Raw genomic sequence first — 56246 nt, forward strand, 5'->3', positions numbered from 1 at the left:
GGCAGCGTGATCGGCTGGTTGGACGAGCTGGCCCGGATACCGGTGATCCGCGCGGCCGGATACCCCTCGAAGATCGCGCGGTCCTCGGCGAACGCGATCTTCTTCGCGGCGTCCTTCACCGGATCCAAGTCGGCGTCCTGGGCGCCGCGCTCGACATTGTCGAGTTCCTCGCGTGAGAGCGTGAACGGCACGCGCAGTTCGACCAGCGGCGCGACCACCCGCTGACGGGCGAAGACACCCGCGTCGGGCGAGTCGATCGAGGTGGTGTGCCCGGTGCCCACCGCGGAGTAGTCGGTGCCGTGCGGGCCGGAGAGATCCACGACGCGCCTGCCCGCGATGTGCCGCTTGAACGTGCGCGTCGCCTCCTCCTCGATGGCCGCCCACGCCTCGGAGGTGATCGGCGCTAGTTCGCGATGGAGGTTGTTCATGACCGGGTGCTCCTTTTCAACGAGCCGATACCGAGGGCGCCGTCGCCCGAGGGCGCGGCGGTGCCGGGCAGATCTGTGCCGGGCAGATCTGTGCCGGGCAGATCTGCGCGACCGGCGCCGTCGGTGTCCACGGACACCGCGGGTTCCGCCGTGTCCCACGGCGCCGGCGGCAGATCGTCGAGGAAATCGACGGTGGGTGCGAAGAACGACGTGCCGGTGAGGGCGACGGAGAAATCCAGGATGCGGTCGTAGGCTGCCTCGTCGGTGCCGAGGAACATGCGGGTGAGCATGCGTTCGATGACGCTCGGCGTGGCCGCGTAGGCGATGTAGTAGGTGCCGAACACCCCGTCGCGCACGCTGCCGAAGGGCATGTTGCCGCGCAGGATCTGACGTTCGGTGCCGTCCGGATCGATGAGCGTGTTGACCTCGACGTGCGAGTCGGCGGGCTTGATCTCGTCGGGCAGCTCGAAGTCGTCCAGTTTGGTGCGGCCGATCACGCGCTCCTGCTCCTCGACCGACAGCGCGCGCCAGTCCGCCAGCGGGTGGGTGTACTTCTGCACGATCACGTAGCTGCCGCCGGTGAACTGCGGATCCTCCTCGCCCACCAGCGCGGCCGCGGCGGCCGCGCGGCCCTCCGGGTTCTCGGTGCCGTCCACGAAGCCGAGCAGGTCGCGCTGCTCGAAATAGCGGAAGCCGACGGTCTCGTCCACGATGGTCCCCGCGCCCGCCAGCCGGTCGGCGATGGCCATGGCCAGTTCGAAGCAGGCGTCCTGCACCTCGGACTTGATGTGGAACAGCAAGTCGCCCGGTGTGGCCGGTGCGGTGTGGCGGGCGCCGACGAATCCGGGGAACGGATGCAGTTGCGCGGGCCTCGGTCCGGCGAAGAGGCGGTCCCAGGCGTCGGAGCCGATCGACGTCACGCAGGTCAGGTTCGCGCCGGGCAGGCGGAAGCCCACCGAGCGGCGCAGGCCGGTGATGTCGGCGAGCAGGTCGCGGACGGCTGCCTCGCCACCCTCGTCGATCGTGGCGACAAGGAAGATCGCGGACGGCGTGAGCGGTTCGAGAATCGGCTGCGGCTCACCCATGATCGACACCCTAATGCCCGGCTGCGCCGACCGCCCCGCGGACCCGCGCGGTGGCTACATCGCCACCGTCAGCAGGAACGCGACGTCGTCGATCGCTTTGACGCTGTGGCGCGCCTTGGGAACCACGATCAGGTCGCCCCCGGAGCCCTTCCATTCGTTGGCGCCGCTGATCAAGATCAGTGTGCCGCTGAGCACCAGCAGCGTCGCCTCGCCCATGTTGTCGTGCTCGGCCAGGCTCTGCCCGGCCGTCAGGCCGACCACCGTCTGCCGCAGCGTGTGCGCATGGCCGCCATAGATGGTTTGTGAACTGCGTCCGCTCGAGGCGATGGCGGCCAGCTTCAGTTGCTGGCGCGCTACCGCAGTCAGCGATTTCTTTTCCATAGACCGCCTTTCGCAGATCACCACAGCCGATGCCGGGCTGGTGGCAACGGCTCGAGGCGTGCGGACGGACGAAAGTCCGGCCGCCGTATAACGAGGAGTATGCCCCAGTCGGCTGCCGAGCGGGCCGGGTTTCACCTGGCCCGCTCAGGAGGGCGGCGTTCGCGGCTGCCCACGGCGTGGCGCCGCACGGGATCTCCCTAGGCGGGTCGACTCCGGGTGTAGTGCCGGATCCGGAAGCGCAGTCCAGTGGCCGACGTGCGCCATGGCTCCGGGTCGTCTGGCTGCCATTCCGGTCCGATCGACGGCGCGAAAGCGTCGCCCTCGATGTCGGCGTCGATCTCGGTGACGCGCAGGTCGGTCGCGAAATCCAGCGCGGCGCGGTAGATCTCGCCGCCCCCGGCGACCCAGACGGCGTCCGGGGCGCACCGGTCCAGCGCCTCGGACACCGACGACGCGCGCTCGGCGCCTTCGGCCGACCAGTCGGGCTGCCTGGTCACCACGATATTGCGCCGACCGGCCAGCGGCCGGAACCTCGGCGGCAGCGAATCCCAGGTCCGACGGCCCATCACCACGGGGTGGCCCCAGGTGGCGTCCTTGAACTGCGCCATGTCCTCGGGCAGCCGCCAGGGAATGGTGTTGCGCAGCCCGATCACCCCGTCCAGGGTTTGCGCCCAGATCAGGCCGATCGTGCGACTCACACCGCCACCGTGGCCTTGATGGCCGGATGATGCCGGTAGCCGATCACTTCCACATCCTCGTAGCGGTAGTCGAACAGCGTCGGCGCGGGACGCAGCCGCAACGCGGGGAACGGATAGGGGTCGCGGCCGAGCTGCTCGGTGACCTGGTCGAGGTGATTGTCGTAGATGTGACAGTCGCCGCCGGTCCAGATGAAGTCACCGGGCGCCAGCTCGGCCTGCTGGGCGACCATGTGGGTGAGCAGGGCGTAGCTGGCGATGTTGAACGGCACGCCCAGGAAGAGGTCGGCGCTGCGCTGGTAGAGCTGGCAGGACAGTTTCCCGTCGGCCACGTAGAACTGGAAGAACGCGTGGCAGGGCGCCAGCGCCATCTTGTCCAGGTCGGCGACGTTCCACGCCGAGACGATGATGCGCCGGGAGTCCGGGTCGGTGCGCAGGGTGTGCAGCACCTGGGAGATCTGGTCGATGTGGGTGCCGTCCGGTGTCGGCCACGACCGCCACTGCACGCCGTAGACCGGGCCCAGTTCGCCGTCGGCGTCGGCCCACTCGTCCCAGATCGAGACGCCGTGTTCGCGCAGCCAGCCGACGTTGGAGTCGCCGCGCAGGAACCACAGCAACTCGTAGACGATCGACTTCAGGTGGACTTTCTTCGTAGTGATCAGCGGAAACCCGGCCGAGAGGTCATAGCGCAGCTGGTGGCCGAAGATGCTGCGGGTTCCCGTGCCGGTGCGATCGGCTTTCTTCGTCCCGGAGGCCAGTACCAGCCGCAGCAGGTCCTCGTACTGGGTGTCGGGGGCGGAAGCCGGATCGAGCGCGTCATGAGCCACGCCTGGCAACTCTAGTCCTCGTGCTCCAGCGCGTTCGGCGAGTCGGCGGCCGCGCCCAGGGCCGCGCCTGGCGACCGTGGTCTCGCGGCGACCTGGCAAGCTCGAGCCCATGCGCAAGCTCTACGTGATCGGCATCGGCGCCGGTGATCCCGACCAGGTCACCGTGCAGGCGATCAAGGCGATGCGGCAGGTCGAGGCGTTCTTCGTCATCGGCAAGGGGGAGGCCAAACGGGAATTGGCCGACGTGCGCACCGCGATCCTGGAGGCGCACATGGACCGGCCGTACCGGATCGTCCCGATCGCCGACCCGCCGCGCGACCGGACGCCCGCCGACTACCTCGACGTGGTCGAGGACTGGCACGATCGCCGGTCGATGCTGCTGGAATCGGCGTTCGCGGCGGTAGACGGCGTCGGCGGCATCCTGGTCTGGGGCGATCCCGCGCTGTACGACAGCACGCTGCGGATGGTCGAGCGGGTGCTCGCCCGTGGCGTGGTCGGCTTCGAGCACGAGGTCGTCCCGGGCATCACCAGCGCGCAGGCGCTGGCCGCGCGGCATCGCATCGTGCTGCACGGAATCGGCGAACCGGTGCGCATCACCACCGGCCGCCGCCTCCGCGAGGAGGGCCTGGGCGAGGAGAACGCGCTGGTGATGCTGGACGGCGACTGCTCGTTCACCGCGATCCCGGACGCGGGCGTGCACATCTGGTGGGGCGCCTACCTCGGTATGCCGGACGAGACGCTGATCGAGGGCCCGCTGCCGCGGGTGCGTGCGGAAATCGTCCGCCGCCGCGCCGAGTTGCGTGACCGCAAGGGCTGGATCATGGACATCTACCTGCTGCGCCGCAACGGTTGAACCGCCCCGCTCCGGCGCGAGAACCGGCAGGGTGTCGGTGGGGCTGGGTAGTCTGGAGCCCGTGCCAGAGCTACCGGAGGTGGAGGCGTTGGCGCAGTTCCTCCGGGAGCATGCGGTCGCCGCCGTGATCGGCCGTGTCGACGTGGCCGCGCTGAGCGCCGTCAAGACCTTCGAGCCCCCGGTCACTGCGCTGTCGGGTCGCGACGTCACCGGTGCGGCGCGCTGGGGCAAATTCCTCGGGATGGAGTGCGACGGCCTGTGGCTGATCACCCATCTGTCGCGCGGTGGTTGGCTGCGCTGGATCGATGAACCAAGTCCGACGCCGCCCAAGCCGGGCGGCAAGAGCCCGCTGGCGTTGCGGGTGCATTTCTTCACCCCCGAAGGAGCGACGCCCGCGTTCGACCTGACCGAGGCGGGCACGAAGAAGCGGCTGGCGGTGTACGTCGTGGCGGACCCGAAAGCCGTGCCGGGCATCGCCCGGCTCGGCCCCGACGCGCTGGAGGTCACCGAGGCGCAGTTCGCCGACATCCTGCAGGGCACCTCGCAGCGGATCAAGACCGCGCTGGTCGACCAGGTGTTGCTGGCGGGCGTCGGCAACGCCTACTCCGACGAGATCCTGCACACCGCGCGGATCTCGCCGTTCGCGAACACGAAGACCCTTCCGGCCGACAAGGTGGCCGAGTTGTACACGGCCATGCGCGCGGTGCTCACCGACGCGGTACGGCGCTCGGTCGGTCAGGACGCCGCCCGTCTCAAGGGCGAGAAGCGCTCCGGCATGCGGGTGCACGCCAGGACCGGGTCACCCTGCCCGGTCTGCGGCGACACGGTCCGCGAGGTCTCCTACGCCGATCGGTCGTTCCAGTACTGCCCCACCTGTCAGACCGGCGGCAAGGTGCTCGCGGACCGGCGGATGTCGCGCCTGTTGAAGTAGCGGTCCGGCTCAGGTCACCGTGGGCACCCGCACGCCCTGCCACGCAAGTCGTTTCGGCCGGTCCGGGTCGTGTTCCACGCGAGTGGGGTAGTCGATGATCAGGGTGGACCTGCGGGCCTCGGTATACGCGGGCCAGGAGGGCAAGGGCGCTCCGGTGCGGGCGAAGGCCAGCCAATTGTCCTGGAACTGGCCGGTGACCGCGCGCAGCCCGCGCCGGCCGCCCGCGGCGGTGAAGGCCCGGCCGATCGGGGTGTCCGCGACGCCGAAGACGGGGATGAGGTCGGTCGCGTGCGTGGCGCCGAGCCCGCTCAGGTGCAGGGCGCGCGGTGCGAAGTCGTAGCGGTAGGCGTATGTCGGCGCATGTCTGCTGTGACCTTCCATAACGGTCAGCGAAGGACGCCAGAAGGTGTAGTCGCCGCCCGCGCGTATCGCGGCCTTCGGCTGGGGATAACCGGGATACGCCGAAGCGATCCTGGCTTCGGCCTCGGCGGAGTGGCCGAGCGCCGAGCGAAGGCGGTCCGGGGTGGTGGGCAGTTCGTCGGCGAATCTGGCGAAGAGCGTGCCCTCGTCCCGGTTCGTGCCGATGATCAGCGGCACCCGATGCGCCGAGCCGTCGGTGATCGCGTCGACCGGGGAGCGCGGCAGGAACTCGCCGTCCACGACCGGACAGGCGGGGAAGACGCCCGGCTGTTCCCGTAGCACCTGGGCGATGGTGCGGTCGACGGCGCGGCGGATGTCGTTGGCGCCCGCGGTGCGCAGCGCGGTGTGCGCGGTGTCGGGTGTGGCGCCCAACGCGGCGACGCAGCGGCGCGCGAAGCCGCGTGCCTCCTCGGTGGTCATCGACCAGTCGGCGGGCGGGCTCTGCGAGATGGCCCGATGGAACAGGCCCTTGGCCGCCGGTGTGGCCAGGAGACCGAGCACGGCGTGCGCTCCCGCCGACTCGCCGAAGATCGTCACGTTGCCGGGATCGCCGCCGAAGGCCGCGATGTTGGTGCCCACCCACTCCAGCGCGGCGAGTTGGTCGCGCAATCCCAGGTTGGCGTCGAACGGGTGCTGCGAGGTGCCGAACTCGCTGAAATCGACATAGCCGAACGCCCCCAGCCGGTAGTTCAGCGACACCACCACCACGTCGCCGCGCAGCGCCAGGCGCGCCCCGGAATACAGCCCGAGCGCGGAGGTGCCGATGAGATAGCCGCCGCCGTGGATGAAGACCAGCACCGGCCGCGGGCTCGCCGACGCGGACGCGGGTGCGGTGACATTCAGTGTCAGCGCGTCCTCGCTGGTCGGCTGGTAGGCGCGCGGCCCGATTCGCGCCCCGGAGCGGTGCTGCATCGCCGCGGAGGTGAATTCCGTCGCCGCCCGCACGCCCGACCACGGTTCGACCGGCTGTGGAGCGCGAAATCGCAGGTCTCCGATAGGAGGAGCCGCGTAGGGAATGGACCGCCAGCGCAAGACGCGGCGGCCCCGGCGACCACGGACGACTCCGTCGGCGGTCGCGATATCCGTTGTTGCCACCATTGGAAAATGGTAGCTATGTACGCCGCGCCTCCAACAGGCGCAACCAGAACTCGCTGACCGCCGGGAAGGATGGCACGGCGTGCCAGAGAGTGGACAGCGGCACCCGGCCGACCACCGCGATCGTCGCCGCGTGCAATTGCTCGCCCACCTCGGGGCCGACGAAGGTGGCGCCGAGCAGCGTGTCGGTGGCGCTGTCGATCACCAGTTTCGCGTGGCCCGCGTAATTGTCACGGGAGAGCGCCGAGCCGGCCACCTCGATGTCCAGTTCGACGGTCTCGACCGCGTGACCCGCGTCTGCGGCCGCGGCTTCGGTCAGGCCGACAGAGGCCACCTCCGGCGCGGTGAACACCACTTGCGGCACCTTGCCGTGGTCGGAGCTCGCGACGAACCGCGCGTCGTCCAGCGGCCGGCCCTCGGCCCGTGCCGCGATCACGTCGCCGCACACCCGGCCCTGGTACTTGCCCATATGCGTGAGCGCGGCGCGACGGTTGAGGTCGCCGACGACATACAGCCACTCGCCGTCGACACCGCGCGCGGTGAGGTGATCGTCCACCGTGACGTATCCGTCGGGCAGCCCGACCGCGTCCAGACCGAGCCCCGCCGTGGCAGGGGCGCGTCCGGCCGCCACCACGATCTCGTCCACGTCGAGTGCCGACTCCCCGTCGGGACCGCGCAACCGGACCGTGGCCGGACCGCCATGAATCCACCCTTCGCCGGTGTCCTTCGCGGCCGGGCGCTCGACGGCGACGGGCTCGGTGCCGAAGCGGACTCGCACGCCCGCCTCGGTCAGCGCCGCCGCCACCCGATCGCGCGCGAACGGCTCGGCCGAGCCCAGCAGCGCCGATCCGCGCACCAGCAGGGTGACCTCGGCGCCGAGCGCGGCCAGCCACGTCGCCGCCTCGGAGGCGACCACGCCGCCGCCAACCACGGCGACCCGGCGCGGCACCTCGTGCAGATTGGTGGCGTCGCGGGAGATCCACGGCAGCGCGGCACGCAGGCCGGGCACGTCGGGGACGTTCGCGGTGGTGCCGGTGGCCAGCACGACCGCGTGCCGGGCGCGCAGCCGCCGTCCGCCGACCTCGACCGAACGGGTACCGGTCAGGCGGCCTGCGCCGCGCACGATGTCGATCCGTGTGCTCTCGGCCCAGCCGACCTGCGCGGAATCGTCGTGGTCGTGCACGAAGGCGTCGCGCCGCCGCAGCACCGCCTCGACGTCGAGGCCGGTGGCCGAGACTCCCGGCATCGCCCGCGCGGCCGCGAGGACGTGGCCCGGCCGCAGCAGCGCTTTGCTCGGAATACAGGCCCAATACGAGCATTCGCCACCGATGAGTTCACGCTCGACGATGGCGGCCGTGCGGTCACTGCCCGCGACGGCATAGGCGGCGGCGTTCTCGCCCGCTGGTCCGCCACCGATCACGATGACGTCGTAGTCGGTCGGTGTGCTCGACATCGCCACGCCTACTGCAGGTAACCCTCGACCTGCGACACCGAGTTCGCCTGGACGCCATCCGGGGACCGGCCCTGATCGAGCCGCGCCCGGCGATGGCGGAGCAGGTCCCATGCCTGATCCAGCATCACTTCCAGCTCGGCCAGGCGCTGGCGTTCGGTCTTGGGGTCCAATTCGCCGTGGCTGGCCTGCGAGCGCAGCTGGTGCTCCTGGTCGACCAGTTCTTTGATGCGCGCCAAGATGTCCTGTTCGCTCATGCGGACCATGCTACGGCCGGGTGAGGCACGCGGCGGCCAACGGTACGGCGGCGGCAAGTTCCGGCCAGGGCAGCGCTGTGTAGCCGAGCGCGACGCCGAAGTGCTCACGGCGGGCTCCCAGGTGGTATCGGGCCAGGCCGTCGAGCGCGACACCGCACGCCAGCCCCGCCGCGACCACGCGCCGCTCGGCCCGCGCCGACTCCACCGGCACGACGACGTGCGATCCCGCGTCGTCGCCGAGCACGCCGAGTCCCCGGCGGCGTAGCTCGGTCACCACCAGCGCCCGGCGCGGCGGCAGCGCGCGGCGCAGCCTGCGCAGGTGCCTGGCCAGATCGCCGTGGGCGGCCAAGGCGACCAGCACCCGCTGGCCCGCCGGGCTCGGGCCGGTGCCGGTGCGCTCCCGGTGGGCGAGCACCGCCTCGGCGATCTCGGGGGCGGCGAGGAGCCAGCCGACACCGAGGCTCGGAGACAGGATCTTGCTGGTCGTGCCCAAGTGCACCACGACGTCGGGAGCCATGGTGGCGAGCAACGGCAGCGGTGCGGTGTCGTAGCGCAATTCCCCGTCGTAGTCGTCCTCGATGACGAAGATCCCGGATCGTCGCGCGTGCTCGACCAGTTCGACCCGCCGCGCCGCAGGCATCCGCGCGCCGAGCGGGAACTGATGCGCGGGAGTGCAATACACCGCCTTGATCCGGGGCGGCAGCAGATCGACGCGCAGGCCGTCCCCGTCCACGGGGACCGCGACCACGTCGAGACCGGCCGCCGCGAAGGCCCCGGCGGCGCGCTGGTAACCAGGGTCCTCCATGGCGACGGCATCCCCCGGACGCAGCAGCGCGGCGGCCAATTCGCCCACCGCCGAGCTCGTGCCGGCGGTGGCGAGCAGCACGGTACCGCTGCCCGCGCCGATCCCGCGGTGCCGCAACAGATGCTCGGTGACCGCCGTGCGGAATTCCGGCTCGCCCGCGCGGTCCTTGCGCACCAGCGGGGCGTGATCCGCGGCGGCGCGCCAGGCGCGCCGCCACGCGGCCGGATCGATGGCGTCGACGCACGGAGCACCCGGGGAGAGGTCGAACAGACGCGGCGCGGCGTCCGTACCGGAGGAAGGGACGGTGCGCGCGGGCGCGTCCGCCGGTGCGGTGGTCAGGTAGGTGCCTGAGCCGCGCCTACCGTTGATCCAGCCCTCCGCGTGCAACTGGTCGTAGGCGGCGGCGACCACGGTCCGACTCACGCCGAGCCGATCGGCCAGCGCGCGGGTGGACGGCAGCCGGTCGCCGCCGCGCAGCGGTCCGGTGGTCGCGGCGCGCCGCAGTTGGTCGGCGATCTGCACCGACAGCGGTCGCGCCGAATCGCGATCGAGGTGCAGTGGAAGGTCCTCCAGCACGGGGCGCCTCCCAGAAGTGGACTGCTGAAAAACGATCGAATTGGCACTTTGATAATGCCATTTCCGGCTGGATGCTGAGTCCATGAGCGCACCAGTCCGCCCACGGCCGCCACTGTCCCCGACGCCACGCAGCACACCGACCCGTTCGACCGACCGGGCCCGGACCGATCGCGCCGACTTGGACGCGGTGCTCGACGCCGGGTTGATCTGCCACCTCGGCGTGCTGCTCGGCGGCACGCCGGTCGTGCTGCCGACCGCCTACGGCCGCGACGGCGACACGCTGTACGTGCACGGCTCGACCGGCGCGGGGAACATGCGCGCGGCACTCGCGAATGACATCTCGGTAGCCGTGACTCTGGTGGACGGCGTGGTCTACGCGCGTTCGGCCATGCATTTCTCCATGAATTACCGCTCCGCCGTTGTGCTCGGCCGTGCTCGCGCCGTGACCGACCCCGCCGAGCGCGTGCACGGGTTGCGCGTGATCGTCGAACACGCCGCGCCCGGCTCCTGGTCGCGCGTGCGTCCCCCGAACAAGAAAGAACTCGCCGCCACCGCGGTGCTCGCTCTCGACCTCACCGAGGCGTCGGTGAAGGTCCGCGAAGGCGGTCCCAAGGACGACGAGGCCGATATCGAGGTGGGCGGCGTCTGGGCGGGCGTCCTTCCCCTGCGCCAGGTGTGGGACGCCCCCATCGACTCCCCAGACCTCAGCCCCGGCATCCCTGTCCCCGCCGACGTCCTCCAGCGCGCCGATTGCTGAGCGCCCTCACGTACTCCACGATCTCCGCATCGGCCACGGCGGCGCCGGAAGTCGAGCGACGGTGTGAAGTACGAATAGGAGTTCGTGGATGGGCGCGGAATCACTCCGCGCCCAGTCCGAGAATTCGAAATGTGTGTCCTGATGCCGCTTTATCCGGGTGAGCGACGAGCAGAAGCGCGCAGCCGCGCTCAGAACACGAACTGAGGACCGTAACCCGTCGTTTGCGCGATGCCGTTCCTTGCCTCGGCCCGGACGGTGATGAACGGCATCGCGGAGGCCGGGGAAAGGCATCCGTTGACATTCAACGCGGTGTTGGTATGGGCGAAGGTGAAGGGGAACGTCGACTCCTCGTCCAGGTCCGCCTCGGCGATAACCGCCGCGGTCACACTGCCCGGGGCCAGATTCACCGTGATCTCAGCGCCGAGTTCGCCGTTCACACCGAAGTTGACGCCCGCGCCGAGGGCAATGGTGGGAGCGACGACTACCGGCAACGCCTCGGGAGTCCCGTCCTCGTTGACGCCCCCGAAGTTTATTCCACCCAGCCCGATGATGATCTGAGGTGTGAATCCGACTTCGGCGCCGACGTCACCGGCGATGGACACCGAGATACCATCGGAGATATCCACCGCGCAGCCGATCAGGTACCCGGCGGCGATCTCGCCGCGACGCAGTGCCGAGGCGCCGTCGGAAACAACCGAGAAATCTCCGGACACCTTGGCGGCGTGCGCGAACGGAATGCCCAATGCGACATCACCGCCGACGGATACGACGTTGTTGTAGTCCACCGACGCGATCAAATGTAGCCCGCCGGTGCCGACCACGCCCGGCTCGGCCCCCGCCACGGATTCGGAAACAGCGAAAGAGCCGGTAGCGGCCACGATCACCGCGATGATCGCGGCCAGGGTACGCGAATGCTTGCGGTTCATCATGCTCCAGTCGAGTATCGATCGAATCGGAACTTCGTACGCGAACGGGCCCGCACGGCAGATGGTTCGTCGCGAACTCCATTGGGCGTACGCGGCAGTGGAACTCTATCGGGCGGTGCCGCTCAGACCCGTGATCGCGCCGACACGGCGAGTCGGCCGACGCGACCGGAAAGCGGTCTCGTCGGCATCGCCCGAATTGCCTGGAATGGCGAATAAACAATTGATTCATACCAGATCCGAGTTTGCGGTGGCTGGTCGACGCGGTCTCGCGTCGATTGCGGCCGCTAGTTCACCACGCGTACGCGCGCAGTCCCGAGGATCTCACCGCGCGCCCGGCCAACTCGCGCAACGCGTCGGCGGAACCGATGCGCGCCGGATCGAGGCTCACCAGGCTGAGCACGTAGTCCTCGCCGATGCGGCACAGATAGCCGGAGAGCCGGGTGCGGGGCAGTCGCGCGGTGGTGAGGCCGGGGTGGATGGCGCGGGCGGCGACACCCGTGCAGCGGTGCGGGCCGAGCGTGCGCAAGGAGGCGGGCAGCGTTCCGATGTTGGAGCACAAGATGTCGAGTTCGCCCGCGCCTTTGGACAAGGTGTGCGCCCAGCGGTCCGGGATCACCTGGAGCAGTTCTTCGGGCATGCCGCTCGGGGCGGACATGCGGTGCTCGTACGCCGAACGGGCGAGTGCGCGGATGGTCCCCGGGGTGTCGGCTCGGGTGATCGCGATGCGCGTCATGGCCAGGTCGTTGTCGACGCGGGGTTCGTCGCGGGTGTCGACGGGCAGGCTGGCGGCGATCGTCGCACCCGGAAACCCGCTGTCCCACAGCACGGTCGCGACGAGGTGGATGAACAGGCTGTTGGCCGTGCCGCCGTCACGCGCGGCGACGCGGTCCCACCGCGCGGCCGGGCATTGCAGGATCGCGCTGTGCGTCGTGCTGTCGCCTCCGCGCGGCTGCTCGTCCCGGAGCGCGGCGGCGGGCCGCGGCGGTATCCCGCGCCGGAGTGCCACCGCGGTTCCGCGCAGGACGACCGACCACTGACGCCGGGCGTCGGACCAGTCCGATTCCCGCGCGGCGGGATCCGGCGGGCGCACCCGTGATCCGCCGAGTGCGTCGTCGACGGCCAGCACCAGCGCTCGCCCGTCGGCCAGCGCGTGCGAGCACGTGAGGGATACGACCGAGCCGCCGTCGTCCAGCGCGGCGGTCGACAGCCGCCACCCGGGACCGTATTCCGGATCGAGCGCGGCGCCCTGCGCGTCGGCCCAGTCGAGCAGTTGCGCGACCGGGAGAACGCCCTCGGCGCGCGCGATCGGGTAGGCGCGGACGTTCGGTCGCCAGCTTCGCCGAGCGCCCGGCACGCGCGCGCGAATCACCCTGCGCCCCAGCGGTCCGGCGCGCAGGGCTTCGTGCACCCGGGCCAGGAGCGCTGGGTCCACCCGGTCGGCCGTTCGCCACAGCCCTTGCAGGGCGATGGGCGTACCGAGTCCGCGGTGGGTCCGCAGAAAGATCTCGTCGACGACGCTCAGTCGGCCCATCTGGCTCAGGCGCGAGCGCCGTGGCGGCCCGCGCCCGACGCGAAGCGCTGCGCGCCGTCCAGAGCGCCGCCCGCCAGCGCGGTCAGGCCGTGCCGGAACTCGTTGCGCAGCGCGGACTCCTCGGTCATCCCCTCCTGCTCGAGCAACGACATGCGGTCCGAGCGCAGGCAGGTCTGCGGCAGCGCGGCCAGTTCCGCGGCGAGCGCCTCCGCGCTGCGGCGGGCTTCGCCGGTGGGCACCACGCGGTTCACCAAACCCATCTGCAGCGCCTCGTCGGCGCCCACCGCGCGCCCGGTGAGCACCAGGTCCATGGCGCGGCCCGTGCCGACGATCCGCGGCAGCCGTACGGTGCCGCCGTCGATCAGCGGGACGCCCCAGCGGCGGCAGAAGACGCCGAAGGTGCTGTCGCGCTCGGCGACGCGCAGATCACACCACAGCGCGAGTTCCAGCCCGCCTGCCACCGCGTAGCCGGAGACCGCGGCGATCACCGGTTTGGACAGTCGCATCCGGGTCGGCCCCATCGGGCCGTCACCGTCCTCGTCGGCGCGGTTGGATCGCTCGCTACCGAGCGCCTTGAGGTCGGCGCCCGCGCAGAACGTGCCGCCGTCGCCCCACAGCACCGCGACCGCCGCGTCCGGATCGGCGTCGAACTCACGGAAGGCCTCGGCCAGCGCGGCGGCGGTCGGTCCGTCCACCGCGTTGCGCGCCTCCGGCCGGTGCAGGATCACGGTGGTCACGGGGCCGTTGCGTTCGATCAGTACGGTCACGCGCTCGACCATACGCCGTAAAAGCACCCTTGTGTGAAGAAATGAATCCATGCTTCACTTCTTGGGTGGCCTACCGCAGAACCCCCGCTGTGCAGGCCCGCCTGGACGCCCAGGCGGGGCTGATCGTGCAGGCCGCGACCAAGGTGCTGTCCAGCGGCGGATACGCCGCGCTGTCCATGGCGGCGGTCGCGGCCGAGGCGGGCGTGGCCACCGGCACCGTCTACAAGAACTTCGACGGCAAGGCCGCCTTGGTACGCGCGGTGTTCCGGAAAGTGGTCGGCCGCGAGGTCGCCGCGGTGGCCGCGGCGGGTGCGCGCGGAACGGCGATCGAACGGGTGACCGCCGCGGTGGAGACGTTCGCCGGCCGCGCGCTGAAGAACCCGAACCTGGCCTACGTGTTGCTCGCCGAGCCGGTCGACGCCGCCGTGGACAGCGAACGCCTGCACTTCCGGCGCGCGTTCGCCGAGACCTTCGAATCCGCGGTGGCCGAGGGCATCGCGGGCGGCGAACTCCCACCGCAGGACCCGAGGATCAGCGCGGCCGCGTTGGTCGGCGCGATCGGCGAGGTTCTGGTGGGCCCGCTCGCCGACGCGCCACACGGCGAATCCGTCGTCCCCGAACTCATCGCTTTCGCGATCCGCGCGCTCGGCGTGCGCGACGACCCGGGCGCAGGCAGCGCTCGGCTGGAATCAGGAGTGTCAGATGCAGACGCATGAAGTCTTCAATCAGGTGCCCGACATCGTGCCGTTCGACGTCGCGCGCAATCCGGCCTTGCTCGAGGGTCTGCACCGGGAAGGCGCGGGCTGGGCCGAAGCCGAAGTGCGGGAGCTGGGCGCGCTCGCGGGCGGTGCGCAGGCGCAGGAGTGGGGCAGGCTGGCCAACGAATACCCGCCGGTGCTGCGCACCCACGACCGCTACGGCCACCGCATCGATGAGGTCGAGTTCCACCCGCACTGGCACGACCTGATGCGCGTCGCCGTCGAGCACGGCCTGCACGGCGCCGCGTGGTTGGACGACCGCCCCGGCGCGCACGTGGCGCGCGCGGCGAAGTTCTACACCTGGGGCGTCGCCGACGCGGGCCACATGTGCCCGATCTCGATGACCTACGCGGTGGTCCCCGCCCTGCGGCACAACCGCGAACTGTCGGCGAAGTACGAACCGCTGCTCGGCTCCCGCGTCTACGACTTCGGCCTGCGCGAGCCGTCGACCAAGGCCGGACTCATCGCGGGCATGTCGATGACCGAGAAGCAGGGCGGCTCGGACGTCCGCGCCAACACCACCACGGCCACGCCGCAGCCGGACGGCTCCTACCGGATCGTCGGGCACAAATGGTTCACCTCCGCCCCGATGTCGGACATGTTCCTCACCCTGGCGCAGGCGCCCGGCGGACTCTCCTGCTTCCTGCTGCCCCGGGTGCTGCCGGACGGCGCCCGCAATCCCATCCGCATCCAGCGGCTCAAGGACAAGCTGGGCAACAAGTCCAACGCCTCCTCGGAGATCGAGTACGACAACGCCGTCGGCTGGCTGGTCGGCGCGGAGGGCGCGGGCGTCAAGACCATCATCGAGATGGTGAACATGACCAGGCTGGACTGCGTGATCGGCTCGGCCACCGGCATGCGTGCGGGCACGGTGTACGCGGTGCACCACGCCAGGCACCGGAAGGCGTTCGGCGCCGAGCTGATCGACCAGCCCGCCATGCGTAACGTGCTCGCCGATCTGGTGATCGAGTCCGACGCTGCGACCACCGTGATGATGCGGCTGGCCGGGGCCACCGACCGGGCGGGCCGGGATCCGGCCGAGGCGGCGCTGCGGCGCATCGCGCTGGCGGTCACCAAGTACTGGGTGTGCAAGCGGGCGCCCGCACACGCCGCCGAGGCGCTGGAATGCCTGGGCGGCAACGGATACGCCGAGGAATCCGGCATGCCGCGGCTGTACCGGGAGGCGCCGCTGATGTCCATCTGGGAAGGGTCGGGCAACGTCGCCGCGCTGGACGCGTTGCGTGCCATGGGACGTCAGCCGGAGACCGTCGAGGCCTACTTCGACGAGGTGTCGTCGGCCAAGGGTGAGAACCCGCGACTGGACGACGCGATCGCCCGGGTCGGCAAGGAGCTGTCGGACTTCGACGACATCGAGTACCGCGCCCGGCGGGTCGTGGAATTGATGGCGCTCGTGCTCCAAGGCGCGCAACTGGTGCGCCACGGTCACCCCGCCGTCGCCGATGCGTTCTGCGCCACCCGGCTCGGCGACGACTGGGGTATCGCGTTCGGCACGCTGCCCACCGGCGTGGACACCGGCGCGATCGTGGAGCGCGCGTTCGTCTGAGCCGCCTGCCTCACGCGGGCCGGGTCAGCACGCGTTCGACCAGCGCGGTGTTGCAGTACTCGACCACTTCGCGCAGCTTGCCTTCGGATACTCGGAAGACGAAGCAGTAGGTCTGATCGTAGGTCTCGCCGCGCGTGGTCACGCCTTGGCCACGCGCCTGCACGACGACGCGATCACCCTCGGCGATGATCGTCTCCGCGGTGTTGCGGTACTCGGTGAACTGAGCCATGAGTGGACGCAGGAGCTGCTCCAGCACGACGCTTTTCGGTTCCCAGATGCCGGCCCAGGACCAGTCGCCGGGAAAGATCCAGCGGAAGTCGTCGGCCATGGCGTCGCTCAGCGCACGGGCATGGCCGAGCGACATCTGCTCGAAGATGTCCGCGAGCAGCTTCTTGTTCTCGATCGCACTCATGGCGACGACGCTATGGCCGTCCGCTCCGAGCGACAAGCGATGGCTCACATGTTCGACCATTCGGGTCATCCTGTGGACGAGTGTGGATCGCGGGATGTCCACGGCAGCGGCGCGAGAGCGGGAAGCGACAGTATTGTGGCGGCGGTGGCAGGGGAGTTCGTGGAAAGACCGGTGAGCTGGTTGGCCCGGCGAGTGCGGGCTCGGGCCGAGCGCGGCCGGTATCTGCTCGGTATCGCGGGTCCGCCGGGCGCGGGCAAGTCCACGTTGTCGGTCGCGTTGCGCGACGCGATCAATGCCGAGGCCGGCGCGATGGTCGCCGAGATCGCGCCCATGGACGGTTATCACCTGAGCAACGACGAACTGCGAACGACCGAAAGCCTCGCGCGCAAGGGCGAGCCGGACACCTTCGACGTGGACGGCTACGTCGCCGGGCTGCGACGCCTGCGCACCACGCCCGTGGGTGAGCCGGTGCCATGGCCCACTTTCGACCGGACCATCGATGCCCCGGTGCCCGGCGGCGTGGTGTTCGACCGGCAATCCATCGTCCTCACCGAGGGCAACTACCTGCTGCTCGACGACTTCGAGGGGCGGCGGTGGTCGGCGGTCCGCGCACTGCTGGACGCGTGCTGGTACCTGGACGCGGCGCGCGACGTGCTCGAGGACCGCCTCTTGGACCGACACATCGGCGGCGGCCGCACGCCGTCCGCCGCGCGCGCCAAAGTCCGCGACAGCGATTTGCGCAATGCGGAGCTGGTCGCGCCGACGAGGGAGCGCGCCGATCTGATCCTGCGTGAGCATGCGGGGCGCTATCGGGTTCTCGAGGGTTGAGTCGGTAGCGCGTCCGGCACACCTTCGGCCTCTCCAGCCGCGGTCGGAAGCGGATCGGCGCTGCCGACCGTCGCGACACCCGCCGTGCCGAAGACGAGCGCCTTGGATGGAAGACGGACCGCGATCGCCCGGCGCGTGCACCTGCCCGCATGTCCTACCTCGGCAGATGATGAAGGGATGACGGAGCGTCGCCGAAACGGCAGGCGGTCGAGCGCCCTGCGCAACGGGCTCACGGTGGGATGCGTCCTGCTGTTCTACTACTTCTTGCCGCTGGATCTCCGGACCGATTTCGGGCGGCCCAGCCGGATACTCGGGCTGATCGCGTTCGTCGTAGGCGTCGCCGGGCTGGTCTGGCTGGCCCGGTGGCGGGTCCGCCGCTACATCACGAACCCGAGGACGGCCGGCGGGCAGATCAACGACGTGCTGCTCGTGGTGTGCGTCGTGGTGACGTTCTTCGCCCTGTACTACTACGTGCTCGAGCTGCGCATCCCCGGGCAGTTCGATGGCCTGCACACGCGCACCGACGCGCTGTACTACACGATCGTCACCCTCGGGACCGTGGGCTACGGCGACGTGCACGCGGTCGGGCCCGCCGCGAAGGTCGCCACCATGGTTCAGGTCGTGTTCGATCTGGGCATCGTCGGCACGCTGGCCGCCATCTCGACCTCGCACGTCGTCCACCGGCTGGAACAGGCGCGGCGCGGGCAGTCACCCGGACCGGGCACTAGCGATGCGAGCGGTACCAGCGAATGAGCGAGTCTGTCGACGAATCGTCCTGCGGCTGCGGCTCTTCGGTCGAGGTGAGCAGAGGGGCCAAGGCGAGCGCCTGCTGCTTGCCGAGTTCGACACCCCACTGGTCGAAGCTGTCGATGCCCCAGATCGTGCCCTCCACGAAGACTTGGTGCTCGTAGAGCGCGATGAGCTGACCGACCACCGAGGGCGTGAGCCGGGGCGCGAGGATGGTGGTGGACGGGCGGTTGCCCGGCATCACCTTGTGCGGCACGAGTGCGGGATCGGCGCCCTCTGCGGCGATCTCCTCGGCGGTCTTGCCGAACGCGAGCACCTTGGTCTGCGCGAACAGGTTGCTCATCAGGATGTCGTGCATGCTGCCGGTGCCGTCGCTGGTCGCCAGGTCGTCGGTGGGTTGGGCGAACCCGATGAAATCCGCCGGGATCAGCCGGGTGCCCTGGTGCAACAGCTGGTAGAAGGCGTGCTGGCCGTTGGTGCCCGGTTCACCCCAGAAGATCTCACCGGTGGAAGTGGTGACCGGGGTGCCGTCGGCGCGCACCGACTTCCCGTTGGACTCCATGGTCAGCTGCTGCAGATAGGCGGGGAAACGGGCCAGATCGTTCGAATACGGCAGTACCGCACGAGACTCGGCGCCGAAGAAGTTCGAGTACCAGACGCCGAGCATGCCGAGCAGTACCGGGGCGTTCTCCTCCAGCGGCGCCTCGGCGAAGTGCCGGTCCACGGCGTGCATGCCCGCGAGGAATTCCGCGAAGCGCTCCTTGCCGATGGTCGCCATCACCGACAGGCCGATCGCCGAGTCCACCGAGTAGCGGCCGCCGACCCAATCCCAGAAACCGAACATGTTCTCGGTATCGATACCGAACTTCGCGACCCGCTCGGCATTGGTGGACACCGCGACGAAATGCTTGGCCACGGCGTCCTCGCCGAGCGCGGCGACGAGCCAGCGGCGGGCCGCGGTGGCGTTGGTGAGCGTCTCCAGGGTGGAGAAGGTCTTGGAGGCGACGATGAACAGCGTGGTGGCCGGATCGAGCCCGTTCAGCTTCGCGACCAGGTCGGCGGGATCGACGTTCGAGACGAACCTGGCGCCGATGCCCGCGTCCGCGTAGTGACGCAACGCCTGATGCACCATGACCGGCCCCAGGTCCGATCCGCCGATGCCGATGTTGACCACCGTCGTGATGCGCTCGCCGGTCGCCCCGCGCCATGCGCCGGAGCGCAGCGCCTCGGCGAACTCGCCCATCCGTCGCAGCACCTCGCGCACCTCGGCGCCCGCGTCGGCGCCGTCGATGGTCATGCTCGCGCCTTCGGGCAGCCGCAGCGCGACATGGCCGACCGCGCGGTCCTCCGAAGTGTTGATGTGCTCGCCCCCGAACATCGCGTCCCGCCGCTGCGGCACGCCCGCCTCGCGCGCCAATTCCACCAGCAGGTGCAACGTTTCCCGGTTGACGCGGTGCTTGCTGTAGTCGATGTGCAGGTCAGCCACCTGGACGGTCAGCTCGCTGCCCCGGGCCGGGTCGTCGGCGAAGAACTCCCTGAGGTGTCGTCCCGCGACGGTGCCGTGGTGATCGTGCAGTTTCCGCCATGCCGCCGTCGCGGTGATGTCGCTGCTCACGTTCGCCGAGAGTACAAGCAGGCACGGCCGCGCGCACGGATGCGTGCCCGGAGAGCCGAGCGGGCCGACGCCACCGCCGAGGTGAAAACCCGCTGTGCCACACCGCCCTTACCTTGGTCATCCGCACGACCGGCGGTACGGGCGGCGCACGATACCGAGCCCGCGGACCGCCGCGATCCGGCCGCCCGCGTGCGTTCCGGGATGCGCTTGCGCGGCATAGGCTGGCCGCATGGTGTCCGAACGCGAACTTCTCGAATCCGTACCGAAGCAGCTGTGGATCGGAGGGCGGCCCGTCGACGCCACCGGCGCCGGCACCTTCGCGGTGCACAATCCGTCGACCGGGGAGGTGCTGACGCACGTCGCGGACGCGACCCCGGAAGACGCGGTGCGCGCGCTCGACGCGGCCGTCGCGGTGCAGGACGACTGGGCGGCGACCCCGGCCCGCGAGCGAGGGGAGATCCTGCGCTCGGTCTTCGAGCGGATCACCGCCCGCGCGGAGGACTTCGCGCTGCTGATGACCCTGGAAATGGGCAAGGCTCTGCCGGAGAGCCGCAACGAGGTGCGCTACGGCGCCGAGTTCTTCCGGTGGTTCAGCGAGGAGGCCGTCCGGGTGCACGGACGCTACCTGCACGCGCCGTCGGGCGCGGGCCGGATCATGGTGCACAAGCAGCCGGTCGGACCCTGCCTGGCGATCACGCCGTGGAACTTCCCGCTCGCCATGGGCACACGCAAGATCGGTCCCGCGCTGGCCGCGGGCTGCACGATGATCGTCAAGCCCGCCTCGGCGACGCCGCTGACGATGCTGTTGCTGGCCGAGCTGTTCGGCGAGGCGGGGCTGCCCGACGGCGTGCTGTCGGTGCTCACCTCCAGCCGCTCCGGCGCGGTGACCCAGCCGCTGCTCGACGATCCCCGGCTGCGCAAGCTCACCTTCACCGGCTCCACCGAGGTCGGCAAGAAGCTGGTGGAGAAATCCGCGAACCGGCTGCTGCGCACCTCGATGGAACTCGGCGGGAACGCGCCGTTCGTGGTGTTCGACGACGCCGACGTCGATGCCGCTGTGCAGGGCGCGATGCTGGCGAAACTGCGCAACGGCGGCGAGGCGTGCACCGCCGCCAACCGCTTCCACGTGCACAACAGCGTGCTCGAGGAGTTCACGACCAAATTCGTCGAGGCGATCTCGAGCAGCGTGCGGCTCGGACCGGGCGCCGACCCGGACACGACACTCGGCCCGCTGATCAACGAGGAGCAACTTCGGAAGGTCGGGGAACTGGTGGACGACGCCGTTGCGGCGGGCGCGCGGGTGCTGATCGGCGGCAAGGCGCCCGAAGGTCCGGGCTGGTTCTACCCGGCCACCGTGCTGCGTGATGTCCCGCCACAGGCGCGGATTCTGCGCGAGGAGGTCTTCGGCCCGGTCGCGCCGATCGTGGGCTTCCAGACCGAGGAGCAAGGGCTGGCCGCCGCCAACGACACCGAATTCGGTCTGGTCAGCTACGTCTACACCCGCGACCTCGACCGCGCCCTGCGGATCGCCGAAGGCTTGGAATCCGGCATGGTGGGCGTCAACCGCGGCGTGATCTCCGATCCCGCCGCCCCGTTCGGTGGCGTCAAGGAGTCCGGTTTCGGCCGGGAAGGCGGCACCGAGGGCATCGAGGAGTACCTGTCCACCAAGTACATCGCCCTCACCTGAATGCGGACATGAAACGACCGCCCCGGGGTGCATTACACCCGGGGCGGCCTATGGGAAGCGGCTCGCGAGCGCGCCGCAGGTTGTCAGCTCAGTGGCCGAGACGACCGCGGCCGAGGCGAAGCAGCAGCATGGCGAGGGTGTGGCCTTCCTGGCCGAGTTCGCTGAAGCGTTCCAGCACCTTCATCTCGCGGCTGTGCACCAGGCGCGGCCCGCCGGACGCCATACGCGTCCGGCCGATGATCCGGGAAATCTCCGTCCGGCGCTTGATCGCGGCCAGGATCTCGGCGTCGAGGTGATCGATCTCCTTGCGGAGCTTGTCGATCTCGGCCTCGGTCTGCGGCAGCGCCGATTCGGACCCGGTCGTCGTGGCAGGGGTGCTCATCATTCATCTCCTCGTGTCAGAACATCGATCGGCGCGTGCTCGAGGCTCGTTACCGATCAGTTCTTTCACCGTGAAACAGACCTGGTGGGGCCTTGTATTGTCCCCCCAGATGGTGCGCTCAGGTACAGGCTCCGCGGTCCCGATGTCCGGCAGGCAGCCGAATCGGATGTCTTGCGAGAGCGCTGAGCATGTGGCCAGTCTGCCACGGGCTGGAAGGTATGCAAAACGTATACGTTTGGCAATCGCGCGAGAAGCGCAGGTCGTTTCGCCCGGGCTTCCCACCAGCGGGAGTTCACGCGCCGTTCAGCCCGCCGGCGCCGAACCGATACCGATGCCGCCCGGGACTTCATCTCTGTCGGTGGCCGCCGGTAGCGTGGATGGACGATGGACATCACGGTGGCTCCCAAGACGCAGGCCGACCGGGTCGTGCACCCGGATCCGACATCGAAACCGCAGTTCGCCGGCGGTGACGCGACGGAGGGGTCGCGGCCTGCCGCCGTGCCCGAGGCGCCGCCGACGGAGGCCGAGCGCGAGCGGCGGCGCGTCGAGCGGGAGCAGCGGCGCGCCGAGGAGGCCGAACGGCTGCTCGACGGCCTCAATCCGCAGCAGCGCGCGGCGGTCGTGCACACCGGCTCCCCGCTGCTCATCGTGGCCGGAGCGGGCTCGGGCAAGACGGCCGTGCTCACCCGCCGTATCGCCTACCTGCTGGCCGCGCGCGGCGTCACGCCGGGCCAGGTGCTGGCCATCACGTTCACCAACAAAGCCGCCGCGGAGATGCGGGAGCGGGTGACGGGGCTGGTCGGCCCGCGCGCGAACGCCATGTGGGTGTCGACATTCCACTCCAGTTGCGTCCGCATCCTGCGTACCCAGGCGGCGCTGCTGCCCGGGCTGAACTCGAACTTCTCGATCTACGACGCGGACGATTCGCGGCGCCTGCTCACCATGATCGGCCGCGACATGGACATCGACCCCAAGAAGTACTCCGCGCGCCTGCTCGCGACCGCCATCTCGAATCTGAAGAACGAACTCATCGACCCGGCCCGCGCCACCGCGGACGCGGAATCCGACGACACGGAGCTGCCCGGCCTGGTGGCCAGGGTCTACACCGAATACCAGCGCAGGTTGCGCTCGGCGAACGCGCTGGACTTCGACGACCTGATCGGCGAGACGGTTGCGCTGCTGCAGAACCACCCTCAGGTCGCCGAGTACTACCGCCGCCGGTTCCGGCACGTGCTGGTGGACGAGTACCAGGACACCAACCACGCGCAATACGTCCTGGTTCGCGAATTGGTCGGCCACCACGTGGCAGACGCCGGCGAGGACCGGGTTCCGCCGAGTGAACTGTGCGTGGTCGGTGACGCCGATCAGTCCATCTACGCCTTCCGCGGCGCGACGATCCGCAATATCGAGGAGTTCGAGCGCGACTTCCCCGACGCCGAGACCATCCTGCTGGAGCAGAACTATCGCTCCACCCAGCACATCCTCTCCGCCGCGAACGCGGTGATCTCCCGCAACGAGAACCGGCGCGACAAGAAGCTGTGGACCGATTCCGGCGAGGGCGACCTGATCACCGGCTACGTCGCCGACAACGAGCACGACGAGGCGTCGTTCGTGGCACGCGAGATCGACCGGCTGGTCGACCAGGGCGAGGCCAACTACGGCGACGTCGCGGTGTTCTACCGCACGAACAACAACTCCCGAGCGCTGGAAGAGATCTTCATCCGGATGGGCCTGCCCTACAAGGTGGTCGGCGGCGTCCGCTTCTACGAGCGCAAAGAGGTGCGCGACATCGTCGCCTACCTGCGGGTGCTGGAGAACCCGGACGACGCGGTGAGCATGCGCCGCATCCTGAACACGCCGCGCCGCGGCATCGGCGACCGCGCCGAAGCGTGCGTGGCGGTGCACGCCGAACAGCGCGGGGTCGGTTTCGCCGCCGCGTTGCGCGACGCCGCCGAAGGCAAGGTGGCGCTGCTGAACACGCGCGCGCAGCGAGCCATCGCGGGCTTCCTCGATCTGCTCGACGACATCCGGGCCGCGGGCGAGCGCGCCGACTCGGACTTCCCCGATGTGGGCAACGTCGTCGAAGCGGTGCTCGAGCGCACCGGCTATCGCGCCGAGCTGGAGGCCTCCGACGATCCGCAGGACGGCGCGCGGCTGGACAACCTCAACGAATTGGTCAGCGTCGCGCGCGAGTTCAGCTCCGAGGCGCACAACAACGCGGAGGCGGCCCGGCAGGAGGGGCTACTGCCCGAGGTGGGCGAAGGCGAGCCGGATCCCGGTTCGCTCGCGGCGTTCCTGGAGCGGGTCTCGCTTGTGGCCGACACCGACCAGATCCCGGACGAAGGCTCCGGAGTGGTCACGATGATGACGCTGCACACCGCCAAGGGGCTGGAGTTCCCGGTGGTGTTCGTGACCGGGTGGGAGGACGGGCAGTTCCCGCACATGCGGGCGCTCGGCGATCCGACCGAGCTGGCCGAGGAACGCCGCCTGGCCTACGTCGGCATCACCAGGGCCCGGCAGCGGCTGTACCTGACGCGTGCCGTGGTGCGTTCGGGCTGGGGGCAGCCGGTCTCGAACCCGGAATCGCGATTCCTGCAGGAGATCCCCGGTCATCTCATCGACTGGCGGCGGCTCGAGCCGGCCGGATCACCCGGGACGAGGGGCATCCGGCGGCGTGGCGGGGACGACGACGGGTTGGAGCGGGACTGGACGCGCGGCGACGGCTGGTCGGAGCCGCGCCCCGGCTTGCGTGATCGCGGACCGCGCAGGCCCGCTCCGGGCGGGGCGACGCGCAACAACACGAACTTGGTGCTCGCCGTGGGCGATCGGGTCAGCGACGACAAGTACGGTCTCGGCCGGGTGATCGCCGCCGAGGGCTTCGGGCCGCTGGCCACGGTGACCATCGATTTCGGCACCGCGGGCAAGATCCGGTTGATCCCGCAGTACAGCCGGACGTTGGTCAAGCTCTGAGCGGCGCGGGCCTTTCGGCCCTGCCCGCCCTCGCGTCGCACCGGTAGGGTCCGCGGCGTGGATACGATCGCCCAGCACATCCTCTGGTTTCTGCCCATGCTCTGGCTCGGCATGGTGCTGGCCATCTCGTTCCTCGAGGCGCCTCTGAAGTTCCGCGCCCCCGGGGTGACGCTGCCGCTCGGTCTCGGCATCGGCCGCTTGGTGTTCCGGGCACTGAACGTCGCCGAGGTCGCGCTCGCCGCGCTGCTGGTGGTCGCCGCACTGATCATCGGGCCCGGCCGGGCGACGTGGTGGTGGCTGGGCGCGGCCGTGATCTTGCTGGCGGTCCAGATCCTGGCGGTGCGCCCGCCGCTGTCCCGCCGCGCCGATCGGGTGCTGGCGGGGGAGGAGCTACCGCGCTCGCACGCTCATTTCTGGTACATCGGCCTGGAGGTCGTCAAGGTCGTCGCGCTGTTGGGTCTCGCGATCGCGGCGACGCCGTAGGCTCGGTCGTCTCACCGATCCGTTCCCGGTCTCGACGGTCCGGTCATCTCGACAGCGCTTCCCTTGCCGGGGCGAGTGCCTGGGCTGCCGCCGCGACCGGTTCGCCGCACCGGAAGAAGGAGGTGCCGCCTGCGTGTCTGCCGGCTCGCTATTCCGGTGTCGCTGCGGGCTATCCATCTGCAAATCGGGTTTTATTGAGGTGCGTACAGCTCGGGCTCGAACAGCGCTTCGGCACCGGCGCGGGTATAAAGCTTCCGTTGCAGCGCACGCAGGATCGCGATTCCTTCGGCGTCGCGTACCGCGTTCACGATTTGGAACTCGACGCCCGCGCCGAACAGGTCGCTGCCGAAGGCCAGTTCGCTGAAGAACAGCACCCTGGCGGTCTCGACCTCGGTCAGCATTGCTCCGTCGCGGACCGCGCGACGGAGCCTGGCGGTCTCCTCCTTGAAGCTTTCACGGTCGGGAAATCGCAATGCGCGCACTGGGACCGGCGCGCTCGTCGACACCCCGACCCAGCTGGCAAGCGCTCCGTCCACGAACTCGCGTTCTGCAAGCGTCAGTTTCGACATATCGAATTGCAACGGTATCTCTCCTGAAGTCGTTGTCGCTGCCTAGCGATTACCGCCGGGTTTTCCGGGAGGTGTCCCCCCGGTGCCAGGGGCCCTGCCAGGGTCGAGTGATGGATCCGTGGTCTGGTTGGTGACGCGGATGAACTCACCTAATGGATCATCCGGCCGGTAGACGGTGCCATGATCAGTAGTGCGGGGGTCGACGATGACGATGAACCCATCGAAACTCATCATGACAGGATTGCCATCTTTATCCTTGCCCAGACGCTCCATCTGGGGACCTTGGATGATGTGATAAACCTTTTCCGCGAGCTCGTCCTGCGTCATTCCTTTGAAGTGCTCGCGGTGCTTGCTCCAGGCGTGACCGTAAGCGATTTCCTGAGCCATCCTCATGGCGGGATCGTTGCTCCACCCGCCCGGCGGCTGCGGCAGGCCGTCATTGGCAGCCTGGAACAGGATCTCTGTCGACTCGAATAGTTGAAGTTTCTCGTTGGCCTCGGCGATCTTCGCGCCCCACTGCGCATCGGCCGTCGTCAGAGTCGACACCAAGCCGTTCAGCCGTGAGAGCTGCGTCCCCGCTTCCGAACTCCAGTCATCGACGCCGGTGATGCTCCAATCGTCGGCGACAGTGACCGGTGAGATGACGTAGTGCTGGAAGATGGTCTTGATCTCCGCCAGCGGGTATTCCATATCGCGGGCAGCGCCCGCGCATGCCGTACCGAGGTCGTAGAACGCGGTGGCGATGGTGCGCATCTGGGCTTGCTCGCGGTCGGTCTTGTCCTCGGCCATGCCGCGGGCTTGCCCCTGCCACGCGAGGTCGTGGATCACGGTACGCATCGAGTTCGATGTCTTCAGGACCACGTCCGCGATGTGGTTGGACCTGTCTGCGATGCCGACCAGCGCCGAGACGTCCCAGCTCAACACCTCCTCCGGTGTGGGTGTCACTCTAGTTTCCATCGTCGACACCGGTCGGGATCAGATCGGTCACCGCCGCCAGTTGGGCGGCGGCCGCCAAATCGTCGTCGCGGTAGGTATTGGCCGCATGCTCGAGCAGCTCTGAGAACCGCGTGAATCGAGCCTGCAACGCTTCTCGTGCTCGGTCCGCCAACGTGGTTGTCTGCCCAAGACTGTGCCCGACCGCAGATCCGTTCAACTTCCCGTCGACCTGATCGGCGCCCAAGGGCGCAGCTACATCTATCTCTGTCGGCAAGGCTGCCAATGCTTGCGCCGCCGTCCGCAGGCTCTCCGGGTTGACATCGAACACAAGACCCCCCACTCCAACTCGACTCTCGTCCGGCTCGACCCAGCCTAGTTCACGGTCGGCTCACTTGCTGCGAACCTCTCACCCGACGCCCCTCTTTCTCGACTAGAGCGAATCCCTTGCGAGCCTGCAACTTCCGCTTCAATCGCCAAGTGTTCGAACACCGAAGATCGTTCACGCAGGCATGGGCCGAGTATCGGTCGGGCCATGTCTTGGCGCGGATGCTGAGTCAGGTGGCTGAATCCCACCGCCGCTCGGCACCGGACCGGTCGGAGCGGGGTCGTAGCTGAGACACGTTCAGCGCGGCTACCGTGAGGTGTCCGGCTTCATGCGTCCGGCGTCGATGAGGGTCTGCCGGGCCGCTGCCTTACGCGGGCATTGATCGGCGCGGCATGCCCTGTGCTGCTGCATGATCCGGTGCGCTTCGGAAACGCTCAACGGATGGTCGGGAGCTTCGTGCGGCCAGCCGGTAGGCCACAGGGCGGGGTCGGGCCGCTCGGCGCGGGTGCGTTCACGTTCGCGTGCGGCGCGCCACTCGGCGGCTACGCGGTCGATGATCGCTTGCGCTGACATGTCGTCCTGTTCGGCGTCGCGCCACCAATCGAACCCCATCGCATTTCACCCCTGCTTCGTCGCTTGTCATTCGGGCGCACCCCACCCGGCGGGGTGAGGTCACCGCGAGCCGCTCACGGCTGGCGGCGCGTCCGTTCCGGACGGGACAGACGCGCCCGCCGGGTGGGTGCCGAGACAAGCGTTGCGCGGGAAACTCACTTCCGGACTGGGGAAACGGCTACAACCCGTCTACGAATCCGCCTACGATCCACGCATGGGGACGGATGGGGGATTGCCGCCTGATATCGGGGAGCGTTTGCGGGCCGCCAGGCAGGCGGCGGGGTTTTCGCTGGCGGAGTTGGCGGCGCGGATTCCGTTCTCGCGCAGTTATCTGGGTCATGTGGAGACTGGGACACGTGTCGCGTCTGCCGATGTGGTCGCGGCCTATATGCGCGCATGCGGTGAGATGACGTGTGATCCTGTCACACTGATCGGTGTGTTGGGCAGAGCGGATGTCGACCGGCGGTCGTTCCTGCGGACGTCCGTCTACAGCGCGGCGCTTTCTGCGACCGCGCTGGCGACACCGTCGGATGTGGCCCGGTTGGTCCGAGTCCACGACACCGCGCGCGTCGGCATGTCGGAAGTCCGTGCTGTACAGGCAATTACCGATGCGTTCCTGCGTCTGGACGAGGTCAAGGGCGGTGGTATCGGCCGGACTGCTGTCGCGGAGTTTCTGAGTACGGATGTCGCGTCGTTGCTGCGGTCGCGATTCACCGATTCGAAGGTCCGTTCCGCTGCGTTCAGCGCTGCCGCCGAGTTGGCCTATCTGGCAGGTTTCAAAGCGCACGATGCCGGGGCGGACGGTATCGCGCAGCGGTATTACCTGTCGGCGTTGCGGCTCGCGGAAGAAGGCCAGGTGCCTGGCCAGGACGCCTGGGTCCTGCGCATATTGGCGATGCAGGGAGCAGACATCGGCCAGACGAAATTCAGCCCTGCCCTCGCTGAAGCGGCCGTAGCTCGAGGCCGAGGCCGACTCGGACCGGACGCAACAGCGTTGCTCACTGTCGTCGTGGCGCGCTGTCATGCCGAAACCGGCGACCACTCCCGGGCACTCGCGGCCTTGCGGACCGCCGAACCATACATAACTCCCGATCTGAACACCGAGCAACCCCGCTGGGTATCGATGTGGTGCCCCAACAAGGGCACGGTTGTAGACCAGGCGGCGAAGACCTTCCTTGCTCTGGGTGACTTCGCCAACACCGAACGCTATTACGAACTGGGCACGAGCATCTGGAATCCACAAACCCATGCCCGCGTGTGGGCGCTCAGCGCCGCCGAAACGGGCCTGTTGCGCTGGAAACTCGGCAAACACACCGACGCCCTCAACACGTGGCGGACCGCCTTACCTGTCCTGCACTCCGTCGACTCCGCACGCGCCACCACTGCCTTGGGCAAGATTCGCCGCACGGCCTCCGAACTCTTCAAGGACACTGCACCCAACGGCCTCCCCGCCCTGTGAGGTGGTGTCGTCTGAGCGGGCCGGTAGCTCTTGCCCGTCCAAGCGCTTGCCAGCGCAACCGGAAATCTACGACTCGGACCAGGGAAACGGCTACATGCGTTTGAGGACCCGCCTACGGTCCACACATGGGGACGGATGGGGGATTGCCGCCTGATATCGGTGAACGTCTGCGGGCCGCCAGGCAGGCGGCGGGGTTTTCGCTGGCGGAGTTGGCGGCGCGGATTCCGTTCTCGCAGTTATCTGGGCCATGTGGAGACGGTTACACGTGTCGCTTCGGCCGATGTGGTCGCGGCCTACATGCGCGCGTGCGGTGAAATGACGTGTGATCCTGTCACACTGGTCGGTGTGTTGGGCAGAGCGGATGTCGACCGGCGGTCGTTTCTGCGGACTTCCGTTTACAGTGCGGCGCTTTCGGCCGCGCTGGCATCGCAGTCGGACATAGCCCGGTTGGCCGCGGTCGATGACGCGGCGCGCGTCGGCATGCCGGAAGTCCGCGCTGTACAGGGAATTACGGATGCTTTTCTGCGTCTGGACGAGGTCAAGGGCGGTGGTATCGGCCGTACCGCTGTCGCGGAGTTCCTGAGTACGGATGTCGCGTCGTTGCTGCGGTCGCGGTTCGCTGATTCGAAGGTTCGTTCCACCGCGTTCAGCGCTGCCGCCGAGTTGGCCTATCTGGCGGGTTTCAAAGCGCACGATGCGGGGGTGGACGGTATCGCGCAGCGGTATTACCTGTCGGCATTGCGGCTCGCGGAAGAATCCGGAGTTCCGGGACAGGATGGTTTCTATTTTCGCATTCTCGGGTTGCACGCCACCGATGTTCGGCAGCCGCAGCACGCCGCCGAGCTCGCCGAACGCGGAGTGGCGGCGGCGCCGCGACACGGTATGTCCGGACACCATGTCGTTGTTCCTGGTCGGTCTGGCGCGCTGCTATGCCGAAACGGGGCAGCATCGAGCGGCGCGGAGCACCCTCCGGAAGGCGGAACCATGGATAGACACGGAAGTCACCACAGAGCTACCTCGCTGGGCGGCGCTCTGGTGCCCGAACAAAGCGAGCGTAGCCAGGCAGACATCGAAAGCGTTCGCCGCCCTGGGTGACCACGCTGAGGCCGAGCGGTACCTGTACCTACCTGTCGCATTCGATGTGGAACCCCGAGAATCACACCAGGATTCATGCGCTTTCCGCTGCGGAAACAGGGCTGATCCGATGGCGTCTCGGACGGCACGAGGACGCGGCGAACCTGTGGCGGTACGCGCTGCACATTCTGTCCGATGTGTCCTCTGAACGCGCATCAAAAGTATTGCGGAAGGTGCGGAAGGCTGCGCCGGAATTGTTCGCAGGCACGGCAACGTAGCAACGTGACAGGCCCCTCCGCATGACAGCGGACGCGAGCCCATTCTTGCTCGGTGCCAGTCGAGGCGACCCGCCGCGAGGTGGCGCGGGTGTGGAAGCGGCCGGACTGGTGACGCGGCCGCGTCGTTCAGTCGCGCTGCGGGCCGAGGCTGATGCCGCGGGTCGCCAGCCAGGGGAGCGGGTCTACCTTGTCGACGCCGTTCAGCCAGACCTCGAAGTGGCAGTGCGGACCGGTGGAGAACCCGCGGTTGCCGATCGTGGCGATCTGGTCGCCGGCGAGCACGCGCTGGCCCTGCGACACCGTGGCGGTGTCGATGTGGCCGTAGATGGTGACGGTGCCGTCGTCGTGCAGCAGGCGGACCCACATGCCGAAGCCCGACGCGGGACCGGCTTCGATCACGGTGCCATCGGCGACGGCGTAGATCGGAGTGCCGATCGGGCCCGCGATGTCGATGCCGAGGTGCTGCACGCCCCAGCGGGCGCCGAACCCGGAGGTGAAGGTGCCCGCGGCGAAGAACTTGTGGAAGAGCGGGCGAAGCTTCGCGGACTCCTGGGCAGCGAGGTCTTCGGCGTACTTCTGGCCCTTCTGCAACATGTCGTTGAACTGATCGAGATGGGCAGGCGAGGAGACGTTGAGCACCTGGGGGGAATCCGGCGCTGCTGTCGGATCGGCCACGTTCATCGACTGCGCGGCGATCTCGTGGATCTGTCCCGCGGCTTCGTAGTCGACGGCCTGCGACGGCTGCTCGGGTGCGGCGAAGGCGGCCTGCCCGGCCGCGACGACCGCGCCCGCGGCGACGGCGGCGACGGCGGCGCGACCTTTGAGCGCGGCAGGCGGCGCGGGGACGCGGTGCGCGCCACCGCGCTTGTTCGTGGATCGGCGGGCCGGAATAACGTTCGGTACGGCGGGTGCGCTGCGCTCCTGATCAACGGCCTCGGGCTCGGTGGTCTCGGTCGCCCAGGATTCCTCGGGCGCCCAGCAGCCGGTGTCGGACACCCACGATTTCTCGTCGGGCGTCCAGGAACTCTCTTCGGCCCACGCCTCGCCGGAGTTTTCGGTCCACGTGTCGCGGGAGTTCTCGGTCCACGTGTCGCGGGAGTTCTCGGTCCACGTGTCGCCGGAGTTCTCGGTCCACGCGTCGCCTGCGTTCCATGCGCCGCCATCGGACCAGGTGCCCTGCTGAGCCCAATTCTGTTGCGCCCACGAGCTGTTCGTGTCCCAGGCGTTGTCGTAGGCGGCGCGGGGGGCGGCGTAGGACTCGCTCCGGTAAGCGGGCTGGGCATAGCTTGGATCGACGGGCGCATCGGCCGCGTAGTCGTATCCACCGCTCGTGGGGTGGAAGTAGTCCGCCCGCGGCGGCGCATCGTATCCGGCGTGGTGCTGATCGAACGAGGGATCGGCGTGGCTGCCCACCGGGTCGAAGGGCTCGTCGTCGGGGCGGTAACGATGTCCCGACCGGACCCGATCAGTGGAAGCGAAGGTGGAGCTGTGGTTCATCGGCGGTGCCACATCGTGAAGCTGTTGAAACTCGAAAACTGCCTGATCAGCGGCGTCGATCGGTCGGATGCGGAGCGGCTCTCCGTCTGCGGAGTGCTGTGCTGCGTCAAAGCTTGCCGTCCTCCTAGTCGTGACCGTGTTGTGACATCGACCGCACTGACGGTAACGAAACGATTGCGTGCCCACAAGCGCTGCGCATGTTCCGTGACAAACATGTGAGATTGATCACGATTAGCCTGCCGATTAACTCACTGCGCTATGGGCATTCCGGAGAGGTTCCTCGACGACGGGTTGTAGTAGTTCGTCGCGCGCTCCCGGGTTCGGCCGCTCTACCTGCCACGGTGTCGAAAACCTACTCGTCAGTAGCGGTGGCCAGCGGTTTTACCGCTCCCGCGCACCGGTCCGTGACCTGCGCCACTTACGATGAACGTGGCCGATTGGCCCTCCATGTGACTGATTAGAGTCCGACCCGACCCGCTTCCGACGTCGGGCCGCCAACAAAGACGTTGTCATCACAACGCAGACGAGACGGTGAGTACATGGATCTCTTCGAATATCAGGCGAAGGAGCTCTTCGTTAAGCACGGAGTGCCTTCGTCCGAGGGCCGCGTCACGGACACGGCCGAGGACGCCCGCGCGATCGCGGCGGAAATCGGCAAGCCGGTGATGATCAAGGCCCAGGTGAAGGCCGGTGGCCGCGGCAAGGCGGGTGGCGTCAAGTACGCCGCCACCCCGGACGACGCGCTCACGCACGCGCAGAACATCATCGGCCTGGACATCAAGGGCCACATCACCAAGAAGATCCTCGTCGCCGAGGCCAAGGACATCGCGGAGGAGTACTACATCTCCTTCCTGCTGGACCGGGCCAACCGGACCTACCTGGCCATGTGCTCGGTCGAGGGCGGCATGGAGATCGAAGAGGTCGCCGCGACCAAACCGGAGCGGCTGGCGAAGGTGCCCGTCGACGCGGTCAAGGGCGTCGACCTGGCGTTCGCGCGCTCGATCGCCGAGCAGGGCCACCTGCCCGCCGACGTGCTGGACACCGCGGCCGTGACCATCCAGAAGCTGTGGGAGGTGTTCGTCGCCGAGGACGCCACCCTGGTCGAGGTCAACCCGCTGGTGCGCACCCCGCAGGACGAGATCCTCGCGCTGGACGGCAAGGTCACCCTCGACGAGAACGCCGGATTCCGCCACCCGGAGCACGAGGCGTTCGCGGACAAGGACGCGACCGACCCGCTCGAGCTGAAGGCCAAGGAGAACGACCTCAACTACGTCAAGCTCGACGGTTCGGTCGGCATCATCGGCAACGGCGCGGGTCTGGTCATGTCGACCCTGGACGTCGTCGCCTACGCGGGCGAGGGCCACGGCGGCGTGAAGCCGGCCAACTTCCTGGACATCGGCGGTGGCGCCTCGGCCGAGGTGATGGCCGCCGGTCTCGACGTCATCCTGAACGACGAGCAGGTCAAGAGCGTGTTCGTCAACGTGTTCGGCGGGATCACCGCCTGTGACGCGGTCGCCAACGGCATCGTGAAGGCGCTGGAGATCCTGGGCGACAACGCGAACAAGCCGCTGGTGGTCCGCCTCGACGGCAACCGGGTGGACGAGGGTCGCCAGATCCTCGTCGATGCCGCGCACCCGCTGGTGACGCTGGCGCAGACAATGGACGAAGGCGCCGACAAGGCCGCCGAACTGGCAGCCGCCCGATAGCGACGGCCGAGTAAGGACGAAAAGAATGTCTATCTTCCTGAACAAGGATTCCAAGGTCATCGTCCAGGGCATCACCGGCGGCGAGGGCACCAAGCACACCGCGCTGATGCTGAAGGCGGGCACCAAGATCGTGGGCGGTGTGAACGCGCGCAAGGCGGGCACCACCGTCGCGCACACCGACTCCGAGGGCAACGCGGTCGAGCTGCCTGTCTTCGGCACCGTCGCGGAGGCCATCAAGGAGACCGGCGCCGACGTGTCCATCGCGTTCGTGCCGCCGAAGTTCGCCAAGGACGCCATCATCGAGGCCATCGACGCGGAGATCCCGCTGCTCGTGGTCATCACCGAGGGCATCCCGGTGCAGGACACCGCGTACGCGTGGGCCTACAACGTGGAGAAGGGCGCCAAGACCCGGATCATCGGCCCCAACTGCCCCGGCATCATCACCCCCGGCGAGTCGCTGGTCGGCATCACCCCGGCCAACATCACCGGCAAGGGCCCGATCGGCCTGGTCTCGAAGTCCGGCACGCTGACCTACCAGATGATGTACGAGCTGCGCGACTTCGGCTTCTCGACCTCCATCGGCATCGGCGGCGACCCGGTCATCGGCACCACCCACATCGATGCCATCGAGGCGTTCGAGAAGGACCCGGAGACCAAGCTGATCGTGATGATCGGCGAGATCGGCGGCGACGCCGAGGAGCGGGCCGCGGCCTACATCAAGGCCAACGTCACCAAGCCGGTCGTCGGCTACGTGGCGGGCTTCACCGCCCCCGAAGGCAAGACGATGGGCCACGCGGGCGCCATCGTGTCCGGCTCGTCGGGCACCGCCCAGGCGAAGAAGGACGCGCTCGAGGCCGCGGGCGTGAAGGTCGGCAAGACGCCGTCCGAGACCGCCGCGCTGGCTCGCGAGATCCTGGAGAAGGCCAGCATCAGCGCCTGATCTCCCACCGCGCCACGAAGGCCGCCTCCGAATTCGGGGGGCGGCCTTCGTCATGTGTGGCGGTGGGCTCCGGCTGGGGCAGCAGCCGAGCTTCCGGACCGGCCACGTGTGGAACCGCGGAGTGTCGGGCGTTCCGTCGTCCCTTCTCCCTCCACACGAGGCAGCCGGACGAATGGTTCACCGAGCTGTCACACCGATTTCCCCGCCGGTGAGAACCCGGTTGGTGTGAAAAGCGCCATCGCGGGCAACAGTGTCAGTGAGCGGTGGGTGGTCCCGCTCTGAACTCCTGGCCGGACACCTGCCACGACCTGCCCGGATATGGGCCGACTCGCGGGTCCCGGCCGTCGCGGCGGGGTGACCTGGGCGAGGGAGTGCAGTAGCGTCAGGAGTAATCCAGCCGTGAATACCATGTACGACTCGATTTAGGAGACGACGACATGTCCTACCCGACCGGGGGCTCCGGGTACAACACACCCTCGCCCTCAGCGCCATCCAGCCAGAGCCCGGCAACCGGTGGTGCCAGTGCAGGTTCGAGCGCTACCGGTTCCGATGCCAAAGGTCTGCCGTTCTTCCTGGTGGTCGGCGTAGCGGCGCTCGGCGTGCTCAATTTCCTGCTCGGCTTCCTGCCGTTCCTCGGCAGCAAGCCGATCGATTTCGGCGGCACCAGGGTCAGCGGACCGGAGTCGGCCAACCTCTTCGAGGTGGCCTCAGGCGCGCCGCTGCTCGGCCTGCTGTTGCTGGGCGCCCTCCTCGCAGGCCTGTCGCTGTTGCCGAAGCAGAATTGGATCGGCGCGGCCGCCGCGGCGTCGACCGCGGGCTTCCTCGCGCTGCTGTTCCAGTCGTTCAACTTCGGTGAGGGCAGCGAGCTGAAGGTGGGCGCGTACATCCTGCTCGTGCTCGCCTTCGTGCAGGCCGCGGTGGCGATCGCCGCGACGCTGTTCGACGCGGGCATCCTCAAGGCGCCCGCGCCGCGCCCGGCCACCGCGCCGGCCGGATTCGGTCAGGGCGGCTACGGCCAGCAGCCGTCGTACGGTCAGGGACAGCAGTCTTACGGCCAGCCGGGCCAGTCCGGCTACGGAGCCAGCCCTTACGGGCAGTCCGGCTACGGCGCGCAGTCCGCTCCGCCGCAGTTCCCGTCCCAGGCGGGGCAGCCATCGCCCTACGGGCAGAGCCAGCCGGGCTACGGTCAGGCCCAGCAGGGGCAAGGTCAGCAGGGCCAGTACGGCCAGCAGCCCTCGCCCTACGGGCAGAGCCAGCCGACCACTGCCTACGGCGCATCCCAGCAGCCGGGTTCGCCCTACGGCGCGCAGCCGCGCCCGGACGAGAGCGCGACCCAGCACTTCGGTGGACAGCAGCAGTCCGGTCAGCAGGCGCCCTACGGTTCGGGCTACGGACAACAGCAGGCGCAGCCGAGCCAGCAGAACAAGCCGTTCGGCGGTGAGACGGGCAGCGATCCTTCCTCGGACGCCACCCAGGCATTCCGTCCCTCGGACGACAACAACAAGTAGGAACTCGGCGGCATCCTCCCGGCGCGGCGACCGCGTGCGCGCGGCGCGCCTGACCCGCTCGCGCCGGGGAGGATGCCACGCTGAAATGCCATGAGCTCCTCCAGAAACTCCTCGACCCGCCGGATCGGCGGGTCGCGCGCGTCGCGACCGCACCCCGATGCGGACGAAGCCGGGTTTCTGTCCCTCACCCCGGAGCGGTCCAGGGTTCTCATCGCGGTCGCGGGCCGCCCTTCGGCCTTCGGGCTGACCACCCTCGTCGTCCTGGTGCTCGCCGCGCTGCTGGCATCGGGCAGCGATCTCGCCGGTGTCTCGGGAGCGATCGCTGCCTCCTGGCTGGGGGTGCACCAGGTTCCGCTGGTGATCGACAAGACCTCGCTCGGCCTGCTCCCGCTGCTGCCGACCGCGCTGCTGGTGTGGCTGGCCGCGCGGGAAAGCGCGCGCGCCGTGGAACCGCACTGCACCAGAGCCGATCTCGGGTGGATCGTCGGCGCCGCCGTGGGCGGTCCGCTGCTGGTCACCTCCGTCTGCCTCGCGGTCACCGAAGACGCTTCCGGTGTCATCGCGCTGCAACCGCCGAACACGCTCGCCGCGTTCGCGTGGGTCACGGCGCTGTACCTGCTGGCCGCCGCCATCGGTATCGCCGTCCGTATCCGGCGACAGCTGTTCGTGCTTCTGCGCCTGCCCGATTGGGCCGTCTCCGGACTCTACGGCGCGGGCCGCTCCGTCTTGCGCCTGCTGGGTTGCGCCACGGCGGTCGTCGTCGTCTCGTTCCTCGCGCACATCGGCCGGCTCGGCGACATGTACCAGTCGGCGGGCAACGCCGGGGGCGTCCTCGGACTGACGCTGCTCTCACTGGCCTATCTGCCGAACTTGGTGATCCAGACCGTCGGTGTGCTGGTCGGTTCCAGCGCGCAGATCGGCGCAGCCTCCTTCGGGGTGTTCTCCGTCGTCGGCGGCCCGATCCCGGCTTTCCCGCTGCTCACCGCGGTGCCGACCGGTCCGGCGGCGGGATGGTGGCCGGTGTTGCTGCTGGTTCCCGCCGCGGTCGGCGTGCTCGGCGGGCTGGACCTCGCCCGCACCTCCACCGACCGCATCACCGCGCCGTGGGCCACGCTCACTTCCGCCGCGCTCGCCGCGTCGGCGCTGACGGTGGCAGGCACGGTCGCGGGCGGCGAACTCGGCACGATCGGCTGGGTGGGCCTGGACCTGCCGGTCTTCACCCTGATCACGTTCGCCTGGCTGGCGATTCCCGGCTATGCGGGCTTGGCGTTCGCGCGCTGGTTCCTCGTGCCGGTCGGCGTCCCGCCTGCCGACTACACCGATCCGTATGACGAGTATTACGACGAGGACGCCTACTACGAGGCGGACGAGCGTGACTACTACGAAGACGATGATCGTTACGAGGACGACGACTACGACTACGACTACCGCTACGACGACTACGACCGGCCGCAACTGGAAGCCCCGCTGGACGCAGAACTCGTCGACGAAGCGCCCGCGATCGAGACCGGCGGCCGCTACCGGGACCACCCCACACCGGACATCGTCGACGCCGAGGTGGTCGAGACGGACCTGCCGGAGAGTGGCGGGGTGGACGGTCGTTAGGCTCTAACCCGGCGGTGCCGCATCCGTCCGCCATCCGATCGATCGCAGGAGTAGAGCGCTGACGTCCCCGTATGCCTCGTGGAAGCCCACAGCGACGCCGGCCACCGTCGTCGTGCTGGCGTCCGGCACCGGTTCGCTCCTGCGCGCCCTGCTGGACGCCGCGTCCGAACCCGGCTACCCGGCGAAGGTCGTCGCGGTCGGGGTCGACCGGCTCTGCGCCGCAACCACCCACGCGGACGCCGAGGGCGTGCCGCATTTCCGGGTGGCGGTGAAGGACTTTCCCGACCGTGCCGCATGGGATGTCGAGCTCACCGAAGCGGTCGCCGCGCACCAGCCCGATCTGGTGGTGTCGGCGGGCTTCATGAAGCTGCTCGGTCCCGCCTTCCTGGACCGGTTCGGCGGCCGGATCATCAACACCCACCCCGCGCTGCTGCCCGCCTTTCCCGGCGCGCACGGTGTACGTGACGCGCTCGCCTACGGCGCGCGGGTCACCGGCTGCACCGTGCATCTGGTCGATGAGGGCGTGGACACCGGGCCGATCCTCGCGCAGGAGGCGGTGCCGGTGCTGGCGGGTGACGACGAGGCCACCCTGCACGAGCGCATCAAGGTTGTCGAGCGACGGTTGCTGGCGGAAGTCGTCGCCGCCGTCGCGACGCGAGGCATTGTCTCCGACGGACGAAAGGCAGTTATCCCAGATGAGCGAGTTCTCCGGTGAGTGAACGCAGGCCGATCAGCAGGGCGCTGGTGAGCGTCTACGACAAGACGGGTCTGGTGGAGCTCGCGACCGGTCTGCACGCCGCGGGCATCGAGCTGGTCTCGACCGGGTCGACCGCGGGAAGGATCGCGGACGCGGGCATCCCGGTGACCAAGGTCGAGGACCTGACCGGGTTCCCGGAGACCCTCGACGGCCGGGTCAAGACGCTGCACCCGAGGGTGCACGCGGGCATCCTGGCGGACTCGCGCAAGCAGGAACACGTCGATCAGCTCGTGGAGCTCGGCGTCGAGGCGTTCCAGCTGGTGGTGGTCAACCTCTACCCGTTCACCCAGACCGTGGCGAGCGGTGCGACCCCCGACGAGTGCGTGGAGCAGATCGATATCGGCGGGCCGTCCATGGTGCGCGCCGCGGCGAAGAACCATCCTTCCGTCGCGGTGGTCGTCGACAGCGGCGACTACGACGACGTGCTGGCCGCGGTGAAGTCCGGCGGTTTCACCTTGGCCGAGCGTACGGCCCTGGCCGCCAAGGCTTTCCAGCACACGGCGAGTTATGACGTGGCGGTCGCGAGCTGGATGACCAACGTGCTGACCGGCGACGGCGCGGCCGACGAGACGACGATCCGGTTCCCCGAGTGGCTCGGCGGAACCTGGGAGCGGTCGGCGGTGCTGCGCTACGGCGAGAATCCGCATCAGTCCGCCGCCCTGTACACCAACAGCGACGGCAGCCTCGGCCTGGCGCAGGCACGGCAGTTGCACGGCAAGGAGATGTCGTACAACAACTACGTCGACGCCGACGCCGCCTGGCGCGCCGCCTACGACCACGAAGACCCGGCGGTTGCAATCATCAAGCACGCCAACCCGTGCGGCATCGCCCTCGGCGCCGATATCGCCGAGGCGCACCGCAAGGCGCACGCCTGCGACCCGGTTAGCGCGTTCGGCGGGGTCATCGCGGCCAACCGTCAGGTCACCGTGGAGATGGCCGAGCAGGTCGCCGAGATCTTCACCGAGGTGATCGTCGCGCCGTCCTACGCCGACGGCGCGGTGGAAGTGTTGCAGCGCAAGAAGAACGTGCGCATCCTCGTCGCCGAGCCGCCGCGGCGCGCAGGCGCGGAGCTGCGCCCGATCAGCGGCGGCGCCCTGCTGCAGCAGCGTGACGTGCTGGACGCTCCGGGCGACGACCCGGCCGGTTGGACCCTGGCAGCGGGCGAGCCCGCCGACGCGGAAACACTCGCCGATCTGGCGTTCGCTTGGCGCGCTTGCCGGGCGGTGAAGTCCAACGCGATCCTGCTCGCGCACGACGGCGCTTCGGTCGGCGTCGGCATGGGGCAGGTCAACCGGGTGGACGCGGTCGGCCTCGCGGTACAGCGGGCCGGTGACCGCGCCAAGGGTTCGGTGGCGGCCTCCGACGCCTATTTCCCGTTCCCGGACGGGCCCCAGACTTTGATCCAGGCCGGTGTCCGCGCCATCGTCCAGCCCGGCGGTTCGGTGCGCGACCAGGAGACCATCGACATCGCCCGTGAGGCAGGCGTCACCCTCTATCTCACCGGGGCACGCCACTTCGCGCACTGAGATCGGTAGTGCTGGTGCGCCGCGTCGGATTCCCTCCGACGCGGCGCTCTTTGTATCGCGATGCTTGTTCTGACCACGAATCGCCAAGTGGCATAGAATGTTTGGCCCATTCGCGTGCTTCGAACCATGAGTTAGGTTGTGCTGCAACGTGATAGGTAATCTCACCGGTGCGCAGACGGCGTCGCCTCCGAGATGGGCGGCGACGAGGCGGCCGGTCGCAAGCGAACAGCTACCCGGCCTCGATGTGAACCGCGCCGGCGGGGCAGGCGCTGTGCGCGCTGGCTCAGACCGCGCTGAGTACCGTACGGTCGCCGAGCGGCTCTTTCAACGGCACTTCCAGGGTGCCGAAGACCGCGATCATCGTGCACATCCGGCCGACCGCCTCGGCGCGGCTGCCCGAGCGCAGCTCGACCGTCACCGTCGAGCCCGACTCGGTGACCGTGGCGTCCACGCCGTAGCACTCCGGCGACCCCGTCTCGAAGTTGACCGCTATCTTGTTGTCCGCCAAGCGAGTCCACGACCGGAACGGGATCGGATGCGCGCCGACGATGGTCGGATCGGCGGTGAACTCGTTGCCCTGGTTCCCACGCGGGTCCTCGATCGGCGTGTGGGGCTCCGCGGTGGACGTGGCGCTCGCCTGCGGTGGTTTCGCTTTGTCGTCCGAGCCGCCGCAACCTGTGGCGGTGAGACAGGCAAGCACTACGGCGACAGCTGTGGCGGCGCGTCCGGCCCGGATCCGATCCATACCGACACCCTAGTCCCGGCGCCCATCCGACAGCGTCCCGCGGGTGCGTCCTGCACTGGGACGAACCCCACAGTGAACGTTCCGCGAACCCTGCGCGTAATGACTCCGAAAAGCGTTCGGGGGCAGTAAGTTCGGCGGGGATGTGCGCCAGGGTGTTGCGGCGCCCATCCATGTCGGATGCTCTACCAGCTTTTCTGGAAAGGAAGTATCGTGGTCGACACGCTGCGCGTAGGCGAAGAACTCGGGCGGGGCCAATCCCTCCAGGGCGGGGCTTACCGCCTCACCCTGCAGGACGACGGCAATCTAGTGCTGTCCGAGCCGGACGGGAATGTAGTGTGGGCCACCCAAACTCATGACCAGGGCGTGGAGCGGGCGGTGCTGCAGGACGACGGCAACTTCGTCCTCTACAAGGCAGATGGCGCCGCATGGGCCACCGAGACCAACGGCCAGGCGGCCGAGCGGCTGGTCGTGCAGGCCGATCGCAACGTCGTGCTGTACGGCGCCGACGGCATTGCGCTGTGGGCTTCCGGCACCCACACCGACTCGCCACTGCCCGCCCCGGAGGCGGAACCGGTGCAAGAGCAGGAGCAGGTCGCGGCTCCGGCCGCCGAGGAGGTGCCGCCTCCGCCGCCGGCCCCCGAGCCGCGCACCTACACCGTGGAGCCGGGTGACACCCTGTGGGCGATCGCCGAGCACTTCTACGGCGACGGCAATCGTTACCAGGAGATCGCGGACGCCAGTGGCATCCCGAACCCGGACGCGATCAACCCCGGCCAGGTGCTGACCATTCCGTAACCTCGGCCGGTTCGGTAGCGACGACGAAGACCCCCGGTGCTCGCGCATCGGGGGTCTTTTTCGAGTTCGCTCGTGGCGGAGGCCGCCTACCGGCTGGTGAACGGCAGCAGCGCCATCTCGCGGGCGTTCTTCACCGCGACAGCGACCTGGCGCTGCTGCTGCGGGGTGAGCCCGGTGACCCGGCGGCTGCGAATCTTGCCGCGGTCGGAGATGAACGTACGCAGCAGGTTCACGTCTTTGTAGTCGACCGTCTCGATGCCGGCGGCGATGAGCGGGTTCTTCTTCGGACGGCGGGCCTGCTCGGCGCGAACCTTCTTAGACGGTGCTCGCTTGACTGCCATATGACGAGTTCCTTCTCACGAGAACAGTGGTTGTCTACCAGCTCGATTTGTGCACACCGGGCAGCTCGCCCCGGTGGGCCATCTCGCGTACACGCACACGGGAGAGTCCGAACTTCCGGAGATGACCGCGCGGTCGTCCGTCGGCGGCGTCCCGATTGCGCAATCGTACCGGACTGGCATCGCGCGGCTGGCGTTGCAGTTCGGCCTGGGCGTCCGCGCGCGCGGACGCCGGCGTGCCCGGCTTCCGGATGAGCTCCTTCAGTTCGGCGCGCCGCGCGGCGTAACGCGCCACGATCTCCCTGCGCTGCTGGTCGCGTGCGATCTTCGACTTCTTGGCCATCTCAGCGCTCCTCGCGGAAGTCGACGTGCTTGCGCACGACCGGATCGTATTTGCGCAGGACCAAGCGGTCGGGGTCGTTGCGGCGATTCTTGCGGGTCACGTAGGTGTAACCGGTGCCCGCCGTGGACTTCAGCTTGACGATCGGGCGGATGTCGGTGGATTTCGACGCCATAGGTCGGCTCCTCTCAGATCTTCTCGCCGCGAGCCCGCAGCCGGGCCACCACGGCCTCGATGCCGTCCCGGTCGATGGTCTTGATGCCCTTGGCGGAGACGGTCAGCGTGACGCGCCGGCCTTCGCTGGGCAGGTAGTAGGTCTTGCGCTGGACGTTGGGGTTCCAGCGGCGGCTGGTCCGCTTGTGCGAGTGCGACACGGACTTGCCGAACCCGGGCTTGCGCCCGGTGACCTGGCAGTGGGCCGACATGCGGACTCCCTCCAGTAGTTGACAATCGTTTTCGACAATGACTGCCGGACAATGTACCGTTGCCCAACAGCAAATGAAAATCGTTACTGAAAGGGGTTCTCGGTGGCCGCGGCAGATTCCCCCCTGGTCCCACCCGCGCCCGACCGCAGGACACCCGTGGTGCTGCTCGCCGGTTTCGCCGGACTCGCCGCCGCGGGCGTGGATCGCGCGGCCGCGGTGCTCGGCATGGCTGCGGGCACCGTCGTGGTCCGCCACGATCTGGCCCAGCTGCGGGAGGGCATCGTGCATCGCACGGTGCGAACCGCGACGCGGGAAACCTCGGCCGTGCTCGAGCTCGCGCACGGCTGTGTCTCCTGCACGCTGCGCATGGATCTGCTCCCGCTGCTGTGCACGCTGGCCCGACGCGAATCGGTGGACCGCATCGTGCTCGCGCTGGACCCGGCGTTCGAGGCCGAAGCCGTGTGCCACGCCATCGAGCAGGTCGTGGTCGCCGACGTGCACGGCCGCGTCGACGGACCGGCCGGGAGTGACGTACGGGTGGAGGCGGTATTGACCTGCCTGGACGCCGATCGGTGGCTGGCTGACGCGACCGGGGAGGAGACACTCGCCGAACGCGGCCTCGCCGCTGCCGACGACGACCGGACGGTGGCGCAAGTCGCGGTCGGTCAGGTCGATTTCGCCGATGCCGTCATCGCGCTCGGCGCCGCGGACGAGCACGCGGCGGTGCTCGCCGACGCATCGGCCGACCGGGGCAAGCTCGCGGCCGTACTCGCCAGGCTGGTCCCCGGCGCGCCGGTCGCCTGGGTGGACGAGCCGGGCGCGGTCACGCCCGCCCTGGTCGAAACGCTGCTCACACGCGTCCCGGCTGATTCCCGACGCGGCAGGATCTTCGACGCGCACGCACCGCTACTGCGTGGCCGTCCGCCCCTGACCAGCGACTACGGCGTCGAACTCGTGGAGTTCGCCGCGGCGCGGCCGTTCCATCCGGTTCGCCTGCACGAGGCGCTGGACGTGCTGTTGGACGGCGTCGTGACCGCGCGCGGGCGCATCTGGCTGGCCACCCAGCCCGACGAGGTGGTGTGGCTGGAATCCGCGGGCGGTGGCCTGCGGGTGGGCGGCGCGGGACGCTGGCTGGCCGCGATGTCGGAGGACGAGCTGGCCGAAGCGGATCCGGAGCGCCGGGCCATGGCCGCCCTGCGCTGGGACGAGCGGTTCGGGGACCGGGACATCTCGCTGTCGATCCTGGTGCACGAGGCCGACCCGGCGGAGATTCGCGAGGCATTGCACTGGGCTCTGGTGGAGGACGACGAACTGCGGCTGGTCGAGCGCGCGCCGGAGCGCGTAGCGCAGTGGGAGGACCCGTTCGGCGAGTGGCACGCCGACCCGTGCGCCGACGGCGACGAGGCCGGACAGCCTGTGGAGGACGCGAAAAGCCCGAGAGGAGAAGCGAAATGAAGAAGGGGATCCATCCGGACTACCATCCGGTGATCTTCGAGGACGCGAGCACCGGCAAGCGGTTCCTCACCCGGTCCACGGCCACCAGTGCGCGCACGGTGGAGTGGACCGACGGCAACACCTACCCGCTGTTGACGGTGGACGTCACCGCCGACTCGCACCCGTTCTGGACCGGCGCGCACCGCGTGCTGGACACCCAGGGGCGTGTGGAGAAGTTCGAACGCAAATACGGCAAGCGCGCGCGGAAGGAGTCCTGAGATGGCGGTACCGAAGCGGAGGATGTCGCGGTCGAACACCCGCAGCCGCCGGTCGAATTGGAAGGCCGCGCCGGTGGACCTGGTCCCGGTGACCGTCGGGGGCGTCGTGCACAAGGTGCCGCGCAGGCTGGTCGCCGCGGTGCGCCGTGGTCTGATCGACGTCGAGCGGCTGTAGATCGGGCGCTCGGAACCCATTGCGACCGAAGCGGGGCCGACCGGAGTGATCCGGGCGGCCCCGCTTCGTCGGGCTGTGCGTCGGCCGACCGTGCCGGCGACGGCGCGAGGGCTACGGTGATCCAAAGCATTCGGCAGCGGCCGGACCGGCGATCACCATCGAGCGCGACCGGACGGTTGCGCGGACTAATTCGATCGACCGCGGTGTTCAGCGCCGCGCGCGAGCCGGTGCACGATAACTTGCGGGATGCTGGTGACCGTCCTCGGGCGCTGGATACTGGTCGATTGTCCGGAAATGGATATCGAAGCGCTCCGGAACAGGGATACGCGGCCGTCGCTCGCTGCGTCAGCTATCCTTTGGCTATCAAAGTGTCCGGCATCACGTCGCACTATTGCGCCCGGGTCGATTGCGATCGGATAGCCACACGGCGAAATGCATACTGACGGTAGGTTTTTGGTCGGCAGAAAAGTCCGCCGAAAATGATGCGCGCGCAGCCGGATGCCGGTACCCTCGTCCTCGAGGGCGGGTTCTCCTGGTTTTCAGGAGAACCCGTCCATCGCCAATTCCGGGGCCGTCGCGCCGGTCCCGATCTCTCGTCGCACTCTCGCCCTGCCGGAGTGCCCGCACCAGGACGCTGCGCCGCTGTGCGACTCAGTTTTTCGAGGTCAGCTCCACCGCTCCGTCGCCATCACCCGGTGCGCGCCGCTCGCCGCCGTCGTTTCCCGGCAGACCGGGAAAGTCCGGCAACAGCGCCTCCAGGCGCGCCAGCTGCTCGCCGACGAGCGCGGCGGGACCCTCGATCAGCGACAGTGGCCACGGCCAGTGCCGCCCATTCCACCGCTGCACCTGTTCGGTCAGCTCGGCCGTCGTCGCCTCCAGTTCGCTGATCTCGATGCGCAATTCGCCTACTTGCGTTCGCAACTCGGCGGTTTCTCGCTCCAAGGTGGCGATACGGGCCAGCGCCGCGGCCAATCCGTCCACCAGCGTCCGATTCCGGCCGTCCGCGTCGGCGCCCAGCTGCGGCCAGCCCGACAGCCCCGGCCCCCGCAGTTGGATCTGGATGTCGCGCAGCACTTCCTCTTGTTCCGGCGTCACGTCCGGATCCTCCCGTTCGACGAAATCCCATTGGCCGAAATCGGTTGTCTCGGCCTTGTTCACGTCACAGCGCACGCCGCCGACCGTCGCTTGGCGCCGCGTCTGATGAATGGCGCGTCTGGTTTCCACGTTCGCGCCGGACCAGGCGTCGGTCTGCCATGCCCAGGTCGCGTATCCGGCGTCCAGTGCCCGGCTGACCGCCCAGTACCCTCCGTAGATTCCGACGTTCGGCCGGCCGAGCACGGTCGCGACGCCGTCCAGATAGGCGTTGACGCGCAACTGGTCGTGCGGCGAAACGTCGAAATCCGCGGAGAAATAGATCGGCCGGTCCACCCGCCCACCGCAGCGAAGCACCTGCGCGAGGCCCGCGCGCGCGTCCACGATGCCCGCGCCGTAGCCGTCCAGCATCCGCGCGGCCGTGGTCTCCCATTTCGACACGATCGAGACGTCGTGCGTCCGCAGATCGTTCGCCTCGGCCGGGGTGAGCAGCTTGCCAGGGAGGCTCGGACCGCCCTCGGACAGATACCGCACAACGAAGTCGAACCCCGCCGCCCGAATCGCCGCGCCCCCAGGACGTCCAGCGGCGTAGTCCAGACCGAAACGCATGGCTCCCACTGTAAGTGGGCGGGGCGGGCGAATTCGGGGCATCGCCGAATCCGGGCCGTCCGCGGGCATCTGTTAGCGGGAAACAGTCGAAGAGTCTCGAAGAGCGGAGCGAAACGGGGTGAGCGGCCGTGCGATCCGCCCTGGTCGGCGACCCAGGATCAGCGAGCGGACTCCAGCTTGGGCCTGCGCGACTTCGGTGGTCCGGCCAGCTCGCGGCGGTCCGGCGCGATCAGCACCGCGGAGATCGGCACCGTCAACGCCAGCAAGCCGATGACGAACATCGGGAACACGAAGTCGAACAACTCCACGCCGTCGGGCACCTTCGCCGCCCGGTTGACGTCGAAGTGCAACGCGGCGATCGCCGTGTAATACGTGGCGGCCACACCGACGCCGAACAGCAGCACGGTCGCGGCGCGGGCCAGCGGGAAGCGCGGCGTCTGGAACAGCCACATCGTGGCGGTCGCGGTGATCACCCCGATCACACCGGAGACGATGGCCAGCCACATCGTCACGCCGACCGCCCCCTGGATCTCGAGCGAGCCGACGCCGAGGTAGTGGGTGACGCCGATACCAAGGCCCAGTACCGCGCCGCCGGGCAGCAGCAGCGTCAGCCGCGGGGTGCGCCCGATGATCACCAGCGCCGCGAATACCGCCGCGACGGAGACCACCAAGGCCGCGATCAACCTGCCCGTGTCGTAACGCATGGCGCTACCGGGCACTTTCAGGCCCAGCATGGCCACCGAGGTGGCCAGCCACACCCCGACGCCGCCGAGCGATATCGCCGCGGAAACCAGCCACACGAGCCGGAACTGCACCGAACGCGCGCCGTGCACGATGCAGGCGAACCCGACGACCGCGCCAAGCACCGAGATGCCCAGCGACAGCGTCACCAGCCAATAGCCGAGAGCGAACTGGTCGACGGACGTTCCGGCGCCACCGCCCGCGGCCAGCACCGCGACCTCACGCATGCCGGGCGGTTCCTTCCAGTTCGCTCGCTTTCAGCTGGGCGATAGCGTATTCGGTGACCGCGGCGAGCGCCTGGCGCACTTCGATCGCGTTGCGGGCGTCGATGTCCACGATCGGCACGCCCTCACGAACCGAAAGCGCCTCGCGCAGCTCGGCGATGGGGAAGCGCGGCGCGTCCGGGAAGCGGTTGACCGCGATCAGGAACGGCAGCTTGCGCGCCTCGAAGAAGTCGACCGCGGCGAAACTGTCCTCCAGCCGCCGGGTATCGATCAGCACCACCGCGCCGATCGCACCGCGGATCAGGTCGTCCCACATGAACCAGAACCGCCGCTGACCCGGCGTACCGAACAGGTATAGCACCAGGTTGCCGGGCAGGATGATCCGGCCGAAGTCCATCGCGACCGTGGTGGTCTCCTTCTCCGGCGTTTCGGCGAGATCGTCGATGCCGTCGGAGTAACGGGTCACCATCGCCTCGGTGCGCAGCGGAACGATCTCCGACACCGCGCCGACGAACGTGGTCTTGCCCGCGCCGAAGCCGCCCGCGACGACTATCTTCGTCGAAGCGACCCGGTTTTCGAAGCCTTCGGGCCCGGGGGTGCTTCCCGGTCCGGCATTCCCACTTGGCCCGGGATGTCCACTGGGCCCCAGATTCCTATAGGGCGCGGAGTCCACGCAATGTCCTCTCCATCAGGGAACGGCGCTCGTCATAGCTCGCCTCTTCGGTCAGGGTCGAATGCACGCGCATGGTGCCATCGACGACCAGGTCGCCGATCACCACTCGGACCATGCCGAGCGGCCGGTCCAGATGTGCCGCGATCTCGGCGACCGACAGCCGGTGCGTGCCGAGTCGCAGTATCTCGGTGCGGATGTCGCCGGTCGGCCAGTCGAGATGTGCAGTGTACGACAAGGTTTCGATGACTGCCTCCAGCGGCAGGTCGATCGCGGGTTCGGTGCGCCCGGACGTCAGGGCGTAGGGCCGGACGCGCGTGGTCGGTCGTGGTCCGGGGCCGTATGGGTTGGACATCTCACGCTCAGACAGCGGTGCGCGCGGTCGCGGTGACCACCGACCCCACCCGATCGACCAGCAGTGCCATCTCGTAGCCGATACGGCCGATGTCGTGGGACTTGTTCGCCAGCACGGCCAGATGCGAGCCGTTGCCGACGCTCATCACCAGCAAGTAGCCGCGCTGCATCTCCACGATCGACTGCATCACCTTGCCACCGTCGAACAGCGAGGCCGCGCCCATGGAGAGGCTGGCCAGACCGGCGGTGACGGCAGCGAGCTGTTCGGCGCGGTCGCTGGGCAGATGCGGACTGGTGGCCTGCAACAAGCCGTCCGCCGACACCAGCACCGCGTGGGACACGCCGGGCACATCTCGGGTGAAGCGGGCGACCAGCCAGTTCAGATTCTCGTCCGTGGTGCTGTTGTTCGCGTTGGTCATGCAAGCCCTCCGTCGTTGTACTGCGCATTGGCCCGCCCGCTGCGGACCCCACTGAGATGCCTGGTCAGGTTGTTGCGAATTTCTTCCGGATCACGCGTTCCCGCGTCCTCCGCCGGCGCCAAACCGCCGGGCACCAGCTGGGCGCCGGGCCTGCGGATCGGCAGTCCGCCCACGGTACGCGCGGTGGTGGTCGGATGGCTTGCGTCCTCGGCGGCCATCCAGCCCGCGTCACCGGGCGAGGACCAAGTGTTCTCCGGCGATTGCGAGGTCGAGGGCTCGACCAGCCATTCCGAGACCATGCGCTGATAGATCGGGGTCGGTGAGGCGCCCGCGACCGGCTGCAACCGGGAGGAGGTCACCGTCGCGGGTTCCGGTGCCGCCTCCTGCGGCGGGTCGGCGGGTACAGCGGGCTTCCGGATCGGAAGACCGGACCGGGCGGTGGTCTGCGGTGCGGGGGGCTGGCTCGGAGCGGCCGCGGTGGGTCCGGTCGCGGGCTCATCGTCCTTGAACTCAGCCCACAGATCAGTGCGCGCCGGCTCCTGCTCCCGCTCGGCGGTCCGCTCACCCGCGGCGGGCGTCACCGGTGCGAACGGGCCGGTCGGGGTGCGGTCGTCAGCGCGCGGCGCGAGCACCGGCCACGGCTGGGTGGCCGGCTGTTCCGCCGGGTTGACCGCTCGGCCGACCGGAGTGGAGACCGTGGGCTGGTCGGGAGCGTCGGCGACGCGGATGGCCGGACGGCGCTGGGGCAAACCCGAACTCGTCACGCCGAAGCGAGCGGTGTCGCGCTGCGGCAGGCTCGGCACCGGGACCAGGTTGCGCGGCTGCGCGCCGGTGGGCGGGGTGGCGAGCGAGGGCAGCTGATGCTCGGCCGTGATGTCGAGCGGCTTGCCCGCGGGGTCGGTGGCGTCCATCGGCGGCGCGACCAGGGCGCCGGGCAGGTGCACGCTGGCGGTGATGCCCGGTTGCTGCGCCATCGTGGAGGTGCGGCGCAGGCTGACGGTGATGGTGTGGCGCTTGGCCAAGCGGCCGACGACGAACAGGCCCATGCGGCGCGCGGTCTCGACGGTGACCTCACCACCGGAGGCGAGCCGGTCGTTGGTCGTCTGCAGGTCTTCCAGGGACATGCCGAGACCGCGGTCGGTGATCTCGATCAGATAGCCGCCGTCCACCGCGCGCGACACCATGACGGTGACCGGCGTGGTCGGCGGAGAGTATCGCAGTGCGTTGTCGATCAGCTCGGCGAGCAGGTGCTCGATGTCGACGGCGGGCTCACCCGCGACGATGCCGTCGGGCACCGCGCCGATCTCGACCCGCTGGTAGTCCTCGACCTGGGAGACCGCGCTCCACAGCATGTCCGACAACGGCACCGGGTGCAGCTGGCCGCGACGCAGCGCGGTACCGGCGAGCACCAGCAGATTGTCGCCGTTGCGGCGCATGCGGGTGGCCAGATGGTCCAGGCGGAACAGGCTCTGCAGCCGGTCGGTGTCGTCCTCGTCGTGCTCGAGGTCCTCGATCAGCGCCAGCTGCTGCTCGACCAGCGATTGGCTGCGACGGGACAGGGTTTCGAACATGTTGCCGATCTGCAGGCGCAGGCGGGCCTGATCGGCGGCGAGATTCAGCGCCTGCTCGTGGATCTCGTCCACGGCGCGGGCGAGCTGGCCGATCTCGTCGGTGGAGTGCACCGCGACCGGGGTGATCTCCGGTGTGGTGCCGCCCGCGCGCACCACGGCGAGCTCGTCGGGCAGCTTGATGTGCGCGACCTCGAGTGCGTCCCGCCGCAGGCGGCGGACCGGGACGACCAGGGTGCGCGCGACCGAGAGGGCCAGAGCCAGGCCCGCGAGCAGCATCCCGATGACGATCGTCGTCTCGCGCAGCGCACCCGTCTGCGCTTCGATGGTGCGGTCGGCCAGCGCACTGTCGATGGTGTCGATCAGCTGCGCGGTGGTCTTCTCGTAGGTGTCCGAGCTGACTTGCAGCGAGTCGAGCACGGCGGGGTTGGTCGCCGGGTCGGCGGCGTTCTGGCTGAAGGTGCCCAGACGGGTCTGCACCGCGTCCAGCAGCGGGCGCATATTGCCCGCGTAGTCCGGCAGGATCTGCGCGTACTGGTAGATCATCGTGATCTCGGCGCCGGCGGCGACCAGCACGCGGGGCCGCACGCTCGGGTTGCGTCCGGCGTCCGGCGAGCCGATCAGCATGCGCTGCTGGGTGAGCACGCGCCGCGCGGTCTGCACCGACGCCAGCTGCAGGAAGTAGCGCTGGATGACCAGGTCGTCCACCGACGGCGACAGCGCCAGCGCGTTGCCGATGCGCACCATGATCTCGTCGGACTGCTCGCCGACCATCGCGGGTGAGCCGTTGCGGAGACTGTTGCGCATCGTGGTGCCGGTGGCGATGGCCGAGGCGAGCTCGGAGGTGACCCGGCCGCTGACCTTGGTGGTCTGCAACGCGGCCTCCAGCTCGGCCAGCGCCTGGTCGAACCGCGTCAGCGCGGCGTCGGTCTGCGGGTCCGCGGTGTTGCCCCAGGTGGCTGTCGCGGTGACGCCGAGTTGCTCGGTGGCGGAACCGAACTTGACGATCGGCCGGATGATGATGGCCTGTTCGGTCGCCGCGTCCAACTGTGCCATCGTGCGCAGCTCGTTGTTGATTCGGAGCACGGCGAAGACGCCGGCCAGCAGCACCGGAAGCACCAGCACCACGCCGACCTTGCGGGTGACCGACCAGTTCGACAGGCTGAATTGCCAGGACCGCGGTGCAGCTTCCATCCGCTTCCGTCGCCTCCGCTTCACCAGTGACCTCGGGCGCGCGTGGCTGTTCGGTATTGATTCAACCCGCAAAGAACCAACTAGAGGTCTTCTTTTTACCGCACGGAACATACCGTGCAGAGTGGTCAACGGCAATCCGGGGGAGTCGTTCTGCAAATTGCCGAATATGGCTATAGAGAACGAGTTTCGCGGTGGAATGCGTAAGGGACGCGTCAACTTCTCGCTGCGGCCATGGAAGGTGCTGGTCACCCGGGGTTGACAGGGGCGACGCGCCATGGCGGGACGCGTGCTCTGCGCACGGCGTGTCGGGAGCGCCCTCTCAGTTACCTCTCAGTCGCTGCGGTCAAACTGGTGGCATGCGCATTCTGGTGGTCGATGACGATCGGGCGGTCCGCGAATCGCTGCGCCGGTCGCTCACCTTCAACGGCTACTCCGTCGATCTCGCCGTCGACGGTGTGGACGCGCTGGAGAAGGCAACCGTCCAGCGACCGGACGCGCTCGTGCTGGACGTGATGATGCCCCGGCTCGACGGGCTCGAGGTATGCCGCCGTCTCCGCAGCACCGGCGATGATTTGCCGATTCTGGTTCTCACTGCGCGAGATTCGGTGTCCGAGCGGGTCGCCGGGCTCGATGCCGGTGCCGATGATTATTTGCCGAAGCCTTTCGCGCTGGAGGAACTGCTGGCCAGGCTGCGCGCGCTGTTGCGGCGTACCGCCGCCGATCCGGGTGAGGCCTCGGAGGCGATGAAGTTCGCTGATCTGTCGCTGGACCCGGTGACGCGGGAGGTGTCCCGTGGCGTCCGCCCGATCAGTCTCACCCGCACCGAGTTCTCACTGCTGGAAATGTTGATGGCGAACCCGCGTCGTGTGCTCACCCGCAGCCGCATTCTCGAAGAGGTCTGGGGCTACGATTTCCCAACCTCGGGAAATGCGCTCGAGGTCTATATCGGTTATCTGCGCCGCAAGACCGAGGCGGAGGGCGAACCGCGACTGATCCATACCGTGCGTGGCGTGGGCTACGTGCTGCGCGAAACGCCGCCGTAGGTCGGCGGTCATGGCACGGACACCTCCCAAGCCCCCCGTCGTCGCCGCCCTCGGCCAGGGACAGCCCGAGTCCCCGGACATGCGGCCACCCATGCCGCTGACCCGGTCGGTCTCGCTGCGGTGGCGGGTGACGCTGCTTGCCGCCTCGGTCGTGGCGATCGCGGTGGCGGTCACCTCGATCGCGGCCTACGCCTTGGTGGCGCGCGCCCTGTACGACGACGTGGACGCCCAGTTGCGCAGCCGGGCCACGGCGGTGATCGCGAGCAACCCCTACGGGTTCAACAATCTGAATCTGATGGTGGCCGCCGCCTTCTACGACGACACCGGCATCGCCCTGATCTATCCCGATCTGGGCCGCTGGCTGCCGCCGCAGTCGACCGATCCGCCCATCGGGAGCCAGGAGCTTGCCGTCGCGCGTGGCGAGCGGAGTTCCTCGCTGCGCACCGTCGGCAATCAGCGCGCACTCGCCGTACACACCGACTCGGGTGCGACGCTGGTCATCTCGCAGCGATTGGACCGCACCAGGGAGGTGCTCGACCGGCTCGCCTGGCTGTTGTTCGTCGTGGGCGGCTGCGGCGTGGTGCTGGCCGCGGCGGCGGGCACGGCGGTCGGCCGGACCGGTCTGCGGCCCATCGCGCGATTGACGGCGGCCACCGAGCGGATCGCGCGCACCGACGATCTGACGCCGATCCCGGTGACCGGTGACGACGAACTGGCAAGGCTCACAGAGAGTTTCAACACCATGCTGCGCGCACTGACCGAGTCGCGTGATCGGCAGCGCAGGCTCGTCGCCGACGCAGGGCACGAATTGCGTACGCCGCTGACGTCGCTGCGGACCAACATGGAGTTGCTCATCGCTTCGAGCCGTCCCGGCGCTCCCCGCCTCCCAGAGGAGGACATGGCCGGACTGCGCGCCGACGTGATAGCCCAGATCGAGGAGTTGTCGACTCTGGTGGGCGATCTGGTCGATCTCGCGCGGGAGGACGCTCCGGAAACCGTCTACGAGCGCCTGGATCTCGGGGAGGTGGTGGAACGCGCGCTCGAGCGCGCCCGGCGCCGCCGCGCGGGCATCGAGTTCGTCGCCGACCTGCGTCCGTGGTTCGTCTACGGGCACGAGGCAGGCCTCGAGCGCGCGGTGCTGAACGTGCTCGACAACGCGGCCAAGTGGAGCCCGGCCGGCGCGCAGGTCCGCATCCTCATGCGCGAAAGCGGACCCGGCCTGCTCGAACTGTCCATCGACGACGCGGGACCCGGGATTCCCCCGGCGGAGCGCGAGTTGGTGTTCGAGCGCTTCTATCGGGTCATGTCGTCGCGGTCGATGCCGGGCTCCGGCCTCGGCTTGGCGATCGTCAAGCAGGTGGTGACGAAACACGGCGGCACCATCGCCATCGATACCTCGCAACGCGGCGGCGCCGTCGTCCGCATCGTGTTGCCCGGAGAGCCGGGCGCGCCCGCGCCCGATTGACGCAATACCGGGCAAGAGAAGACCATTTACCGCACAATCTTGGTGTTCTGTGCGGAATATTCATCTTCGGTGGGGTATTTCGGACATTGCTCCGATCGGTTTGCCACAGGATTTGAGACATCAAGTTGGCGGTGGTTCTATTGTGCACCGGCTCCTGGGGACAGATCTCGGAAAACTGAAAGCACGGTCTCAGTCCGCTCTCAGTCGCCGTGGCCACCCTGGTCGGGACGTGAGCAGAAACGAGGAGTCCATGACCGAGGATTCGAAGGACCGCCGGGAGCCGGGCCCGCCGGAGGCAGGCGCGCTCGGACCGCGGGAGGCGCACGCGCCCGGTTACGGTTCGCAGGAAGCGCAGCATCCCACCGCGCCGTATCCGCAGCACCACTCGGCTGCGCCGTACCCAGGGCATCCCGCGTCCTTCGGTCCACCGAAGGACGTCACGTACCCGCAGGGTCCGGTCTACGGCGCCCCGCCCGCACCGGCCCGCCGTCCGTTCCGTGCGGGACTGGCCGTGGGGGCCGTGGCGCTCGCGCTGGTCAGCGGTGGCGTCGGCGGTGCGGTCGGCGCGCTGGTCACGCACGGCGACGACGGCCGCGCCCCGGTGACCAACGCCTTGGACGCGCCGAAGCCGAATATGAGCAACGCGGTCAACGCTCCGGCCGGCTCCACCCAGGCGGTCGCACAGAAGGTGCTGCCCAGCGTCGTGATGATCAAAGTGGCCAGCAGCAAGGCCGAGGGCGAGGGCTCCGGAGTGGTCCTGTCCTCCGACGGCCTGATCCTGACCAACAATCACGTGGCCGCGGGCGGTGGACCGAACGCCAGGATGGAGGTCGTGTTCTCCGACGGCAGCAGTGCGCCCGCCACCCTGGTCGGCGCCGATCCGGTCTCCGACCTGGCCGTCATCCGAGCGTCCGGCAAGAGCGGCCTGACTCCGATCGAACTGGGCACCTCGGCGAATCTGCAGGTCGGCCAGCCGGTTGTCGCGATCGGCTCGCCGCTCGGTCTGGCGGGCACGGTAACCACGGGCATCGTCTCGGCGCTGAACCGGCCGGTCGTGACCTCCGGTGACGGCAGCGAGCCCGGTCCCGCGGTCAGCCCGGTGATCGACGCGATTCAGACGGATGCCGCGATCAACCCCGGCAACTCGGGCGGCGCGCTGGTGGACGGCAACGGCAAGCTCGTCGGAATCAACACCGCCATCGCGACGCTGGGGCCCACCGAGATGGCAGGCGGCCAGACCGGGTCGATCGGACTCGGGTTCGCGATCCCGGTCGATCAGGCGCGGCGGGTGGCCGACGAACTGATCAAGACCGGCAAGGCCACCTACGCGCAGATCGGTATCACCGTGTCGCGTCAACAGGATCCGGCGCAGCAGATTTCCGGCGCGAAGGTCCGCGACGTCACGCCGGACGGTCCCGCCGCACGCGCGGGCATTCCGCCGGGGGCGGTGGTGACGAGGCTCGATGACCGCGCGATCGATTCCGGGAACGCGCTCGTCGCCGCGGTCCGCTCACACCAACCAGGAGACAAGGTGAAGGTCACCTACAGCGATGAGCAGGGCAACAACTCCAAGACCGTCGAGGTGACCCTCTCCGGCGCGCCCGCGGACGGTGGCCGGTGATGCGCGCGGTCCCCGGTGGACAGGGCCGGACGATCGATGTCGACCCCGACGTTCTCGGCGCGGCCGCCGAGTTGCTCGGCGCAGGCGCTACGGTGAGCACCATGGAAATCGATGCTCCTGTGGCGGGGCGTGCTCTGGTGGTGGTCGTCGACGACAGGACGGCGCATGGAGGTATTGACTCGCTCGGTCCGCTGGTCACCGAGCTGCTCACCGAGGCGGGTTTCCTCGTGGACGCCTCGGTGTCGGTGCAAGCCGACGAGGTGGAGATCCGCAACGCGCTCAACACGGCGGTGATCGGCGGCGTGGATCTGGTCATCTCCGTCGGCGGCACGGGCATGTCCCCGCGTGACGTGACCCCGGAGGCGACCTCGCAGGTGCTCGACCGCGAGCTGCCGGGCATCAGCGAAGCCCTCCGTTCCTCCGGCCGCGTGGCCGGCTCGCTGGACGCCGGGCTCTCTCGCGGTGTGGCAGGCGTGTCCGGAAGCACTTTGGTGGTCAACCTGCCCGGCACCCGGTCCGCCATCCGGGACGGCATGGCGACGCTCGGCCCGCTCGCCAGCCGGGTGATCGGCGAACTCTCCGGATTGGTCGAATAATCAGCGCACCCCCTCCCGCCGAGAACCCTCGCCCGGCCGCGCGCCGGGCGAGGGATGCGCGCTTGGCGAAGATCTTCGGCGACACTCTGCCGGAGACC

At 68.9% G+C, this 56246-nt stretch carries 57 protein-coding genes (1 of these 57 running past the window's edge); 26 read left to right on the top strand and 31 right to left on the bottom strand.

All coding sequences use genetic code 11. The features are described from left to right. The 5 genes from M8859_RS18020 to M8859_RS18040 form a co-directional block, all read right to left on the bottom strand. Positions 1 to 428, bottom strand: the 5' portion of a protein-coding gene (locus M8859_RS18020; protein WP_195070914.1) for a family 1 encapsulin nanocompartment shell protein. The gene continues 373 nt to the left of window position 1, outside the view; the window shows 428 of its 801 coding nt (coding positions 1-428); its start codon is at positions 426 to 428; the stop codon falls past the left edge of the window. Then, complete coding sequence (locus M8859_RS18025) at positions 425 to 1513, bottom strand: Dyp-type peroxidase (protein ID WP_195070915.1); 1089 nt, start codon at positions 1511 to 1513, stop codon at positions 425 to 427. Before M8859_RS18025 ends, M8859_RS18020 begins: the two co-directional genes overlap by 4 nt. 54 nt (positions 1514 to 1567) lie before the next feature. After that, positions 1568 to 1894, bottom strand: a complete 327-nt coding sequence (locus M8859_RS18030; RefSeq protein ID WP_159930146.1) for a cupin domain-containing protein — start codon at positions 1892 to 1894, stop codon at positions 1568 to 1570. Between the two features lie 197 nt (positions 1895 to 2091). Beyond that, on the bottom strand, positions 2092 to 2592 hold the full coding sequence (locus tag M8859_RS18035; RefSeq protein WP_159930147.1) for a dihydrofolate reductase: 501 nt from the start codon (positions 2590 to 2592) through the stop codon (positions 2092 to 2094). Next, on the bottom strand, positions 2589 to 3416 hold the full coding sequence (locus tag M8859_RS18040) for a thymidylate synthase (protein ID WP_159930148.1): 828 nt from the start codon (positions 3414 to 3416) through the stop codon (positions 2589 to 2591). The genes M8859_RS18035 and M8859_RS18040 overlap by 4 nt, the downstream gene beginning before the upstream one ends. A 109-nt stretch (positions 3417 to 3525) precedes the next feature. Here M8859_RS18040 and cobF point away from each other — a divergent pair, with 109 nt between their 5' ends. Beyond that, entirely contained in the window at positions 3526 to 4269 is a 744-nt protein-coding gene (gene cobF / locus M8859_RS18045; RefSeq protein WP_159930149.1) for a precorrin-6A synthase (deacetylating), read from the top strand. Positions 4270 to 4330: 61 nt separating this feature from the next. Next, the gene (locus M8859_RS18050) at positions 4331 to 5200 is read left to right on the top strand and encodes an Fpg/Nei family DNA glycosylase (RefSeq protein ID WP_159930150.1); all 870 of its coding nucleotides are present in this window, start codon (positions 4331 to 4333) and stop codon (positions 5198 to 5200) included. Between the two features lie 9 nt (positions 5201 to 5209). Here M8859_RS18050 and M8859_RS18055 read toward each other — a convergent pair whose 3' ends face one another. The 4 genes from M8859_RS18055 to pdxR are packed head-to-tail and all read right to left on the bottom strand — an operon-like array spanning position 5210 to position 9803. Continuing rightward, positions 5210 to 6718: a carboxylesterase/lipase family protein gene (locus tag M8859_RS18055; RefSeq protein ID WP_249644576.1), complete on the bottom strand. Its 1509-nt coding sequence runs from the start codon at positions 6716 to 6718 to the stop codon at positions 5210 to 5212. Between the two features lie 13 nt (positions 6719 to 6731). Then, entirely contained in the window at positions 6732 to 8168 is a 1437-nt protein-coding gene (locus M8859_RS18060) for a dihydrolipoyl dehydrogenase family protein (protein WP_249644577.1), read from the bottom strand. A gap of 8 nt (positions 8169 to 8176) precedes the next feature. Further along, complete coding sequence (locus tag M8859_RS18065; RefSeq protein WP_159930153.1) at positions 8177 to 8422, bottom strand: DUF2630 family protein; 246 nt, start codon at positions 8420 to 8422, stop codon at positions 8177 to 8179. Between the two features lie 10 nt (positions 8423 to 8432). Continuing rightward, the gene (pdxR, locus tag M8859_RS18070) at positions 8433 to 9803 is read right to left on the bottom strand and encodes a MocR-like pyridoxine biosynthesis transcription factor PdxR (RefSeq protein WP_249644578.1); all 1371 of its coding nucleotides are present in this window, start codon (positions 9801 to 9803) and stop codon (positions 8433 to 8435) included. An 82-nt stretch (positions 9804 to 9885) separates the two neighbouring features. Between pdxR and M8859_RS18075 the strand changes: the two genes are divergently transcribed. Then, complete coding sequence (locus M8859_RS18075) at positions 9886 to 10560, top strand: pyridoxamine 5'-phosphate oxidase family protein (RefSeq protein ID WP_249644579.1); 675 nt, start codon at positions 9886 to 9888, stop codon at positions 10558 to 10560. Positions 10561 to 10748: 188 nt separating this feature from the next. Here M8859_RS18075 and M8859_RS18080 read toward each other — a convergent pair whose 3' ends face one another. From M8859_RS18080 to M8859_RS18090, 3 genes are all read right to left on the bottom strand, one after another. Further along, a complete protein-coding gene (locus tag M8859_RS18080) occupies positions 10749 to 11489 on the bottom strand; it encodes an MspA family porin (RefSeq protein ID WP_249644580.1) in 741 nt (246 codons plus the stop codon). A 286-nt stretch (positions 11490 to 11775) separates the two neighbouring features. Then, positions 11776 to 13017: a hypothetical protein gene (locus M8859_RS18085; protein ID WP_249644581.1), complete on the bottom strand. Its 1242-nt coding sequence runs from the start codon at positions 13015 to 13017 to the stop codon at positions 11776 to 11778. Positions 13018 to 13022: 5 nt separating this feature from the next. After that, complete coding sequence (locus tag M8859_RS18090) at positions 13023 to 13784, bottom strand: crotonase/enoyl-CoA hydratase family protein (protein WP_249644582.1); 762 nt, start codon at positions 13782 to 13784, stop codon at positions 13023 to 13025. A gap of 65 nt (positions 13785 to 13849) precedes the next feature. Between M8859_RS18090 and M8859_RS18095 the strand changes: the two genes are divergently transcribed. After that, positions 13850 to 14500, top strand: coding sequence for a TetR/AcrR family transcriptional regulator (locus M8859_RS18095; RefSeq protein WP_249644583.1), 651 nt, complete (start codon positions 13850 to 13852; stop codon positions 14498 to 14500). Then, a complete protein-coding gene (locus M8859_RS18100) occupies positions 14487 to 16106 on the top strand; it encodes an acyl-CoA dehydrogenase family protein (RefSeq protein WP_195139784.1) in 1620 nt (539 codons plus the stop codon). The genes M8859_RS18095 and M8859_RS18100 overlap by 14 nt, the downstream gene beginning before the upstream one ends. A 10-nt stretch (positions 16107 to 16116) precedes the next feature. Here the strand turns inward: M8859_RS18100 and M8859_RS18105 are convergent, their stop codons facing one another. Then, positions 16117 to 16518 (bottom strand): nuclear transport factor 2 family protein, encoded by a 402-nt coding sequence (locus M8859_RS18105; protein ID WP_159930161.1) that lies wholly within the window; start codon positions 16516 to 16518, stop codon positions 16117 to 16119. Positions 16519 to 16662: 144 nt separating this feature from the next. Here M8859_RS18105 and M8859_RS18110 point away from each other — a divergent pair, with 144 nt between their 5' ends. Together M8859_RS18110 and M8859_RS18115 are read left to right on the top strand one after the other, a co-directional pair. Then, a complete protein-coding gene (locus tag M8859_RS18110) occupies positions 16663 to 17346 on the top strand; it encodes a nucleoside/nucleotide kinase family protein (RefSeq protein ID WP_223520610.1) in 684 nt (227 codons plus the stop codon). A gap of 177 nt (positions 17347 to 17523) precedes the next feature. Further along, entirely contained in the window at positions 17524 to 18099 is a 576-nt protein-coding gene (locus M8859_RS18115; RefSeq protein ID WP_249644584.1) for a potassium channel family protein, read from the top strand. Here the strand turns inward: M8859_RS18115 and pgi are convergent. Continuing rightward, a complete protein-coding gene (pgi, locus tag M8859_RS18120) occupies positions 18071 to 19708 on the bottom strand; it encodes a glucose-6-phosphate isomerase (RefSeq protein WP_159930164.1) in 1638 nt (545 codons plus the stop codon). The two genes, M8859_RS18115 and pgi, sit on opposite strands and share 29 nt — an antisense overlap. Before the next feature lie 229 nt (positions 19709 to 19937). On the opposite strand from pgi, the gene M8859_RS18125 reads away from it, so the two are divergent. After that, the gene (locus tag M8859_RS18125) at positions 19938 to 21395 is read left to right on the top strand and encodes an NAD-dependent succinate-semialdehyde dehydrogenase (protein WP_249644585.1); all 1458 of its coding nucleotides are present in this window, start codon (positions 19938 to 19940) and stop codon (positions 21393 to 21395) included. An 88-nt stretch (positions 21396 to 21483) separates the two neighbouring features. Here M8859_RS18125 and M8859_RS18130 read toward each other — a convergent pair whose 3' ends face one another. Then, on the bottom strand, positions 21484 to 21777 hold the full coding sequence (locus tag M8859_RS18130) for a chorismate mutase (protein ID WP_159930173.1): 294 nt from the start codon (positions 21775 to 21777) through the stop codon (positions 21484 to 21486). 384 nt (positions 21778 to 22161) lie between these two features. Between M8859_RS18130 and pcrA the strand changes: the two genes are divergently transcribed. Together pcrA and M8859_RS18140 are read left to right on the top strand one after the other, a co-directional pair. Further along, on the top strand, positions 22162 to 24747 hold the full coding sequence (gene pcrA, locus M8859_RS18135; RefSeq protein ID WP_249644586.1) for a DNA helicase PcrA: 2586 nt from the start codon (positions 22162 to 22164) through the stop codon (positions 24745 to 24747). A gap of 57 nt (positions 24748 to 24804) precedes the next feature. Further along, the gene (locus tag M8859_RS18140; protein WP_159930167.1) at positions 24805 to 25230 is read left to right on the top strand and encodes a hypothetical protein; all 426 of its coding nucleotides are present in this window, start codon (positions 24805 to 24807) and stop codon (positions 25228 to 25230) included. Between the two features lie 191 nt (positions 25231 to 25421). On the opposite strand, the gene M8859_RS18145 is transcribed toward M8859_RS18140, so the two are convergent. The 4 genes from M8859_RS18145 to M8859_RS18160 form a co-directional block, all read right to left on the bottom strand. Next, positions 25422 to 25799: a hypothetical protein gene (locus M8859_RS18145; protein WP_159930168.1), complete on the bottom strand. Its 378-nt coding sequence runs from the start codon at positions 25797 to 25799 to the stop codon at positions 25422 to 25424. A gap of 42 nt (positions 25800 to 25841) precedes the next feature. Further along, a complete protein-coding gene (locus M8859_RS18150; RefSeq protein ID WP_249644587.1) occupies positions 25842 to 26744 on the bottom strand; it encodes a hypothetical protein in 903 nt (300 codons plus the stop codon). 1 nt (position 26745) lies between these two features. Next, positions 26746 to 27063 (bottom strand): hypothetical protein, encoded by a 318-nt coding sequence (locus M8859_RS18155; protein ID WP_195070926.1) that lies wholly within the window; start codon positions 27061 to 27063, stop codon positions 26746 to 26748. Between the two features lie 303 nt (positions 27064 to 27366). Beyond that, positions 27367 to 27672: a hypothetical protein gene (locus M8859_RS18160; RefSeq protein WP_159930727.1), complete on the bottom strand. Its 306-nt coding sequence runs from the start codon at positions 27670 to 27672 to the stop codon at positions 27367 to 27369. Positions 27673 to 27886: 214 nt separating this feature from the next. Between M8859_RS18160 and M8859_RS18165 the strand changes: the two genes are divergently transcribed. Together M8859_RS18165 and M8859_RS18170 are read left to right on the top strand one after the other, a co-directional pair. Continuing rightward, on the top strand, positions 27887 to 29131 hold the full coding sequence (locus M8859_RS18165) for a helix-turn-helix domain-containing protein (RefSeq protein WP_249644588.1): 1245 nt from the start codon (positions 27887 to 27889) through the stop codon (positions 29129 to 29131). A gap of 282 nt (positions 29132 to 29413) precedes the next feature. Continuing rightward, a complete protein-coding gene (locus M8859_RS18170) occupies positions 29414 to 30226 on the top strand; it encodes an NsdA family TPR-like regulatory protein (RefSeq protein ID WP_249644589.1) in 813 nt (270 codons plus the stop codon). 383 nt (positions 30227 to 30609) lie between these two features. Here M8859_RS18170 and M8859_RS37660 read toward each other — a convergent pair whose 3' ends face one another. Continuing rightward, the gene (locus tag M8859_RS37660; RefSeq protein ID WP_372492918.1) at positions 30610 to 31980 is read right to left on the bottom strand and encodes a M23 family metallopeptidase; all 1371 of its coding nucleotides are present in this window, start codon (positions 31978 to 31980) and stop codon (positions 30610 to 30612) included. A 539-nt stretch (positions 31981 to 32519) separates the two neighbouring features. Between M8859_RS37660 and sucC the strand changes: the two genes are divergently transcribed. From sucC to purH, 6 genes are all read left to right on the top strand, one after another. Beyond that, positions 32520 to 33686, top strand: coding sequence for an ADP-forming succinate--CoA ligase subunit beta (gene sucC, locus M8859_RS18180; RefSeq protein ID WP_159930731.1), 1167 nt, complete (start codon positions 32520 to 32522; stop codon positions 33684 to 33686). 25 nt (positions 33687 to 33711) lie between these two features. Next, positions 33712 to 34626 (top strand): succinate--CoA ligase subunit alpha, encoded by a 915-nt coding sequence (sucD, locus tag M8859_RS18185; RefSeq protein WP_159930732.1) that lies wholly within the window; start codon positions 33712 to 33714, stop codon positions 34624 to 34626. Between the two features lie 437 nt (positions 34627 to 35063). Beyond that, entirely contained in the window at positions 35064 to 36134 is a 1071-nt protein-coding gene (locus M8859_RS18190) for a DUF5336 domain-containing protein (protein ID WP_159930733.1), read from the top strand. 90 nt (positions 36135 to 36224) lie between these two features. Next, entirely contained in the window at positions 36225 to 37739 is a 1515-nt protein-coding gene (locus M8859_RS18195) for a cell division protein PerM (protein WP_249644590.1), read from the top strand. A 58-nt stretch (positions 37740 to 37797) separates the two neighbouring features. Then, positions 37798 to 38454, top strand: coding sequence for a phosphoribosylglycinamide formyltransferase (gene purN, locus M8859_RS18200; protein ID WP_223521786.1), 657 nt, complete (start codon positions 37798 to 37800; stop codon positions 38452 to 38454). Next, positions 38451 to 40022: a bifunctional phosphoribosylaminoimidazolecarboxamide formyltransferase/IMP cyclohydrolase gene (gene purH, locus M8859_RS18205; RefSeq protein ID WP_249644591.1), complete on the top strand. Its 1572-nt coding sequence runs from the start codon at positions 38451 to 38453 to the stop codon at positions 40020 to 40022. Before purN ends, purH begins: the two co-directional genes overlap by 4 nt. Positions 40023 to 40305: 283 nt before the next feature. On the opposite strand, the gene M8859_RS18210 is transcribed toward purH, so the two are convergent. Continuing rightward, entirely contained in the window at positions 40306 to 40767 is a 462-nt protein-coding gene (locus tag M8859_RS18210; RefSeq protein ID WP_159930736.1) for a hypothetical protein, read from the bottom strand. A gap of 210 nt (positions 40768 to 40977) precedes the next feature. On the opposite strand from M8859_RS18210, the gene M8859_RS18215 reads away from it, so the two are divergent. Beyond that, the gene (locus M8859_RS18215; protein ID WP_159930737.1) at positions 40978 to 41562 is read left to right on the top strand and encodes a LysM peptidoglycan-binding domain-containing protein; all 585 of its coding nucleotides are present in this window, start codon (positions 40978 to 40980) and stop codon (positions 41560 to 41562) included. An 86-nt stretch (positions 41563 to 41648) separates the two neighbouring features. Here the strand turns inward: M8859_RS18215 and rpsR are convergent, their stop codons facing one another. The 4 genes from rpsR to rpmB are packed head-to-tail and all read right to left on the bottom strand — an operon-like array spanning position 41649 to position 42665. Then, complete coding sequence (gene rpsR / locus M8859_RS18220) at positions 41649 to 41903, bottom strand: 30S ribosomal protein S18 (RefSeq protein WP_011211513.1); 255 nt, start codon at positions 41901 to 41903, stop codon at positions 41649 to 41651. Between the two features lie 34 nt (positions 41904 to 41937). After that, on the bottom strand, positions 41938 to 42243 hold the full coding sequence (gene rpsN, locus M8859_RS18225; RefSeq protein WP_159930738.1) for a 30S ribosomal protein S14: 306 nt from the start codon (positions 42241 to 42243) through the stop codon (positions 41938 to 41940). 1 nt (position 42244) lies between these two features. Continuing rightward, positions 42245 to 42415, bottom strand: coding sequence for a 50S ribosomal protein L33 (rpmG, locus tag M8859_RS18230; RefSeq protein ID WP_019049259.1), 171 nt, complete (start codon positions 42413 to 42415; stop codon positions 42245 to 42247). Between the two features lie 13 nt (positions 42416 to 42428). Further along, the gene (gene rpmB, locus M8859_RS18235) at positions 42429 to 42665 is read right to left on the bottom strand and encodes a 50S ribosomal protein L28 (RefSeq protein WP_159930739.1); all 237 of its coding nucleotides are present in this window, start codon (positions 42663 to 42665) and stop codon (positions 42429 to 42431) included. Between the two features lie 102 nt (positions 42666 to 42767). On the opposite strand from rpmB, the gene mrf reads away from it, so the two are divergent. From mrf to rpmF, 3 genes are read left to right on the top strand one after another with little or no spacing between them, the layout of a single operon-like run. Further along, positions 42768 to 44120: a ribosome hibernation factor-recruiting GTPase MRF gene (gene mrf / locus M8859_RS18240; protein ID WP_223520638.1), complete on the top strand. Its 1353-nt coding sequence runs from the start codon at positions 42768 to 42770 to the stop codon at positions 44118 to 44120. After that, on the top strand, positions 44117 to 44377 hold the full coding sequence (locus M8859_RS18245) for a type B 50S ribosomal protein L31 (protein WP_159930740.1): 261 nt from the start codon (positions 44117 to 44119) through the stop codon (positions 44375 to 44377). The genes mrf and M8859_RS18245 overlap by 4 nt, the downstream gene beginning before the upstream one ends. 1 nt (position 44378) lies before the next feature. Further along, entirely contained in the window at positions 44379 to 44552 is a 174-nt protein-coding gene (gene rpmF / locus M8859_RS18250; protein WP_159930741.1) for a 50S ribosomal protein L32, read from the top strand. Between the two features lie 651 nt (positions 44553 to 45203). On the opposite strand, the gene M8859_RS18255 is transcribed toward rpmF, so the two are convergent. The 6 genes from M8859_RS18255 to M8859_RS18280 form a co-directional block, all read right to left on the bottom strand. Then, positions 45204 to 46253 carry a glycoside hydrolase domain-containing protein gene (locus tag M8859_RS18255; RefSeq protein WP_249644592.1) on the bottom strand — a complete coding sequence of 350 codons (1050 nt, stop codon included), beginning with the start codon at positions 46251 to 46253 and terminating at the stop codon, positions 45204 to 45206. Between the two features lie 158 nt (positions 46254 to 46411). After that, positions 46412 to 47221 (bottom strand): MHYT domain-containing protein, encoded by an 810-nt coding sequence (locus tag M8859_RS18260; RefSeq protein ID WP_159930743.1) that lies wholly within the window; start codon positions 47219 to 47221, stop codon positions 46412 to 46414. Next, a complete protein-coding gene (locus M8859_RS18265) occupies positions 47214 to 47771 on the bottom strand; it encodes a GTP-binding protein (protein ID WP_039801302.1) in 558 nt (185 codons plus the stop codon). Before M8859_RS18265 ends, M8859_RS18260 begins: the two co-directional genes overlap by 8 nt. A gap of 100 nt (positions 47772 to 47871) precedes the next feature. Then, positions 47872 to 48243 (bottom strand): DUF742 domain-containing protein, encoded by a 372-nt coding sequence (locus M8859_RS18270; protein ID WP_040782732.1) that lies wholly within the window; start codon positions 48241 to 48243, stop codon positions 47872 to 47874. A gap of 7 nt (positions 48244 to 48250) precedes the next feature. Beyond that, positions 48251 to 48661: a roadblock/LC7 domain-containing protein gene (locus tag M8859_RS18275; protein WP_043732054.1), complete on the bottom strand. Its 411-nt coding sequence runs from the start codon at positions 48659 to 48661 to the stop codon at positions 48251 to 48253. Beyond that, entirely contained in the window at positions 48658 to 51423 is a 2766-nt protein-coding gene (locus M8859_RS18280; protein WP_159930744.1) for a sensor histidine kinase, read from the bottom strand. The genes M8859_RS18275 and M8859_RS18280 overlap by 4 nt, the downstream gene beginning before the upstream one ends. A gap of 356 nt (positions 51424 to 51779) precedes the next feature. On the opposite strand from M8859_RS18280, the gene M8859_RS18285 reads away from it, so the two are divergent. The 4 genes from M8859_RS18285 to M8859_RS18300 all read left to right on the top strand — a co-directional run bounded on the left by M8859_RS18285 (position 51780) and on the right by M8859_RS18300 (position 56148). Continuing rightward, positions 51780 to 52466: a response regulator transcription factor gene (locus M8859_RS18285; protein ID WP_159930745.1), complete on the top strand. Its 687-nt coding sequence runs from the start codon at positions 51780 to 51782 to the stop codon at positions 52464 to 52466. Between the two features lie 10 nt (positions 52467 to 52476). Then, entirely contained in the window at positions 52477 to 53931 is a 1455-nt protein-coding gene (locus tag M8859_RS18290; RefSeq protein WP_159930746.1) for a sensor histidine kinase, read from the top strand. A 250-nt stretch (positions 53932 to 54181) separates the two neighbouring features. After that, a complete protein-coding gene (locus M8859_RS18295) occupies positions 54182 to 55552 on the top strand; it encodes a S1C family serine protease (protein ID WP_249644593.1) in 1371 nt (456 codons plus the stop codon). Between the two features lie 101 nt (positions 55553 to 55653). Continuing rightward, the gene (locus M8859_RS18300) at positions 55654 to 56148 is read left to right on the top strand and encodes a MogA/MoaB family molybdenum cofactor biosynthesis protein (RefSeq protein WP_181719529.1); all 495 of its coding nucleotides are present in this window, start codon (positions 55654 to 55656) and stop codon (positions 56146 to 56148) included. Positions 56149 to 56246 lie beyond the last annotated feature (98 nt).

The organism is Nocardia sputi (assembly GCF_023501985.1).

Bases quoted from the DNA above. Each gene is read 5' to 3' on its own strand.
- M8859_RS18025 (WP_195070915.1), bottom strand. From the start codon at position 1,513: ATGGGTGAGCCGCAGCCGATTCTCGAACCGCTCACGCCGTCCGCGATC.
- M8859_RS18030 (WP_159930146.1), bottom strand. From the start codon at position 1,894: ATGGAAAAGAAATCGCTGACTGCGGTAGCGCGCCAGCAACTGAAGCTG.
- cobF (WP_159930149.1), top strand. From the start codon at position 3,526: ATGCGCAAGCTCTACGTGATCGGCATCGGCGCCGGTGATCCCGACCAG.
- M8859_RS18055 (WP_249644576.1), bottom strand. From the start codon at position 6,718: ATGGTGGCAACAACGGATATCGCGACCGCCGACGGAGTCGTCCGTGGT.
- M8859_RS18060 (WP_249644577.1), bottom strand. From the start codon at position 8,168: ATGTCGAGCACACCGACCGACTACGACGTCATCGTGATCGGTGGCGGA.
- M8859_RS18065 (WP_159930153.1), bottom strand. From the start codon at position 8,422: ATGAGCGAACAGGACATCTTGGCGCGCATCAAAGAACTGGTCGACCAG.
- M8859_RS18075 (WP_249644579.1), top strand. From the start codon at position 9,886: ATGAGCGCACCAGTCCGCCCACGGCCGCCACTGTCCCCGACGCCACGC.
- M8859_RS18080 (WP_249644580.1), bottom strand. From the start codon at position 11,489: ATGATGAACCGCAAGCATTCGCGTACCCTGGCCGCGATCATCGCGGTG.
- M8859_RS18085 (WP_249644581.1), bottom strand. From the start codon at position 13,017: ATGGGCCGACTGAGCGTCGTCGACGAGATCTTTCTGCGGACCCACCGC.
- M8859_RS18100 (WP_195139784.1), top strand. From the start codon at position 14,487: ATGCAGACGCATGAAGTCTTCAATCAGGTGCCCGACATCGTGCCGTTC.
- M8859_RS18105 (WP_159930161.1), bottom strand. From the start codon at position 16,518: ATGAGTGCGATCGAGAACAAGAAGCTGCTCGCGGACATCTTCGAGCAG.
- M8859_RS18115 (WP_249644584.1), top strand. From the start codon at position 17,524: ATGACGGAGCGTCGCCGAAACGGCAGGCGGTCGAGCGCCCTGCGCAAC.
- M8859_RS18125 (WP_249644585.1), top strand. From the start codon at position 19,938: ATGGTGTCCGAACGCGAACTTCTCGAATCCGTACCGAAGCAGCTGTGG.
- M8859_RS18130 (WP_159930173.1), bottom strand. From the start codon at position 21,777: ATGAGCACCCCTGCCACGACGACCGGGTCCGAATCGGCGCTGCCGCAG.
- pcrA (WP_249644586.1), top strand. From the start codon at position 22,162: ATGGACATCACGGTGGCTCCCAAGACGCAGGCCGACCGGGTCGTGCAC.
- M8859_RS18145 (WP_159930168.1), bottom strand. From the start codon at position 25,799: ATGTCGAAACTGACGCTTGCAGAACGCGAGTTCGTGGACGGAGCGCTT.
- M8859_RS18160 (WP_159930727.1), bottom strand. From the start codon at position 27,672: ATGGGGTTCGATTGGTGGCGCGACGCCGAACAGGACGACATGTCAGCG.
- M8859_RS18165 (WP_249644588.1), top strand. From the start codon at position 27,887: ATGGGGACGGATGGGGGATTGCCGCCTGATATCGGGGAGCGTTTGCGG.
- M8859_RS37660 (WP_372492918.1), bottom strand. From the start codon at position 31,980: ATGAACCACAGCTCCACCTTCGCTTCCACTGATCGGGTCCGGTCGGGA.
- sucC (WP_159930731.1), top strand. From the start codon at position 32,520: ATGGATCTCTTCGAATATCAGGCGAAGGAGCTCTTCGTTAAGCACGGA.
- sucD (WP_159930732.1), top strand. From the start codon at position 33,712: ATGTCTATCTTCCTGAACAAGGATTCCAAGGTCATCGTCCAGGGCATC.
- M8859_RS18190 (WP_159930733.1), top strand. From the start codon at position 35,064: ATGTCCTACCCGACCGGGGGCTCCGGGTACAACACACCCTCGCCCTCA.
- M8859_RS18195 (WP_249644590.1), top strand. From the start codon at position 36,225: ATGAGCTCCTCCAGAAACTCCTCGACCCGCCGGATCGGCGGGTCGCGC.
- M8859_RS18210 (WP_159930736.1), bottom strand. From the start codon at position 40,767: ATGGATCGGATCCGGGCCGGACGCGCCGCCACAGCTGTCGCCGTAGTG.
- rpsR (WP_011211513.1), bottom strand. From the start codon at position 41,903: ATGGCAGTCAAGCGAGCACCGTCTAAGAAGGTTCGCGCCGAGCAGGCC.
- rpsN (WP_159930738.1), bottom strand. From the start codon at position 42,243: ATGGCCAAGAAGTCGAAGATCGCACGCGACCAGCAGCGCAGGGAGATC.
- rpmG (WP_019049259.1), bottom strand. From the start codon at position 42,415: ATGGCGTCGAAATCCACCGACATCCGCCCGATCGTCAAGCTGAAGTCC.
- rpmB (WP_159930739.1), bottom strand. From the start codon at position 42,665: ATGTCGGCCCACTGCCAGGTCACCGGGCGCAAGCCCGGGTTCGGCAAG.
- M8859_RS18245 (WP_159930740.1), top strand. From the start codon at position 44,117: ATGAAGAAGGGGATCCATCCGGACTACCATCCGGTGATCTTCGAGGAC.
- rpmF (WP_159930741.1), top strand. From the start codon at position 44,379: ATGGCGGTACCGAAGCGGAGGATGTCGCGGTCGAACACCCGCAGCCGC.
- M8859_RS18255 (WP_249644592.1), bottom strand. From the start codon at position 46,253: ATGCGTTTCGGTCTGGACTACGCCGCTGGACGTCCTGGGGGCGCGGCG.
- M8859_RS18260 (WP_159930743.1), bottom strand. From the start codon at position 47,221: ATGCGTGAGGTCGCGGTGCTGGCCGCGGGCGGTGGCGCCGGAACGTCC.
- M8859_RS18270 (WP_040782732.1), bottom strand. From the start codon at position 48,243: ATGTCCAACCCATACGGCCCCGGACCACGACCGACCACGCGCGTCCGG.
- M8859_RS18275 (WP_043732054.1), bottom strand. From the start codon at position 48,661: ATGACCAACGCGAACAACAGCACCACGGACGAGAATCTGAACTGGCTG.
- M8859_RS18280 (WP_159930744.1), bottom strand. From the start codon at position 51,423: ATGGAAGCTGCACCGCGGTCCTGGCAATTCAGCCTGTCGAACTGGTCG.
- M8859_RS18285 (WP_159930745.1), top strand. From the start codon at position 51,780: ATGCGCATTCTGGTGGTCGATGACGATCGGGCGGTCCGCGAATCGCTG.
- M8859_RS18290 (WP_159930746.1), top strand. From the start codon at position 52,477: ATGGCACGGACACCTCCCAAGCCCCCCGTCGTCGCCGCCCTCGGCCAG.
- M8859_RS18295 (WP_249644593.1), top strand. From the start codon at position 54,182: ATGACCGAGGATTCGAAGGACCGCCGGGAGCCGGGCCCGCCGGAGGCA.
- M8859_RS18300 (WP_181719529.1), top strand. From the start codon at position 55,654: ATGGAAATCGATGCTCCTGTGGCGGGGCGTGCTCTGGTGGTGGTCGTC.